The organism is Paenibacillus polymyxa M1 (assembly GCF_000237325.1).
GTDB lineage: Bacteria > Bacillota > Bacilli > Paenibacillales > Paenibacillaceae > Paenibacillus > Paenibacillus polymyxa_C.
Window position 1 is genome coordinate 2,205,780 of record NC_017542.1, and the last position, 57,671, is coordinate 2,263,450.

General features: G+C 45.3%; 52 protein-coding genes and 1 other annotated feature (1 of these 53 only partly in view). Of the genes, 51 read left to right on the top strand and 1 reads right to left on the bottom strand.

The window, feature by feature from the left end; genetic code table 11:
* Positions 1–169: 169 nt before the first annotated feature.
* The 49 genes from PPM_RS10075 (at position 170) to PPM_RS10310 (ending at position 54,604) form a co-directional block, all read left to right on the top strand.
* On the top strand, positions 170–4,486 hold the full coding sequence (locus PPM_RS10075; RefSeq protein WP_014599673.1) for a PolC-type DNA polymerase III: 4,317 nt from the start codon (positions 170–172) through the stop codon (positions 4,484–4,486).
* A gap of 315 nt (positions 4,487–4,801) precedes the next feature.
* The gene (gene rimP, locus PPM_RS10080; protein WP_013370719.1) at positions 4,802–5,263 is read left to right on the top strand and encodes a ribosome maturation factor RimP; all 462 of its coding nucleotides are present in this window, start codon (positions 4,802–4,804) and stop codon (positions 5,261–5,263) included.
* Between the two features lie 101 nt (positions 5,264–5,364).
* On the top strand, positions 5,365–6,462 hold the full coding sequence (nusA, locus tag PPM_RS10085; protein ID WP_013370720.1) for a transcription termination factor NusA: 1,098 nt from the start codon (positions 5,365–5,367) through the stop codon (positions 6,460–6,462).
* Between the two features lie 23 nt (positions 6,463–6,485).
* Positions 6,486–6,794, top strand: a complete 309-nt coding sequence (gene rnpM / locus PPM_RS10090) for an RNase P modulator RnpM (protein ID WP_007430067.1) — start codon at positions 6,486–6,488, stop codon at positions 6,792–6,794.
* Positions 6,787–7,110 carry a L7Ae/L30e/S12e/Gadd45 family ribosomal protein gene (locus PPM_RS10095; RefSeq protein ID WP_007430068.1) on the top strand — a complete coding sequence of 108 codons (324 nt, stop codon included), beginning with the start codon at positions 6,787–6,789 and terminating at the stop codon, positions 7,108–7,110. Before rnpM ends, PPM_RS10095 begins: the two co-directional genes overlap by 8 nt.
* Positions 7,103–9,631, top strand: a complete 2,529-nt coding sequence (gene infB / locus PPM_RS10100; protein WP_013370722.1) for a translation initiation factor IF-2 — start codon at positions 7,103–7,105, stop codon at positions 9,629–9,631. Before PPM_RS10095 ends, infB begins: the two co-directional genes overlap by 8 nt.
* A gap of 20 nt (positions 9,632–9,651) precedes the next feature.
* Positions 9,652–10,002: a 30S ribosome-binding factor RbfA gene (rbfA, locus tag PPM_RS10105; RefSeq protein ID WP_013370723.1), complete on the top strand. Its 351-nt coding sequence runs from the start codon at positions 9,652–9,654 to the stop codon at positions 10,000–10,002.
* A 50-nt stretch (positions 10,003–10,052) separates the two neighbouring features.
* Positions 10,053–11,030 carry a DHH family phosphoesterase gene (locus PPM_RS10110; RefSeq protein ID WP_013370724.1) on the top strand — a complete coding sequence of 326 codons (978 nt, stop codon included), beginning with the start codon at positions 10,053–10,055 and terminating at the stop codon, positions 11,028–11,030.
* Positions 11,027–11,965 carry a tRNA pseudouridine(55) synthase TruB gene (truB, locus tag PPM_RS10115; protein WP_013370725.1) on the top strand — a complete coding sequence of 313 codons (939 nt, stop codon included), beginning with the start codon at positions 11,027–11,029 and terminating at the stop codon, positions 11,963–11,965. The genes PPM_RS10110 and truB overlap by 4 nt, the downstream gene beginning before the upstream one ends.
* A 168-nt stretch (positions 11,966–12,133) precedes the next feature.
* A complete protein-coding gene (locus PPM_RS10120) occupies positions 12,134–13,072 on the top strand; it encodes a bifunctional riboflavin kinase/FAD synthetase (protein WP_013370726.1) in 939 nt (312 codons plus the stop codon).
* Positions 13,073–13,204: 132 nt separating this feature from the next.
* The gene (gene rpsO / locus PPM_RS10125; RefSeq protein WP_007430074.1) at positions 13,205–13,474 is read left to right on the top strand and encodes a 30S ribosomal protein S15; all 270 of its coding nucleotides are present in this window, start codon (positions 13,205–13,207) and stop codon (positions 13,472–13,474) included.
* Positions 13,475–13,688: 214 nt separating this feature from the next.
* On the top strand, positions 13,689–15,791 hold the full coding sequence (gene pnp, locus PPM_RS10130) for a polyribonucleotide nucleotidyltransferase (RefSeq protein WP_013370728.1): 2,103 nt from the start codon (positions 13,689–13,691) through the stop codon (positions 15,789–15,791).
* A gap of 215 nt (positions 15,792–16,006) precedes the next feature.
* Positions 16,007–17,014 carry a polysaccharide deacetylase family protein gene (locus PPM_RS10135; RefSeq protein WP_013370729.1) on the top strand — a complete coding sequence of 336 codons (1,008 nt, stop codon included), beginning with the start codon at positions 16,007–16,009 and terminating at the stop codon, positions 17,012–17,014.
* A 66-nt stretch (positions 17,015–17,080) separates the two neighbouring features.
* Entirely contained in the window at positions 17,081–18,340 is a 1,260-nt protein-coding gene (locus PPM_RS10140; protein ID WP_013370730.1) for a M16 family metallopeptidase, read from the top strand.
* A complete protein-coding gene (dut, locus tag PPM_RS10145; protein ID WP_013370731.1) occupies positions 18,324–18,770 on the top strand; it encodes a dUTP diphosphatase in 447 nt (148 codons plus the stop codon). Before PPM_RS10140 ends, dut begins: the two co-directional genes overlap by 17 nt.
* 190 nt (positions 18,771–18,960) lie before the next feature.
* The gene (gene dpsA / locus PPM_RS10150; RefSeq protein WP_013370732.1) at positions 18,961–19,860 is read left to right on the top strand and encodes a dipicolinate synthase subunit DpsA; all 900 of its coding nucleotides are present in this window, start codon (positions 18,961–18,963) and stop codon (positions 19,858–19,860) included.
* Positions 19,857–20,450: a dipicolinate synthase subunit B gene (locus tag PPM_RS10155; protein ID WP_013370733.1), complete on the top strand. Its 594-nt coding sequence runs from the start codon at positions 19,857–19,859 to the stop codon at positions 20,448–20,450. The genes dpsA and PPM_RS10155 overlap by 4 nt, the downstream gene beginning before the upstream one ends.
* 134 nt (positions 20,451–20,584) lie before the next feature.
* Positions 20,585–21,622 carry an aspartate-semialdehyde dehydrogenase gene (locus PPM_RS10160; protein WP_014599674.1) on the top strand — a complete coding sequence of 346 codons (1,038 nt, stop codon included), beginning with the start codon at positions 20,585–20,587 and terminating at the stop codon, positions 21,620–21,622.
* Positions 21,623–21,657: 35 nt separating this feature from the next.
* Positions 21,658–22,875: an aspartate kinase gene (dapG, locus tag PPM_RS10165; RefSeq protein WP_013370735.1), complete on the top strand. Its 1,218-nt coding sequence runs from the start codon at positions 21,658–21,660 to the stop codon at positions 22,873–22,875.
* Between the two features lie 41 nt (positions 22,876–22,916).
* The gene (dapA, locus tag PPM_RS10170; RefSeq protein ID WP_014599676.1) at positions 22,917–23,798 is read left to right on the top strand and encodes a 4-hydroxy-tetrahydrodipicolinate synthase; all 882 of its coding nucleotides are present in this window, start codon (positions 22,917–22,919) and stop codon (positions 23,796–23,798) included.
* A gap of 346 nt (positions 23,799–24,144) precedes the next feature.
* Positions 24,145–25,824: a ribonuclease J gene (locus tag PPM_RS10175; protein ID WP_013370737.1), complete on the top strand. Its 1,680-nt coding sequence runs from the start codon at positions 24,145–24,147 to the stop codon at positions 25,822–25,824.
* 229 nt (positions 25,825–26,053) lie between these two features.
* A complete protein-coding gene (locus PPM_RS10180) occupies positions 26,054–26,902 on the top strand; it encodes a ClpP family protease (protein ID WP_013370738.1) in 849 nt (282 codons plus the stop codon).
* Positions 26,899–27,111, top strand: a complete 213-nt coding sequence (locus tag PPM_RS10185; RefSeq protein ID WP_013370739.1) for a YlzJ-like family protein — start codon at positions 26,899–26,901, stop codon at positions 27,109–27,111. The genes PPM_RS10180 and PPM_RS10185 overlap by 4 nt, the downstream gene beginning before the upstream one ends.
* Positions 27,112–27,214: 103 nt before the next feature.
* Complete coding sequence (locus PPM_RS10190; protein WP_013370740.1) at positions 27,215–29,893, top strand: FtsK/SpoIIIE family DNA translocase; 2,679 nt, start codon at positions 27,215–27,217, stop codon at positions 29,891–29,893.
* Between the two features lie 224 nt (positions 29,894–30,117).
* On the top strand, positions 30,118–30,969 hold the full coding sequence (sleB, locus tag PPM_RS10195; protein ID WP_013370741.1) for a spore cortex-lytic enzyme: 852 nt from the start codon (positions 30,118–30,120) through the stop codon (positions 30,967–30,969).
* Positions 30,970–31,129: 160 nt separating this feature from the next.
* On the top strand, positions 31,130–32,410 hold the full coding sequence (yfmF, locus tag PPM_RS10200) for an EF-P 5-aminopentanol modification-associated protein YfmF (protein ID WP_013370742.1): 1,281 nt from the start codon (positions 31,130–31,132) through the stop codon (positions 32,408–32,410).
* Between the two features lie 2 nt (positions 32,411–32,412).
* Entirely contained in the window at positions 32,413–33,693 is a 1,281-nt protein-coding gene (yfmH, locus tag PPM_RS10205) for an EF-P 5-aminopentanol modification-associated protein YfmH (RefSeq protein ID WP_013370743.1), read from the top strand.
* A gap of 20 nt (positions 33,694–33,713) precedes the next feature.
* Entirely contained in the window at positions 33,714–34,481 is a 768-nt protein-coding gene (gene ymfI, locus PPM_RS10210; RefSeq protein WP_013370744.1) for an elongation factor P 5-aminopentanone reductase, read from the top strand.
* A 102-nt stretch (positions 34,482–34,583) separates the two neighbouring features.
* Entirely contained in the window at positions 34,584–34,838 is a 255-nt protein-coding gene (locus PPM_RS10215; protein WP_013370745.1) for a DUF3243 domain-containing protein, read from the top strand.
* 228 nt (positions 34,839–35,066) lie between these two features.
* Positions 35,067–35,840 (top strand): DUF3388 domain-containing protein, encoded by a 774-nt coding sequence (locus PPM_RS10220; RefSeq protein ID WP_013370747.1) that lies wholly within the window; start codon positions 35,067–35,069, stop codon positions 35,838–35,840.
* Between the two features lie 30 nt (positions 35,841–35,870).
* Positions 35,871–36,965 carry a helix-turn-helix domain-containing protein gene (locus tag PPM_RS10225; protein ID WP_013370748.1) on the top strand — a complete coding sequence of 365 codons (1,095 nt, stop codon included), beginning with the start codon at positions 35,871–35,873 and terminating at the stop codon, positions 36,963–36,965.
* Positions 36,966–37,049: 84 nt separating this feature from the next.
* Entirely contained in the window at positions 37,050–37,214 is a 165-nt protein-coding gene (locus tag PPM_RS29605) for a hypothetical protein (RefSeq protein ID WP_013370749.1), read from the top strand.
* Positions 37,215–37,358: 144 nt separating this feature from the next.
* Positions 37,359–37,850 carry a YajQ family cyclic di-GMP-binding protein gene (locus PPM_RS10230; protein ID WP_013370750.1) on the top strand — a complete coding sequence of 164 codons (492 nt, stop codon included), beginning with the start codon at positions 37,359–37,361 and terminating at the stop codon, positions 37,848–37,850.
* A 208-nt stretch (positions 37,851–38,058) separates the two neighbouring features.
* Entirely contained in the window at positions 38,059–38,646 is a 588-nt protein-coding gene (pgsA, locus tag PPM_RS10235) for a CDP-diacylglycerol--glycerol-3-phosphate 3-phosphatidyltransferase (RefSeq protein ID WP_013370751.1), read from the top strand.
* A gap of 93 nt (positions 38,647–38,739) precedes the next feature.
* On the top strand, positions 38,740–40,008 hold the full coding sequence (locus PPM_RS10240) for a competence/damage-inducible protein A (RefSeq protein ID WP_013370752.1): 1,269 nt from the start codon (positions 38,740–38,742) through the stop codon (positions 40,006–40,008).
* A 227-nt stretch (positions 40,009–40,235) separates the two neighbouring features.
* On the top strand, positions 40,236–41,297 hold the full coding sequence (gene recA, locus PPM_RS10245; protein ID WP_025679773.1) for a recombinase RecA: 1,062 nt from the start codon (positions 40,236–40,238) through the stop codon (positions 41,295–41,297).
* Between the two features lie 212 nt (positions 41,298–41,509).
* Entirely contained in the window at positions 41,510–42,259 is a 750-nt protein-coding gene (locus tag PPM_RS10250) for a regulatory protein RecX (protein ID WP_013370754.1), read from the top strand.
* Between the two features lie 361 nt (positions 42,260–42,620).
* Complete coding sequence (rny, locus tag PPM_RS10255; RefSeq protein ID WP_013309958.1) at positions 42,621–44,165, top strand: ribonuclease Y; 1,545 nt, start codon at positions 42,621–42,623, stop codon at positions 44,163–44,165.
* 76 nt (positions 44,166–44,241) lie between these two features.
* Positions 44,242–45,036, top strand: coding sequence for a TIGR00282 family metallophosphoesterase (locus tag PPM_RS10260; RefSeq protein WP_043885929.1), 795 nt, complete (start codon positions 44,242–44,244; stop codon positions 45,034–45,036).
* Positions 45,037–45,165: 129 nt separating this feature from the next.
* Positions 45,166–45,426 (top strand): stage V sporulation protein S, encoded by a 261-nt coding sequence (locus PPM_RS10265; protein ID WP_007430104.1) that lies wholly within the window; start codon positions 45,166–45,168, stop codon positions 45,424–45,426.
* A gap of 118 nt (positions 45,427–45,544) precedes the next feature.
* A complete protein-coding gene (locus tag PPM_RS10270) occupies positions 45,545–46,612 on the top strand; it encodes a dipeptidase (protein ID WP_013370756.1) in 1,068 nt (355 codons plus the stop codon).
* Positions 46,613–46,800: 188 nt separating this feature from the next.
* Complete coding sequence (locus tag PPM_RS10275; RefSeq protein ID WP_013370757.1) at positions 46,801–47,886, top strand: low temperature requirement protein A; 1,086 nt, start codon at positions 46,801–46,803, stop codon at positions 47,884–47,886.
* Between the two features lie 144 nt (positions 47,887–48,030).
* Positions 48,031–48,603 (top strand): phosphate propanoyltransferase, encoded by a 573-nt coding sequence (pduL, locus tag PPM_RS10280; RefSeq protein WP_013370759.1) that lies wholly within the window; start codon positions 48,031–48,033, stop codon positions 48,601–48,603.
* Between the two features lie 296 nt (positions 48,604–48,899).
* A complete protein-coding gene (miaB, locus tag PPM_RS10285) occupies positions 48,900–50,453 on the top strand; it encodes a tRNA (N6-isopentenyl adenosine(37)-C2)-methylthiotransferase MiaB (RefSeq protein WP_013370760.1) in 1,554 nt (517 codons plus the stop codon).
* Between the two features lie 84 nt (positions 50,454–50,537).
* A complete protein-coding gene (locus PPM_RS10290) occupies positions 50,538–50,990 on the top strand; it encodes a RicAFT regulatory complex protein RicA family protein (RefSeq protein ID WP_013370761.1) in 453 nt (150 codons plus the stop codon).
* 120 nt (positions 50,991–51,110) lie between these two features.
* Positions 51,111–51,533 carry a PaaI family thioesterase gene (locus tag PPM_RS10295; protein ID WP_013370762.1) on the top strand — a complete coding sequence of 141 codons (423 nt, stop codon included), beginning with the start codon at positions 51,111–51,113 and terminating at the stop codon, positions 51,531–51,533.
* Between the two features lie 65 nt (positions 51,534–51,598).
* The gene (locus tag PPM_RS10300; RefSeq protein ID WP_013370763.1) at positions 51,599–52,387 is read left to right on the top strand and encodes an NUDIX domain-containing protein; all 789 of its coding nucleotides are present in this window, start codon (positions 51,599–51,601) and stop codon (positions 52,385–52,387) included.
* 67 nt (positions 52,388–52,454) lie between these two features.
* Positions 52,455–53,021, top strand: a complete 567-nt coding sequence (locus PPM_RS10305; RefSeq protein WP_013370764.1) for a cysteine hydrolase family protein — start codon at positions 52,455–52,457, stop codon at positions 53,019–53,021.
* Positions 53,022–53,140: 119 nt separating this feature from the next.
* Positions 53,141–54,604, top strand: a complete 1,464-nt coding sequence (locus PPM_RS10310; protein ID WP_013370765.1) for a nicotinate phosphoribosyltransferase — start codon at positions 53,141–53,143, stop codon at positions 54,602–54,604.
* Positions 54,605–54,668: 64 nt separating this feature from the next.
* On the opposite strand, the gene PPM_RS10315 is transcribed toward PPM_RS10310, so the two are convergent.
* Positions 54,669–55,184, bottom strand: coding sequence for a MogA/MoaB family molybdenum cofactor biosynthesis protein (locus PPM_RS10315; protein ID WP_013370766.1), 516 nt, complete (start codon positions 55,182–55,184; stop codon positions 54,669–54,671).
* A 263-nt stretch (positions 55,185–55,447) separates the two neighbouring features.
* Here PPM_RS10315 and PPM_RS10320 point away from each other — a divergent pair, with 263 nt between their 5' ends.
* A complete protein-coding gene (locus tag PPM_RS10320; protein ID WP_013370767.1) occupies positions 55,448–55,777 on the top strand; it encodes a four-helix bundle copper-binding protein in 330 nt (109 codons plus the stop codon).
* A 77-nt stretch (positions 55,778–55,854) separates the two neighbouring features.
* Positions 55,855–56,113, top strand: a binding site (T-box leader).
* 59 nt (positions 56,114–56,172) lie between these two features.
* Positions 56,173–57,671: the 5' portion of an arginine--tRNA ligase gene (gene argS, locus PPM_RS10325; protein ID WP_013370768.1), read on the top strand. 226 nt of this gene lie beyond the right edge of the window; 1,499 of the gene's 1,725 nt are visible here — the first part of the coding sequence; the start codon lies at positions 56,173–56,175; the stop codon falls past the right edge of the window.

The following is a 57,671-nucleotide window of genomic DNA, read 5'->3' on the forward strand; positions in this document are numbered from 1 at the left end:
ATTCTCTTCGCCAACAGGAATAGCTGTTACTGGATAATATTCCGGACTATCTATATCGTTGTGATGAGGGTTGAAGAAGGCTACGAAAAGCTTTTGCGGTCGGAGATGTTTTAGACGCAGAAGCTTTTCATGTTTTCAGAATGGTAGATTGGAAATTGGGGGGAGAGCCATGGGCGGAGCTGAAGAAAAGAGAAAGCGGCTGGAGCTGCTGATGAAGCAGGTTGTAATGCCGGCGGGAGTGGTTGATCCTTATTTTTTGGACGGTTGGATTGATCAGGTTGAGATTAGCCGTACCAACAAGGATTGGAATATCACTATTGCCAAAGAGACACTGGTCCCCGCTCAGGTGTATCGTACGTTCTGTATTCAAGTACAGGAAAAAATGAGCCATATCGCTAAAATCACATTCCGCTTTCAGTACAGTGAGCAGGTTCAACCTGGTGATATTATCGGTGAATACTGGAAGCTTTTTTTAGAGTGGGTGCACCGTGAAATTCCATCTGTTAACGGTTGGATGAACCGGGCTGTGCATGAGTGGGAAGACGGTCTATTATTACTAACAATGAGCGATAGTATGTCATTGGAACTGGCGCGCAAAAAGCAGATAGATCAAGCTATTATTAAGTTTTACGATAAATATTTTGGGATCTCTATGCGCATTAAAGTCCAGGTGGGTGAAAGTAACCAGGAGGCATTACAGGAATTCCAGGAAAAGAAGATGCAAGAAGAACGCGAAGTTATTCAGCAGATGATGGAAAGTATGGAATCCGAGATGCCGCCTTTGGAAGAAGAAGAAGGAGACGTACGGCTTCAATTTGGTTATGACATCAAAGAACCGGCTATTCCGATGCAAGAGATTCAGGACGAAGAAAAGAAAGTCACCCTACAAGGAACAATCTTCGGTTTGGACAGTAAAGAATTGCGCAATGGCAGTACATTGTTTACGTATTATTTGACCGACTTTAGTGATTCCCTGCAAATGAAAATGTTTGCTAAAACTAAAGAAGATCTAAAAATTCTCAGTCTGTTGGCTAATGGTAAATGGGTCAAAGTGCGGGGAAGAGTTGAATATGACCGTTTTATGCAAATTCCCGAGCTGGTTATGATTCCTTCCGATCTAGTTGAAGTACAGGCTCCACCCGGACGTAAGGATAATGCAGCGGAAAAACGGGTTGAGTTTCATCTGCACACAAAGATGAGTGCAATGGATGCTGTCGCCTCGATTGATCAATATGTCAAAACAGCCGCCAAATGGGGGCACAAGGCGATTGCGGTCACCGATCATGGCGGTGTGCAATGCTACCCTGATGCCGCTAAGGCTGCAAAGAAAAATGGCATTAAGATGATCTACGGTGTTGAGGCCAATGTGGTTAATGATGCTGTTGAGGTTGTAATGCAGGCACAGCCATTAAATTTGAAAACAGCGACTTATGTCGTTTTTGATATTGAAACCACCGGTCTATCAGTTACACAAAATAAAATCATAGAGATTGCTGCTGTTAAAATGCATGAGGGCAAGGAAATTGATCGTTATGCAACCTTTGTCAATCCGCATGAACGTATACCATACAACATTCAGCAACTGACCAACATTAACGATGAAATGGTCAAGGATGCGCCGGATGTGGAACCTGTTATGAAGGAGTTCGTAGCTTTTGCTGGCGATGCTGTATTGGTTGCCCATAATGCGCGGTTTGATATCGGCTTTATCCAGGCCACCCTTCGAAAGATGGGTTTGCCCGAAATGACCAATCCGGTACTGGATACGCTCGAACTGGCTCGTTTACTGTTTCCAACAATGAAAAACCATCGTCTGAATACGTTGACGAGCAAATATAAAGTGGCACTAGAAAGTCATCACCGTGCTATTGACGATACAGTCGCACTGACTGAAGTGCTGAATGGCTTGCTGAATGATGCGGAACAAATTAAGGGATTAAAAATGCTCGATCGTCTGAATGATTATGTAGGTAAGGATCTATCGACTGTTCGTCCTTTCCACTGCTGCATTTATGCTCTCAATCCGGTTGGTAAAAAAAATCTGTACAAGCTGGTTTCCATGTCTCATACCGAATATTTCAAGCGTGTGCCTTGTATTCCTAAATCGAAATTGTCTGAGATGAGAGACGGATTGCTTATTATTTCTGGCTGTGAAAAAGGAGAATTCTTCGAGGCTGTGTTGAACAAGTCCGAGGAAGAAGCCGAGGAGATTGCACAGTTTTATGATGTGCTGGAGATTCAACCTTTGACGATGTATATGCATCTGGTGGAAAAGCAGCTTGTAAGCGGGCCTGATGCACTAAAAACGGCCATTCGCAAAGTATGCGACATAGGAAAACGCCTTGATAAGCCCGTAATTGCTACAGGCAATGTTCACTATTTGGAAACTCGCGATAAGCTGTACCGTGATATTACTATTCATGGCATTACCGGTTTTAGCCCGCTAAAGGACATCCGAAAGCCAGATGCTCATTTGCGGACAACGGATGAAATGCTGGCAGAGTTCGAGTTTTTGGGTGAGGAAAAAGCGTATGAAGTCGTTGTGAAAAACACTAGTGAGCTGGCAGAGCGTTTTGAAGAACTGGAACTGTTCCCCGACAAGCTTTTTACGCCATTGCTGGACGGAGCAGACGAGGAAATTCGTAATACATGCTATAAGACGGCTCGATCCATTTATGGTGAATCCTTACCTGAGGTTGTTGTAGCTCGCCTTGAAAAAGAATTGGAACCTATTATTAAATATGGTTTCTCCGCTAACTATCTCATTTCTGAACGTCTGGTTAAAAAGTCTAATCAGGATGGATACTTGGTAGGTTCACGGGGTTCTGTTGGTTCTTCTGTAGTTGCTACTTTTCTCGGTATTTCTGAGGTAAATCCACTGCCCGCCCATTATATTTGCGGTAATTCTGAATGTAGACACAGCGAATGGTTTTTGGATGGAAGTGTGCCGAGCGGTTTTGACTTGCCAGATAAAAACTGTCCGAATTGCGGTGGCAAGCTCAAGGGTGAGGGACAGGATATACCTTTTGAAACGTTCCTCGGTTTTAAAGGAGATAAAGTTCCCGATATTGACTTGAACTTCTCTGGTGAATATCAACCTGTTGCCCATAACTATACAAAAGTACTGTTTGGTGAAAAAAGTGTTTTCCGTGCAGGGACCATTGGTACAGTTGCTGAGAAAACGGCGTTTGGCTTTGCCAAAAAATATGAAGAGGCACATCATAAAAAATGGCGTGGAGCCGAGCTGAACAGGTTGGCTTCTGGTTGTACGGGTGTAAAACGTAGTACCGGACAGCATCCGGGCGGGATCGTTGTTGTTCCCGATTATATTGAGGTCGAGGACATTACACCGGTGCAGTATCCGGCTGATGATACGAGCTCGGAATGGAAAACGACGCATTTTGATTATCACGCTTTTGATGCGAACTTACTCAAGCTCGATATTCTGGGCCATGATGATCCGACCATGATGAGAATGCTTCAGGATTTGACCGGGGTTGACCCTACGACCATTCCAATGAATGATCCCAAGGTGATGAGCATGTTCAATTCCACGGAGGCACTCGGTGTAACACCGCAGCAGATTCGCACGCCTGTCGCCACCTATGGTGTACCAGAGATGGGGACAAAATTTGTACGCCAGATGCTGGTAGAGTCGCAGCCGAGTTCTTTTGCCGATTTACTGCAAATATCCGGTTTGTCTCACGGGACGGGTGTATGGCTAGGGAATGCACAAGAGTTGATTAAAAATAATACATGTAACATCAAGACCGTAATTGGTTGTCGGGATGATATCATGCTGTTTTTGATTTACAAGGCGGGGATGGATGCAGGTCTGGCCTTTAAAATTACGGAGAGCGTACGTAAAGGTAAAGGACTTAGTGCCGAATGGATTGAAGAAATGAAAAAATGCAAGGTGCCGCAGTGGTACATTGATTCCTGTCTAAAAATCCAGTACATGTTCCCGAAGGCGCATGCTGCAGCCTATGTTATTTCAGCCGTGCGTACAGCATATTTCAAGCTGTATCATCCGATCGAGTATTATGCAACTTACTTCTCAGTACGTGCAGCCGATTTTGATATTGACCTGTGCTGTCAGGGGTATGATGCGATCGCACGGAAGATTGTCGAAATTGAGCAGCTTGGTTTTCAGGCGCCACCTAAAGAAAAAGGGATGCTTCCAATCCTGGAGATGGCTTTGGAAATGACGGCTCGCGGGTTTAGTTTTAAATCCATTGATTTGTACCGTTCCGAAGCTACTCGTTTCAAAGTGGATGGGGACTCGCTCATTCCTCCGTTCGGAGCTCTTCAGGGTATTGGAGATAATGCAGCACGTAACATCGCAGCTGCCCGTGAACAAGGTGAATTTTTGTCCGTTGAGGATTTTCAACAGAAATCGAAGGCTAGTAAAACGATTGTCGAAATGCTGTCCCAGATGGGATGCTTTCGAGGTCTGCCAGAGAGTAATCAGCTGTCTCTGTTTTAATCTGAACCACAGTAGTCAAGCTCTGGCACTTGTCACATAACTATGGTTATGTTATAATTTTTTTGGTAATCATGGAGATAAAACCGTTGCTAAAAGAGTGGGGAAACCCACTCTTTACTGTTTGATATACAGGTACAACGTGAAAAAAAGGTTATTTTTGGGCAGGCAACCGGTACGCCGGTTTATTTGCAGTGAGCCCAAAATGAACATTACATCAAATGAAAATGAAAATGCCGGTGATGGAGAAGCATTGCCCACGGCAAGAGGGTATCTCTTTTTCACCACAGGAAAGTTCACTTTTGGAGGTTATAATCTTTGAGCACACCAAAGATCAAATCAGTAGTAGAAGAAATGGCCCAACCTTACCTCGATGAGCATGGTTTTGAACTGGTCGATGTCGAGTATGTCAAAGAGGGTAGCAATTGGTTTCTTCGCGTTTTTGTAGATAAAGACGGAGGAATTGATCTGGACGACTGTAGTATGATCAGTGAATATTTGGGTCAAAAGCTGGATGAAAATGACCCTGTTTCTACAGCATATTTTCTGGAGGTGTCTTCACCAGGCGCCGAGAGACCGCTGAAAAAAGCGGAGGATGTCACTAAAGCGGTAGGCAAAAACGTATTCGTTACTACATACGAGCCGATTAACGGTCTGAAGGAATTCGAAGGCCGTTTGCTTTCTTTTGAAGATGGGGAACTCACCGTCCAAAGTGGACAAAAGAAGCATACCATACCTTATGACAAGGTAGCCGGTGCAAGGCTCGCGATCATATTTTAATTCAGATTTGATTGTTGCTGTTTGACATGTACTACATGTTTTTTGCCTCGTGTGCCGACCAGTACGCAGGTGCCATCATTTGAAAGGGGGAGCAGTAATCCATGAGTATGGATTTTATTGAAGCAATGAACGAGTTGGAAAGAGAAAAGGGGATCAGTAAGGACGTGCTGTTTGAGGCCATTGAAGCAGCCCTGATTTCCAGCTACAAACGGAATTTCAATACCGCACAAAACGTGCGTGTTGATATGAACCGCAACTCGGGAGTCATTAAGGTATATGCCCGTAAGCTGATTGTTGAGGAGGTATTGGATCCTCGCACCGAGATTTCGTTGCCGGCAGCCCGTGAGATTAACCCACATTTTCAGTTGGAGGATGTTGCTGAAATTGAAGTCACACCACGTGATTTTGGACGGATTGCTGCACAAACAGCGAAGCAAGTCGTGACCCAGCGCATTCGCGAAGCGGAACGGGGACTGATCTACAATAAGTTTGTGGACAAGGAAGAGGATATTGTAACAGGAACTGTACAGCGCCAAGATCCACGCAATATTTATATTGATCTTGGCAAGGTGGAAGCAGTTCTTCCGTTGAGTGAGCTAATGCCTAATGAGAAATTCAACCATTTGGATCGGATTAAGGCTTATATTACCAAGGTGGAGAACACAACCAAAGGACCGCAAATTATGCTGTCCCGATCACATCCGGGTCTGCTTAAGCGTTTGTTCGAACTCGAAGTGCCTGAAATTTTTGACGGTGTTGTAGAGATTCGTTCCGTAGCGCGTGAAGCAGGCTTCCGTTCTAAAATTGCTGTTCATTCTCGTAACGCCGAGGTTGATCCGGTAGGTTCTTGTGTGGGACCAAGAGGAACGCGGGTGCAGACCATTGTAAACGAGCTGCGTGGCGAAAAAATCGACATTGTACGCTATTCTGATAATGTTGATGAATACGTGGCTAATGCTTTGAGTCCGTCCAAGGTGCTTGAAGTACAGGTGTTTGAAGAAGAGAAAATGGCTCGCGTTATAGTACCTGATTATCAGCTTTCTCTAGCTATTGGTATCAAAGGGCAAAATGCTCGCCTTGCTGCTAAGCTTACTGGCTGGAAAATTGATATTAAGAGTGAAACACAGGCGGAGGAAGAACTCGGCAGACCGAGAACATCCACCGATGAAATGCATCAGGATTCCGTTTCTGTAGATTAAGCGGAGTGTAGGGGGGTTAATGCATGAAACAGAGAAAGATACCTTTGCGCAAATGTGTCGCCTGTCATGAAATGATGCCAAAGAAGCAGTTAATCCGTGTCGTCAAAACCCCTGAAGACGAAGTGTTGATTGACTTGACTGGCAAAAAGTCGGGACGCGGCGCTTACTTGTGCGGCAAAGCCGCCTGCTTCAAGTTGGCTCAAAAGAGCAAGGCACTGGATCGAGCATTGAAGCACTCGGTCCATCCTGATATTTATGAGCAGCTAAGTCGTGATTTTGCTGCCGTCGAGGAAGAATTCCTGGCGGCACAAGGCAGCGTGCAGGATGAATAAGGCGCTGTCTGGATTGGGGCTTGCCATGAGAGCTGGCAAGTTGCTAACAGGTGATGAGATCGTTTATAAAGCGATCAGGTCTTCAGAAGCCAAGCTGGTCATTCTTGCGAAAGATGCTTCAATGAATACTCAAAAGAAATTCCGCGACAAATGCGGGACGTACAAAATCCCCTTATTGATAGGATTTGACCGGGAAAGCTTGGGAAGCAGCATCGGCAAACCTGAACGGGTCGTGCTGGCTGTGACGGATCAAGGATTCGCGAAATTGATCATGAAACATGCGGGGATAATGTCGGAGGTGGAGTATATTGAGTAAACAAGAAAGCAAAGACAAAGTGCGGGTATACGAATACGCCAAATCGTTGAACATGAGCAGCAAAGAAATTATCACCATTCTTAAACGGCTGGATATTCCCGTGAACAACCATATGAGCGTCATGGAACATGATGCCGTAGGTAAAGTGGAAAATTTTTTTAAGAATATTAAATCCAATGCTGCGGTCAAGCAAGGCGAAGCAGGTACGGCGCAAGTAAGCTCGAATCAGACCGGTTCAAGCCAGAATAGTAATCATTCAACGGAGCAAACCAAAAATCAACAGGAAAAGCAGGTAAGTATGAATAGGACAAACAACAACCAAAACAGTAACCGAAGCAGCGCTCCAAAAGCGCAAAGCAGTCAGCAGGGCGGTCAAAACCGCAGTCAACAAGGTTCTAGTAGACCAGGCGGCCAGCAAGGCACTCAGAACCGCAGTAATGGTCAACAGCAGGGAGGACAACAGCGTACCGGTAGCAATAACACAGGTTCACGTCCTCAGGGAAGCAGCCAGGGTGGTGCGGCAGTAAGAACTTCTTCTTCGGCAGGAAGCAATAATTCCAACCGCAGTGGTGGCAGCCGTACAGGTGGCAACTCCAACAACAGCGGTAACCGTTCCGGTCAAGGACGTTTTGACGATAACCGTCAAGGCGGAGGACGCGGTGGTAACGGTGGTCGTGGAGGCAACAACCGTGGTGGAAACAATCGTGGTGGTAAATTCAACAACCGTGGTAAAGGTCAACAACAGGAGCGTCGCGAGAAAATCGACAACACGCCTAAGAAAATTATTGTGCGTGGTGAGATGACTGTAGGCGAAACAGCCAAGCTTCTTCACAAGGATGCTTCAGAAGTCATCAAAAAATTGATCATGCTCGGAACAATGGCGACCATCAACCAAGAACTGGATATGGATACCATTCTCTTGCTTGCTGGTGACTTTGGCGTCGAGGTAGAAGTGAAAATCCCAGTGGAAGAAGATCGTTTTGAAACTGTGGAAGAAAATGATGATCCAGCGGATTTGAGAACACGTCCACCGGTTGTAACAATTATGGGTCACGTCGATCATGGTAAAACAACTTTGCTGGATGCCATTCGCTCCACGAATGTAACAGGTGGTGAAGCTGGCGGTATTACACAGCACATTGGTGCATACCAAGTTGAAATTAACAGCAAAAAAATCACTTTCTTGGATACACCAGGTCACGAAGCCTTTACCGCTATGCGTGCACGTGGTGCTCAAGTAACAGATATGACGATTATTGTGGTTGCAGCTGATGACGGTGTTATGCCACAAACGGTTGAAGCCATTAGCCATGCAAAAGCAGCAGGTCTACCAATAATCGTAGCTGTAAACAAAATCGACAAACCGGATGCCAACCCGGACAAAGTAAAGCAAGAACTTACAGAATATGAATTGGTGCCCGAAGAGTGGGGCGGCGATACAATTTTTGTCAATGTTTCCGCTAAACAAAGAATGGGCCTGGAAGATTTGCTCGAAATGATTCTGCTCGTAGCTGAAGTGAATGAGTACAAAGCGAACCCAGATAAACGGGCACGTGGTACTATTATTGAGGCTGAGCTGGATAAAGGTCGCGGTTCTGTAGCCCGTATTCTCGTTCAAAACGGGACACTGAAAGTCGGCGATGCATTCGTAGCAGGTAACTGCTTCGGACGTGTACGTGCCATGGTTAACGATAAAGGTCGTCGTCTTAAGGAAGCAGGTCCTTCCACTCCAGTTGAAATTACTGGTCTGACAGAAGTTCCACTTGCAGGCGATCCGTTCATGGTGTTCGAGGATGAGCGTAAAGCTCGTGCTATCGCTGATAAACGTGCGATTACGCAACGTCAATCTGATCTGGGCAGTAATACCCGCGTAACGCTGGATGACCTGTTCCAACACATCAAGGATGGCGAGATGAAGGATCTGAACGTCATTATTAAAGGTGACGTACAAGGTTCTGTCGAAGCGCTGAAAGGCTCCTTGAACAAGATTGAAGTTGAAGGTGTACGCGTCAAAATTCTTCACAGTGGTGCAGGTGCAATCACCGAATCCGATATTATTTTGGCTGCGGCATCCAATGCCATTGTTATTGGCTTTAACGTTCGTCCTGATAATCAGGCGAAATCTACAGCGGAAGCTGAAAAAGTGGACATTCGTCTGCATCGCGTTATTTACAATGTCATTGAAGAAATCGAGCAGGCTATGAAAGGTATGCTGGACCCTGAATATAAAGAAAATGTGATCGGTCACGCTGAAGTTCGTAACGTGTTTAAAGTTACTAAAGTCGGTACGATTGCTGGTTGCATGGTGACGTCCGGCAAAATTACTCGTTCAGCAGAAGCACGTCTGATTCGTGATGGTATCGTTATTTTTGAAGGTAAAATCGACTCACTGAAACGCTTTAAGGACGACGCAAAAGAAGTTGCCCAAGGTTACGAATGTGGTATCACCCTTGATGGTTATAATGATGTTAAGGAATCCGACATTATTGAAGCGTTCGTCATGGAAACAGTGGAGCGCTAACGGCAGAGAGGTGAGCACCCATGGCTAAAATACGTACAGGTCGAGTTGGCGAGCAGATTAAGAAGGAACTAAGCCTACTCATACAGACCGAATTAAAAGACCCACGTATCGGTTTTATTACGGTGACTGGTGTCGATGTCACAAACGATTTGTCCCAAGCGAAAGTATACTTGAGCGTACTTGGAGATGAAGAACAAAAAACTTCTTCTCTGAAGGCGCTGGACAAAGCGAACGGTTATCTTCGTTCTGAACTTGGCAAACGGATACGGCTTCGCCATATTCCTGAGCTGATTTTCAAAATTGACGAATCTATTGCTTATGGCAGCCGAATTGAAAAGCTGTTGAGTGATATCGACAAGGATGAGAAATAGGAATTTTTGTTAGTCTGAAGAACCATGAACTGAATGTAAAGGAGACGGCAATGCATACCTATGAACAGGCGCTTCAACAAGCGAAGGAATTTATTCTGGAGCATGATGATTACCTGATCGTATCGCATGTACAGCCGGACGGAGACGCAGTCAGCTCCACCGTAACGGTGGGCTGGCTTCTCTCATGTCTGGGGAAGAAATTTACCATGCTGAATGAGGGACCTATTCCTAAACGCATGGATTTTTTATGGCATGCCGATGAGATTATGGATATGAGTCAACAACCGCCAGAACGGAAATACAACCGGATCATTTGTGTAGATTGTGCGGATTACCGTCGTGTTGGTTTGACAGAGCAGTTTTTTACGGAAGATGCCATTATTCTGAATATCGATCATCATCCAACGAACGATGCTTTTGGTACGGTTAATGTGATTAAGTCAGATGCTGCGGCAACAGCGGAAATCCTTTTTGATTTATTGGAAAAGTTTGCAGTAACTTGGGATGTCGAAGTAGCAACAGCTGTATATACAGGGTTGTTAACAGATACGGGAGGCTTCCGCTACTCCAATACTTCACCGAAAGTGATGTCTACGGTATCACAGCTACTTGCTTATGGTGTAGATGGCCCATTTTTGTCCGAGAAATTGCTCGAGGAAATGACATTTCCCCAAATGAAAGTACTAACCAAAGCATTGCAAACGCTCACGATGTCGGAGGACGGTAAAGTTGCTTGGGTCGTTGTAACACCTGATGATATGACGGAATGTGGTGCTGTAAATGAGGACTTGGAAGGCATCGTGAATTATCCAAGAAATATTCGTGGGGTTGAAGTCGGCATTTTCTTTAAAGTTATTAATGATCAAGCGACCAAGGCTAGTTTGAGATCGGCAGGGAATGTTGATGTAGCTGCGCTGGCTCAATCATTTGGGGGCGGCGGACATGTACGTGCGGCTGGCTGTCGACTAGAGGGTAAGCTGGAAGATATCATTGAGACAATTGTAGGGCGGGTGAAGTCTGAGCTATGAACCCAATAAAGAAGGAACAGGCAACTTGGGAAGGTGTTCTACCTGTTTATAAACCTGCTGGATTTACCTCTCATGATGTGGTGGCCAAGGCTCGCCGTTTATTGGGGATGAAGCGAATAGGACATACTGGGACACTAGATCCGCAGGTAACCGGTGTTCTGCCCTTGTGTCTGGGACGCGCTACCCGAGTGGTGGAGTACATGCAAGAGCGACCCAAGGAATACCGGGCTACACTGCGCTTAGGCATTGCCACTGATACCGAAGACCTGACTGGGACAATAACAGAAGAGAGCGAACGTCCGGTTGAGGTGACCGAAATGGAAGCCAAAGCGGTTTTGGAGCGTTTCGTTGGTACGATCTCCCAAGTCCCACCCATGTACTCTGCCCTCAAAGTAGATGGAAAACGTCTATACGAGCTGGCTCGAGAGGGCAAAACCGTGGAGCGTAAAAGTCGTGAAGTGAGCATTTACGAGCTGGAAATGACGGGATTTGCGAAGATGGGGGCGCATGTGGATATTTCTTTTCGTGCTTTATGCTCCAAAGGTACTTACATCCGTACACTATGTGTTGATATTGGCCGTGAATTGGGATATCCTTCAACAATGGTTAAGCTGGAGCGAACCATGTCTGCGGGAATTTCTGCAGAACATTGTTTAACATTTGAAGAAATTGAGCGCTATGTAGCCGATGGTAGCCTAGGTGAGCGGCTTATCGCCACCGATAAAGCAATTGACTATATGCCTGAGCATACAGTGGCTGAATCCAAGGCAGCTGCGGCTCTGCAAGGCCAACGCCTGTCGCTGAGTATGATTTCACCACCAGTGACAGACAACCAGCCTTTCCGATTATATAAAGAGGATAAAACGTTTTTAGGCATATATGGACGGGATGAATCAGGTGCGATCGCTCCAATTAAAGTTTTTTTAAGTTTGTAGAATTTATAAATTTTCAGCGGAGCTGAATCATTCTATAATCGCCAGAGATTTTCTCCTAGACTGCGGCCTGGCTTCTGTGAAATTATGCTGATAGACGTTTTTCACCTTGAATTGTGCTATAATTTTTGACGAAGTTAGTCAAATGATGTGAAATGCAGGTGAATGAATATGATTACCGTATCGTTATCTTATCCTTTGAGTGATGAGCTATTGCAGCAATGGGGACGTCCACAAGTCACGGCGATCGGCCAGTTCGACGGCCTTCATCTGGGACATGCAAGCGTGATACGCAAGGCCGTCGCGCTCGCTCGCGAACAGAAAGTGCCAGTATCTGTCATGACATTTCACCCTCATCCGAAGGAAGTCATGAAAAAAGGCGATTATGAAGGTTATTTAACACCGCTTGCGGATAAGCAGACTATTCTGTCCGATATGGGTGTGGATGTACTTTATATTTTAAGTTTTAACGAAGAATTTTCCAAGGTTAGCCCGGAGGCTTTTATAACAGACGTGTTACTTCCATTACAAATTCTAACGGCGGTAGTAGGTTTTGATTTTAGGTTTGGCCACCGGGGAGCCGGGCATGAGGATACGCTTCGGAAGCTGGGAGGAGAGCTGATGTCTGTCTACACTGTACCACCGTTCGAACTGGATGGGGATAAGGTAAGCAGCTCAGGCATTCGCCGTGCTTTACAGACGGGGGATTTAGCACATGCCTCGCGCTGGTTGGGACGCCCTTATCGTATCCAGGGTACTGTGATGGATGGTGAGAAGCGCGGACGCACAATCGGTTTTCCGACAGCTAATCTCAAGCTGGATGATTCTTATGTCATTCCGGTTAAGGGTGTATATGCTGTACGAGCGCTCATAGGTGATCATTGGATAAATGGTGTAATGAATGTAGGGGTTAAGCCTACTTTTCATGAAGGTGTGCTGAATCCGTCGTTTGAGGTACATCTTTTTGATTTTAATCAACAAATTTATGGGGAGTCTGTGCTCGTTGAGCTTCACCATTACATCCGCCCTGAACGCAAATTCTCTTCAGTGGAAGAACTGATCAGCCAAATTGGCAATGACGCACAAACGGCTAAAAAGCTGTTGGGCTAATTTATTTACATAAGACAGGCGCTGTGTTATACTGACTTATGTTGTGTAAACAACGATGAACCTTAGCTTGGTTGTCCGCTTTCACCGGCGGTTACGAGGCTAATGGCGATTATAATGAAGGAGGTGAACAGGATGGCATTGACTCAAGAGCGTAAACAGCAATTGATCGAGGAGTACAAAACTCATGAATCCGATACAGGATCACCTGAGGTACAAATCGCTATCCTTACTGAAAACATCGTCAACTTGCAAAGTCACTTTCGTTCGCACAAGAAAGACCATCACTCCCGCCGCGGGTTGTTGAAAATGGTCGGTCAGCGTCGTAAACTTTTGGCTTACCTGAAGAAGACTGATGTTAAACGTTACAGTGCGTTGATCGAGCGTCTCGGACTGCGTCGTTAATTTTCAGACATGTAATGAGAAAAGAAGCCTGGTTGTTCACCGCTTGTCCCTGCTAAGGCGACGGCGGACAGCAGCCGGGTTCTTTTTTGAAATGAGGAATCTTTTTTTGAATTACATATCCTATTTTGTCTGTGAATTTCTTATGAATAAGACCTGCGCAGGAAATACTGGATGTGTATAGAACTTTTACAATGAAATGAAATGGAGGGATACCATGGAGCAACGCGTAGAAATGCAACTCGGCGGAAGAAAGCTGGTGCTTGAAACAGGACGTCTTGCAAAACAAGCCAATGCGGCAGTTAAGGTGAGTTACGGAGAAACAGTTGTGCTGTGTACTGTGACCGCTTCCCGTGAACCGAAAGATTTGGACTTTTTTCCGCTGACCGTGAACTATGAGGAAAGATTGTATGCTGTGGGGAAAATTCCTGGCGGATTTATTAAGCGTGAAGGACGCCCGAGTCAAAAGGCGATTTTATCCAGTCGTTTGACAGACCGTCCAATTCGCCCATTGTTCCCTGAAGGTTTCCGCAATGATGTGCAGGTGTTAAACCTAGTCATGAGTGTTGATCAGGATTGCGAACCAGAAATTGCAGCCATGATTGGAACCTCAGCAGCACTCAGTATTTCGGATGTTCCTTTTAACGGTCCAATTGGCGGAGTTGCTGTAGGTCGTGTAAACGGACAATTTGTGATTAATCCAGATATTGCACAGCAAAACACAAGCGATCTGTATCTCGTTGTAGCTGGAACAAAAGATGCCATTATGATGGTAGAAGCAGAAGGCGATGAGATTCCAGAGGAAGTTATGCTCGAAGCTATTATGTTCGGACATGATGAGATTAAGAACATTGTGGCAGTTATTGAACAATTGGTGCAAGTAGCAGGTAAAGAGAAAATGCAGGTTAAGCTGCATGCTGTTGATGAAAAAGTGAACAGTGAAGTACGTGCTTATGCAGCTGATCGTTTGGTGGAAGCCGTTAAAATTGCAGAAAAACATGCCCGTCAAGAGGCGATTGATGCAGTTAACGAAGAGACCGTTGCCCATTTTGAAGCACAATACATAGAGACACCTGAGCTTTTGAGTGATGTGAGCGAAGTTCTCTATGATATCGTTAAGGAAGAAGTCCGTCGTCTGATTACGCATGATAAAGTGCGCCCTGATGGTCGTAAGCTTGACGAAATTCGTCCAATTGAAAGCGACACTAGCATTTTGCCGCGTACGCACGGTTCAGGCTTGTTTACACGTGGGCAAACGCAGGCGCTTAGCGTTTGTACTCTTGGTGCACTAGGGGATGTACAAATTCTGGACGGTATTGATCTGGAAGAAACCAAACGCTTCATGCATCATTACAATTTCCCTCCATTCAGCGTAGGTGAGGCTCGTCCATTGCGCGCGCCGGGTCGTCGTGAAATCGGACATGGTGCTCTTGGTGAGCGTGCGCTTTCCAAAGTAATTCCTTCCGAAACTGAATTTCCGTACACGATCCGTCTGGTTTCCGAAGTGCTGGAATCGAATGGATCGACCTCACAAGCTAGTATTTGTGCAAGCACACTGGCGATGATGGATGCAGGTGTACCGATTAAAGCTCCAGTTGCAGGCGTAGCTATGGGATTGATCAAGGATGGAGATCATGTTTCCGTACTGACGGATATTCAGGGTATGGAAGATCATCTGGGCGATATGGACTTTAAAGTTGCTGGTACTGCGGAAGGCGTAACTGCCATTCAAATGGATATTAAAATTGACGGTATTGACCGCAATATTTTACAGGATGCGCTCAAGCAAGCCAGAGAAGGACGTTTATTCATTCTTGGAAAAATGATGGAAGCGATCCAGAAACCACGTGAGCAATTGTCTCCGTATGCTCCAAAAATTATGACAATGCACATTAACCCGGATAAAATCCGTGATGTTATTGGAGCTGGTGGTAAAATCATCAACAAGATCATCGAAGAAACCGGCGTGAAAATCGATATTGAACAAGATGGTCGTGTGTTCATCGCTTCTACAAATCAAGAGATGAATGAGAAGGCGCGTTCCATTATTGAAGGTATCGTAAAAGAAGTCGTGGTCGGCGAGATTTACATCGGTACAGTCAAACGAATTGAAAAATTCGGCGCATTTGTTGAAATTTTACCGGGTAAAGATGGTCTGGTTCATATTTCTCAACTGTCTACTGAGCGTGTAGCCAAAGTTGAAGATGTCATTGCTATTGGTGATACGATTACAGTGAAAGTAACTGAAATCGATCAGCAAGGTCGTGTCAATTTGTCCCGTAAGGCAGTACTGACGGCTGAAGCTCCTGCTAAGTCCTAGGTTGTGGTTCGTATACCACAGGGAGTCTATACGTTTGTACAAAATAAGGGGTTTGAATAGTATTAATTAAGTTTGGAAAGAGGCAGAGCTACGTTTCTGGCTCTTTTTTCATACATATGCACAAGCTGCACCTAAGTGGGCTTCTATTGCTTACTACGTCATAGATCTTGTCCTTCTCGCATACAATGTGGACAAACGAGCGGGAGGATGAAGGAATGATGAGTAGGGTGAAACGAGCAGTGTGGGTGGTAGCCACTTTAGCCATCACACTGGTAATTGGGCAGTTTAGCGGGGTTCGTGACTACGCTAGTCAATTACGCAATGGAGACGCTACAGGAGCCGAAGAGCTTGAAGCTACACCCACGATGGCGGTAGTAGCTTTGCCTGATAATGCGCTTATGCAGCGACTAAAGACAGAAGCAACGCGTCAGCGAAGAGAACCAGTTGATGCTAAGATAGACAGGGTGTGGAAGGCTATTCCAGGTTATAACGGACTGGAGGTCGATCTGGATGCTACCTATCGCAAAGCCATTGCAGCTCCAGATCGGCCTATTCAATATGTATATCGCCAATTGGCACCCAAAATACATTTAAATCAACTGGGTAATGTCCCAATTTACAGGGGCAATCCCGAAAAACCAATGGTTTCCTTCATGATCAACGTAGCATGGGGGAATGAGTTTATCGTGCCTATATTGGATACATTGGATCAGGAGAAGGTTAAGGCTACATTTTTTCTTGATGGAAGTTGGCTGAAGAAAAATCCTGAACTCGCCAAGGAAATTCAAAGAAGAGGGCATGAGCTTTCGAATCATGCTTACTCTCATCCTAATATGAGTCGTTTGAGCCGAGCTAGAGCCGTACAAGAAATCGAAAAGACGGAAGAGCTTCTTCAACAAACTTTAGGTGTCAAAAATAATTGGTTTGCCCCTCCATCGGGTGACTTTAATCAACAAACAGTGGATATAGCAGCAGAACATGGGCTCAAAACAGTGTTGTGGACATTGGACACCGTAGATTGGAAACATCCGTCACCGCAATCGGTGGTTCATAAAATTAACAGCAAGGTTGAGTCAGGCTCCCTGATATTGATGCACCCAACAGATTCGTCTGCTGCTGCTCTCAAAGGCATGATTCATGCCATCCGTAGTAAAGGACTTGTACTTGGAACTGTTAGTCAGACGCTTTCTCCTGATCGGCAGCTACCAGCTCCGGTTGAGTGAATGTCTTTTTTCTGTTAGGATTGAACATTATGGCTAAGTATGCAATTCAGTTTAGGAGGGCCAAGCGTGGAAAGAATTCAACTTAAAAACGGCCTAAGAGTGGTCATCGAAAAAATTCCAACCGTGCGTTCTGTTTCTTTCGGCATCTGGGTTAAAACCGGTTCCCGGAACGAAACATCGGACAATAGCGGTATTTCTCATTTTATTGAACACATGCTTTTCAAAGGAACAGAGCGTTTTAGTGCTAAGGAAATCGCTGAGCAATTTGACGCCATCGGAGGAAATGTTAATGCTTTCACTTCGAAGGAATATACGTGCTATTATGCAAAAGTGCTAGATGAGCATCTACCGATCGCAGTCGATGTACTGTCTGATATGTTCTTTAATTCCAAATTGGATCAGGAAGAGCTAGCAAGAGAGAAAAATGTGATTTTGGAGGAAATCTCCATGTACGAGGACACACCTGATGATATGGTGCACGATCTTGTTTCTCGCGCGGCCTATGGTGAGCACCCACTGGCTTATCCGATTCTCGGAACCGAAGATCACCTGCTAGCTATGGATAGCTCACATCTCAGCCATTATATGAAGGAGCACTATACAATTGATAATACAGTTATCAGTGTGGCTGGTAATGTTGACGATCGTCTTTTAGAATTGCTGGAGCAACATTTTGGGCATTTCGATAATCATGGAACCGTTTCGCCACTGACAGTACCTGCGTTTAACGGTCAGCTGTTGTACCATGAGAAAGCAACGGAGCAGAATCACATTTGTCTATCCCTGCCTGGATTTGCAATAGGCGACGATCTCCAGTATGCTATGGTTTTGCTGAATAACGCGATCGGCGGGGGTATGAGCTCACGTTTATTTCAAGAAATTCGTGAAAAACGCGGACTGGCTTATTCGGTCTATTCCTATCATAGCTCCCATGCAGATAGTGGAATGTTCACGATCTACGCAGGCACCGCTCCTAAGCAAACAAAGGATGTGCTCGATTTGACACTGGAGTTGTTGCGAGATGTAGCTGTCAACGGTTTGGACGCTAATGAGCTTCGCAAAGGCAAGGAGCAGCTAAAAGGAAGTCTGATTTTAAGCCTTGAGAGCACTGGTAGCCGGATGAACCGTCTTGGAAAGAATGAGTTAATGTTGGGTCAGCATTATACGCTGGATCAAATGATTGAACACATTGAGCAAGTAACGGCTGATGATGTGAACAAAGTGCTGGATCGGATGTTTTCGGAGCCGTTTGCTCTGTCAATGGTCGGAGCGAGTGATTCAGCGGTTAAGGATATGAGGAGGGACTATTTTGTTAACTTACGTTGAAATTAACAGACTCGGGGGCAATGAAGATATTGAGCTACCCCGCAAAATGTCAGAGCTTGCATCTGGGTTTGACTTGTATGCAGCAGTGCAGGAGGATTTGGTTCTGGAACCTGGCAAACGATGCCTCGTTCCAACTGGATTTGCAATAGCTATGCCAGCAGGATTAGAGGCACAAATCCGTCCGCGTAGTGGACTGGCTCTCAAGCATGGTATTACTTGTCTTAACACACCTGGGACGATTGATGCAGATTATCGTGGGGAGATTAAGGTGCTCCTTATCAATTTAGGCGAGGAACCGTTCACCATTACGCGCAATGAGCGAATTGCACAAATGGTATTTCAGGTTGTGCCTGAGGTCGAGCTGAAACAAGTAGACCATTTGTCTGAAACAGTGCGGGGTGCTGGTGGGTTTGGTCATACAGGACGCTGAGTCTACGATTTACTTGCAAAACCTGTAATCCAATTGATTTTGCAAAAACTTCAATATTACTCGTTTAAAAAGTAAAGCATATACATAAAAGTCGTCCCGTAGAGGGGCGGCTTTTTTTGTGTTTTTTCACCCCTCTCCGGGCATCTGCATAGACTAAAAGCATATCGTGTCTCGGAAAGGAGTGATCCGGATGCTAACAGGAATGCGCATCGTTGTTTTGGGTGGAGATGCGAGGCAGCTTGAGGTAATCCGCAAATGTGTGGACATGGATGCTACCGTCACCGTGGTCGGCTTTGACATGCTTGAAGTACCACTCAAAGGAGTCACACTAGAACCCATGTCTGTCAAGCTGCTGGAATCGTCAGACGCACTGATTCTACCGGTGGTGGGATGCGATGAGGAAGGCAACGTAAATGCACTTTTCGGAGCACAGAAGCTCCAGTTTCTGAATGAGCATGCTGCTGCTCTTCCACCGCATTGCGTTGTATATACAGGGATGGCGCGAGCGTACTTAAAAGAAATATGTACCAGACATGAATTGAAGCTGGTTGAGCTGCTGGAAAGAGATGATGTGGCCATATACAATTCTATACCTACGGCTGAAGGCGCACTGATGATGGCAATTCAGCATACTGATTTTACGATTCATGGTGCAGATTGTATGGTTCTAGGCATGGGACGGACTGGATTTACCATGGCAAGGGCACTACAGGGATTGGGAGCCAAAGTGAAGGTTGGAGTACGGCGGGCAGAGGATGCAGCGAGAGCTGTAGAAATGGGTTGGAAGCCTTTTATGACGAGGGATTTAGCGAATGAGACAAAGGGAGTTGACTTGATTTTTAATACGATACCCTCTATGATTATCACAGCGCAAATCCTGTCTAAGTTGCCACTGAGTACCGTGATTATAGATCTTGCTTCTGCCCCGGGCGGTTGTGATTTCCGGTATGCGGAAAAACGTGGAATTAAGGCTATGCTTGCCCCCGGTCTTCCTGGTATAGTTGCTCCCAAAACTGCAGGTGCCATTATAGCGAATACGCTGGTGCAGTTGTTAATGGAAGACAATCCTGATCGGGGGGATGCGCAATGAGTTGGCAAGGGAAAACAGTAGGTTATGCCATTACAGGCTCACATTGCACGTTTGAAGAGGTAATGCCTGTTATACAGCGCTTCGTAGATGAGGGTGCGAAGGTCGTTCCCATTATATCCAATACCGTACTAACAACGGATACTCGTTTCGGTACTTCGCAAAGTTGGCAAAAACAGTTGAAAGATATAACAGGGAATGATATCATTTCTACAATTGTGGAGGCTGAGCCACTGGGACCCTCCCAAATGCTCGATGTGCTGGTGATTGCACCGTTGACGGGGAATTCGATGAGTAAGTTAGCGAATGCGATGACAGACAGTCCGGTTTTAATGGCTGCCAAGGCGCAATTACGCAATGGTCGTCCACTTCTTTTAGCCATATCTACTAATGATGGACTTGGTCTAAATGCTGCTAATATCGCCAAGTTACTAGTAGCCAAAAACATCTTTTTTGTGCCGTTCGGACAGGATAATCCAGTTAAAAAGCCGAACTCGCTTGTAGCCAATATGGAGTTGATTCCAGAGGCTGCCTATGAAGCATTGCAGGGCAAACAGATTCAGCCGATGATTGTGGAACGCAAGACCCCATGAAGTACTATAGTTAACTGCTGAGCATCCCTCGCCTAGAAGATGATTCGATAATGCATCGAGTCTAATTTCTTGTTGGCGGTGGATGCTTTCAGAATAAAAAATGGTTTTTTAGTCGAGAAGGGGAGATACACCAGATGAGCAATAGAAAGTTTAATGTAGCTGTCGTTGGAGCGACAGGCGCTGTAGGCGAACAGATCGTAAATCTGCTGGAAAAACGAGATTTTCCTGTGGAAAAAATCAAATTTCTTTCTTCGCCTCGTTCTGCCGGCACGTTAATTAGCTTTAAAGGTCAGCAGATTCCAGTAGAGATTGCTACCCCCGACAGCTTTGAAGGAATCGACATTGCTTTGTTTAGTGCAGGCGGAGACGTGAGTAAGGAACTGGCGCCGCATGCTGTTCGTCATGGGGCAGTTTGCATTGACAACACCAACGCATTCCGAATGGAACCGACAGCTCCTCTTGTAGTACCTGAGGTGAACAGCGATAAAATTGCCGAGCATCAGGGAATTATCGCCAACCCTAACTGCTCCACTATCCAGATGGCAGCTGCTTTGAAACCATTATATGATCAATATGGCATTTCTCGTATCATAGTATCCACATACCAGGCCGTATCGGGCGCTGGAAGCCGTGCTATTGATGAATTGAATCGTCAAAGCGCAGCCATTCTTAACGGTGATGAGGTTCAGCCAGATCTGCTGCCGGTAGGTTCGTTGCCAGTAAAACATCAGATTGCTTTCAATGCTATTCCGCAAATCGATAAGTTTCAGGATAATGGCTATACACTGGAAGAAATGAAAATGGTACGCGAAACGAAAAAAATATTGGGTGACGATTCTGTAGACGTAACCGCAACGTGTGTGCGTATTCCTGTTGTATACGGTCACTCGGAATCCGTCTATGTAGAGCTTAAAAAAGATTATGATCTAGAAGAAGTTCGTAATCTGTTGGCTTCCGCACCTGGAGTAACGCTGGTAGACGATCCTGCTGCCCAGCTTTATCCGCTCGCATCCGAAGCGGCAGGAAAACCCGACGTATTCGTAGGGCGTGTACGTCGTGATTTGGGCAATAGCCGTGGTTTGAACTTGTGGGTCGTATCCGACAATCTGCTCAAGGGAGCGGCATGGAACGCGGTGCAAATCGCGGAAATTATTGCTGCAAAAGCGGAGTAACGTTCCTAAAGCCGGGAGTATATGGGGGAAGAATAATGGGTATTTTGGTGCAAAAATTTGGGGGAACCTCGCTATCCACACCTGAAGCGCGTCAACTTGTGCTGGCACATGTGAAGCGGGAACTGAAGCAAAATTTTCAATTGGTTGTTGTTGTGTCGGCCATGGGGAGGAAAGGAGAGCCTTATGCCACGGACACGTTGCTGGATTGGGCGGCATCTAACGGCGACAGTCTTCCGAAGCGCGAACGGGATTTACTGCTGTGCTGTGGTGAAATCATTTCTGCTGCTACATTGTGCAGCCTGATGGAGAAGGAAGGTATCCCTGCTACAGTGCTGACTGGAGCACAGGCAGGCTTTATTACGGATGATCAATACGGCAATGCTCGGATTTTGGATATCAAGCCAGACCGTATTGTGGAAGAACTGAACCAAGGCAGAGTGGTCATTGTGACTGGTTTTCAGGGACAAACAGCTGATGGTGATATGACTACCCTTGGTCGGGGAGGCAGCGATACGTCAGCTACTGCACTAGGTGCTGCTCTACATGCGGATATGGTTGATATTTATACAGATGTGAATGGTATTTTGACCGCTGATCCGCGTATTGTGGAAAATGCGAAGCCGCTTGCACATGTTAGCTATACGGAAATTTGTAATATGGCTCATCAGGGAGCAAAGGTGATCCATCCTCGTGCTGTTGAAATAGCCATGCAGGCTAATATTCCGGTACGGGTTCGCTCTACCTTCTCCGAGGGAGAGGGGACGTTGGTTACCCATCCGGAAGGCTTTAAAGATGTGCAGGCAGATATCGTAGACCGCTTCGTGACCGGTATTGCGTATGTCGGCAATGTTACTCAAATTACTGTTGAATTAAAGTCGGGTTTGGAGCACTTGCAATTACAAGTATTCAAATCTATGGCTGAACACGGAATCAGCGTCGATTTCATTAATGTAACTCCATCAGGAGCGGTTTATACCGTATTTGATAATGATGGAAGCAAAGCGGTTGAAGTACTTAACGGTTTGGGTCTAGAGCCTAAAATACTGGCCGGGTGTGCTAAAGTTTCGGTCATAGGCGGTGGTATCAACGGGGTACCAGGTATTATGGCGACAATTGTGGAGGCATTGACAGAATCAGACGTACAGATCCTTCAATCGGCAGATTCCAACACCACGATCTGGGTACTTGTTAAAAAGGAAGATATGGTGCAGGCTGTACGCGCATTGCATAATAAATTTGAACTCCATCAATAGGCGCATTGTCCGTGCTCGGACTTGCAAAAAAAGGAGGCAGCATGGTGAACTTCGGCAGATTGATTACCGCAATGGTGACACCTTTTGATCAGCAAGGAGAGATTGACTGGACTGCATTGTCCTCGTTGATTGATTATTTAATAGAAGAACAGCATTCAGAGTCACTTGTTGTATCTGGAACAACAGGGGAGTCTCCTACCCTGAGTGATGATGAAAAAATTAAGTTGTTTGCATTTGTTGTAGAAAAAGCAGCTGGGCGATGTAAAATTATTGCAGGGACAGGAAGCAATAACACACGTCATTCCATCCACCTCACACGTGCTGCGGAGCAGGCGGGAGCAGACGGTGTGCTGCTGGTAGTGCCATATTATAATAAACCGAATCAGGAAGGGATATATCAGCATTTCAAAAGTATTGCAAACTCCACATCCCTTCCAGCGATACTGTATAATGTTCCAAGCCGTACCGGTGCCAGCCTAACAGCTGAAACGACACTGCGGCTTGCACAAATTCCGAACATTGTAGGAACCAAAGAATGTGCATCACTTGCACAAGTTACACAGATTGCAGCGGCAGCACCAGAAGGTTTTCTGGTTTATTCCGGGGATGATGCATCTGGATTGCCTGCCATGGCTGTAGGTGCTTATGGCATTATCAGCGTAGCAAGTCACGTGGTAGGTGCAGAAATGAAGCGGATGCTGGATTCCTTTGTAGGAGGACACGCTCAAGAGGCAGCAAAACTGCATCAACAGTTGTTCCCGATTTTTAAGGGCATGTTCGGCTGTCCTCATCCTTTGCCTAATCCGGTAGCTGTAAAGTATGCATTGGAGTTACGGGGGATTAAGGTAGGTTCAGTTCGGTTGCCACTAATCCCGCCTACCGAGGATGAAGCAGAGTTTATTAAGAATTTATTTACCCGCTAAAAAGAAATAGACGAAAGATGTTGATGAATACAAGGAGTATCCTTGTTAAGGGCAGTCGGTAGGTATAATATCGACTGGGTTATTGCCCTGACAAGGTCTTCCGATATGAAGGGCGTTCTTATAGAACGTCCTTTTTGCTATGCTGTTAACCAGGCATGTAGATAAAATGACACATACTTATGGTTTGAGAAGGCAATGAGAAACCTAGCGTAACGAACAGGATGACTTGTTTTTTCGTATTTTAATCATGTATAATGGGGTCAAGTGACTGGGTGCGGTATTTTTTTGAAAATTAAATAACAAATCAAGGTACGACGTCCAACTACCATAGGAGGTTTAGATTCATTTGTCTAAAAAAACAAACAACGATAAATTGATGATTTTCGCTTTGGGCGGCGTCGGTGAAATCGGGAAAAATATGTATGTCGTTCAATACGGCAACGACATTGTCGTGGTGGATTCCGGTCTGAAATTTCCGGAAGAGGACATGCTTGGCATCGATATCGTTATTCCTGATATTTCCTACCTTACAGAGAACCGCGACAAAGTAAGAGGCATTGTGTTGACTCATGGTCACGAGGACCATATCGGCGGTTTGCCTTACGTGCTGAAACATTTGAATGTACCTGTATATGGTACCAAGTTGACGCTGGGACTGGTGGAAAACAAGCTGAAGGAAGCGAATCTGCTTGGTGAAACCAAACGCATTTTGATCAATGCTGATTCCGAAATCAAGCTGGGCTCCACATTGAAAGTAACATTCTTCAAAACCAACCATAGTATTCCTGATTCTGTAGGTGTTTGCATTGATACTCCTGAAGGCGCTGTTGTTCATACAGGAGACTTCAAATTTGATCATACTCCGGTGAACGGACAATATGCAGATTTGCAGCGTATGGCTGAGATTGGCACACGTGGCGTACTGGCTCTATTGTCAGACAGTACTAATGCCGAAAAACCGGGCTTTACACCTTCGGAAAAGAGCGTTGGCATTGTGCTGGAAGATATTTTCCGCAAGTCGAGACAGCGTGTGGTCGTAGCCACTTTTGCTTCGAACGTACATCGCATTCAGCAGGTCATTAATGCTGCTGAGGCAACTGGACGTAAAGTAACGGTTATTGGTCGCAGCATGGTTAATGTCGTAGGTATTGCTTCTGATTTGGGCTACTTGGAAATCCCAGATGGAATGCTGATTGAGCCTGAAGAAGTTGGCAAAATGTCAGCGGATCGCGTAGTTATTCTCTGCACAGGTAGTCAGGGTGAACCAATGTCTGCTTTGACAAGAATGGCTCGTTCTACGCATCGTAAGGTAGATATCCTTCCAGGGGACTCAGTGATCATCGCAGCTACTCCGGTACCAGGTAATGAAAAATATGTTGGACGCACTATTGATGAGCTGTTCCGTCTGGGTGCCAATGTATACTACAGTGCAGCTAATCCTGGTATCCACGTTTCTGGACACGGCAGCCAGGAAGAACTCAAGCTGATGCTGAATCTGATGAAACCAAAATTCTTCTTGCCAATTCACGGTGAGTTCAGAATGCAGCGTCGTCACGCTCTGCTTGCTGAAGGAGTAGGTATCGAGCCTGAAAATATCTTTATCACGGATATCGGTGAAGTCATTGAAATTCAGAATGGTGGAGCACGTAGAGCTGGTAAAGTTACAGCAGGTAACGTACTGATTGATGGACTAGGCGTAGGAGATGTAGGAAATATCGTGTTGCGCGACCGCAAATTATTGTCACAGGACGGTATTTTGGTAGTGGTTGTCACACTGAGCAAGCAAGATGGCACGATTAAGTCGGGCCCGGATATCATTTCCCGTGGTTTCGTGTATGTTCGTGAATCAGAAGGTTTGCTGGATGAAGCAAATCGTATTGTTTCAAGTACACTGCATAAGCTCATGAGTGAAAATGTAAATGAATGGGCTTCCCTCAAGACAAATGTCAAGGATGCACTGGGTCGCTTCTTGTATGAGCAAACTCGTCGCAGACCGATGATTCTGCCAATTATAATGGAAGTGTGATTCAATTGAAATATGTTCAAAAACTTGAATTAAAAACTTAAGTCACAGGCACACAGTCGCCTCTCTCCCCGCAGGAAATATTGGACGGTTTCCGCGGGGAGAGAGGCTTTTTTTGATTTTGGGGTTGAGGAAAGGCATGGAGGTGGGTATAAAATATTCCATTTCTATCCCATACTATAGGGTGAATACGGGGCACATAGATGCGTAAAGCGAAAGGAAGATCACCCATATGGAACATTACAGCAATTTCTCTTCTGGCAACGAGGAAACGGAAGCGCCAGAACAACCAGAAGTTGGACAAAGACCCGTTTTACCTGCTATGGAGGCTTTACAGCAGCTGGGTCAAACCTCCATGCCCGGAAGCGAGTCCAATATTTTTTGTATGACGATTATCGGTCAGATTGAAGGACATCTCATCTTACCGCCTCAAAACAAAACAACAAAATATGAGCACATTATTCCGCAGTTGGTAGCGGCAGAGCAAAACCCACGTATCGAAGGATTAATGATTTTGCTAAATACAGTTGGCGGTGATGTAGAGGCAGGTCTAGCTATTGCTGAGATGATCGCTTCCATGAGTAAACCAACAGTGACCATAGTCATAGGTGGAGGGCATAGTATCGGTGTGCCGATTGCCGTATCTTCTACTTATTCTTACATTGCCGAGAGTGCGACGATGACCATTCATCCTATTCGTATGAGCGGCCTGGTCATTGGAGTCCCACAGACTTTTGAATATATGGAAAAAATGCAGGAGCGTGTCGTCCGCTTCGTCGTTTCTCATTCCCGCATCACAGAAGAGCGGTTCAAGGAACTGATGTTCAAAACTGGAGAATTAAACCGTGACATTGGTACAGCGGTTGGAGGAATCGATGCAGTAAAATACGGGTTGATGGATGCGGTTGGTGGTATAGGAGAGGCGCTAAAACAGTTGAATACTATCATTGAGGCACGCCGTCAGCAAAACGGGATGACAGGGACTCCACAGCAGTCTCCATATGCCCCTTTTTCACCCAATGCTACAGGCGTCCCTACAGGAACCCCTTCAAGTGAGCACAGCAAGGAGCTACCCCAATGACATTATATACTGTAATGCCAATGGAATTGGTGTGGGAAGGGATGTGGAAGGAAGGAGAGGAGCTTGTAGAGGTCCGGGTAGACGGTCTGCTTATGCAGGTACAGCCGCTTGAAAGTCGTCGGGGGATCATAGTAAGGCTGTTGGACTGTCCGTTGGAAGCCTACCTCAATCCTCGTTATGGACCAGGTCAGGTCATCGAGTGGTCATAGAAGCTGTCGAATAGTACAGAAATAGGTCATTTGCTGCTGAAAAAGAACATATGTGCGGATAGCGAGTGACGTGGTATAATATTCTTCTGGGGGGTGACCTTGTATGTCCAGAAGAAGAAAAAGAAAAAAGAAAGCCATATTTGGCGGAGTTTTAAAATATGAAATTTACGGCATTGTGCTGATTACATTGGCGGTCATTGCGTTGTCGGGTGAAGCGGCGGTTGGTCGGTCGCTATCCAAGATGTTTGGGCTTGTACTGGGGAAATTCTATTTTGTGATCCCCCTGATTGGCATTTATTATGGTCTGATGGTGATGATTCACCGCAAGTGGCCGAACCAGTGGAACTCACGGAAGACGGGTTTGCTGTTGTTGGTATTTGCCTTTACACTTATGAGTTCTATTTCATCTATGGAGCAGCGTTTGGGACCGATCAACGCGCTTCAGCCGGGCGGAGTGATGAGCCAGATACATATAGATATGCGTGAGCAGTTGCTGTCGCCTGATCAGCAAGGCCATACCTCCATGCTGAATAAGGATATTAGCGGGGGCTACGTTGGCGCATTACAGCTTACCGTTCTGTTGTGGCTGTTTGGTCTCACAGGAGCTAAGCTGATCATGATTGTCATGTTCGTCATTTGTTTTATGCTGATGACTCAACTGTCTTATGTGGATTTAGTGCGGATTGTAAAGACCAAACTGCTGACAGCCGGGGGAAGCGTGCGGAAAAAATGGACTGGAAAAGCCACTCCGCTTTCTGCATCAAGCAAGGGCAGCGGAAATAGAAAACCCAAATCTGAGCCTATTCCTGCCTATGAGGAGGATATGGATGATGACTTTGATGAAATGCAGCCTCCAGCACGCAAGCAGTCCATTTTCTTTCAGTTGTTTGGCCTTAAAAATACAGATAAGGCGGACAAGGAAGAGCAACCTGCCCATGCGGATGAAGATGAACATGATCTTCTATATGAGGCTGGGGACGTGCAGCCTCAGTGGAGAAATGGCAATCAGGGAGAAGAACTGTCTGACGTGATCGAACACGCTGAACAGGAAGCCTCAATTCCGGTAAAAAGATCGCCAATCATTAGGGACTTCTTCGAACAAGTGAAAAATGAGGAAAAAAGATCAGAGGCTGAACTTGAAGACTCCCTGACAGGTGGAGTGCGGAACGATTCCATTATTGATGAACACCTGGATAGTAATTTTATGGATGCTGATGCGGATATGAATAGAAATGATTCGGCAACGATCCATGGGACATCAGAAGAAGCTCAGGAACTGGCTCAGATGATTGCTAACGAGTTGACAGGCGAAGAAGCTGAAGGGACCAATGTAGCTATTCCAGCTCCACCACCGCCTAAGCCGTACAAGCTCCCATCGTTTCATTTGCTTGCCAAACCGCAAAATGCAGGCAAAGGCATGGGACAAAAGGATTACATGCAAACAGCACGCAAGCTGGAGGCCACGCTGGAGAGCTTCGGTGTTCGGGCGAAAGTGCTGGAGGTTGTACGTGGTCCAGCCGTCACACGCTATGAAATCCAGCCAGACATTGGCGTGAAGGTTAGCCGGATTGTGAGTCTAACGGATGACATTGCACTTGCGCTTGCTGCAAAGGATATCCGTATGGAGGCACCTATTCCCGGCAAGTCCGCCATAGGGATAGAAGTTCCGAATAATGAAGTTTCTATCGTAACCATGCGTGAGGTAATGGAGACGACGGTTTTCCAGGAATCAGTTTCCAATTTGTCGATTGCATTTGGACGTGATATTGCAGGACAAACGATTGTCGGTAATTTAGCCAAGATGCCCCATCTGCTTGTAGCTGGAGCTACGGGTTCAGGTAAATCGGTGTGTATCAATGGGATCATCACGAGTATTTTGTACAAAGCGAAACCGGATGAAGTGAAATTTCTGATGGTCGATCCCAAGATGGTAGAGTTGAACGTGTATAACGGAATTCCCCATTTATTGGCTCCGGTCGTGACTGATCCAAAGCGTGCCTCACTGGCATTGAAGAAAATTGTAGTTGAAATGGAAAAAAGGTATGAGCTGTTTTCCAAATCAGGCACCCGTAATATTGAGGGTTACAACAATTTGATGAAGGATAACCCGGATGCATTTCTGCCTTACATTGTCGTTATTGTGGACGAGCTGGCAGATTTGATGATGGTTGCTGCAGGAGATGTGGAGGATGCGATTGCGCGACTTGCCCAAATGGCGCGTGCAGCAGGCATCCATCTGATTATTGCAACACAAAGACCTTCAGTTGACGTAATTACAGGGGTTATTAAAGCCAATATTCCTTCACGTATTGCCTTCGGCGTTTCTTCGCAGGTGGATTCCCGCACCATACTGGATATGGGTGGTGCTGAGAAACTGCTCGGACGTGGTGACATGCTGTTCATGCCGATGGGTGCTTCCAAACCAGTCCGTGTTCAGGGAGCGTTTATGAGTGATCAGGAAGTGGAAAACATTGTTAACTATGTACGTGAACAGGGTGAAGCGCAGTATGATGAAACGCTTGTGCCGGAGGTGGAAGAGGTATCCACTGATGCGGATGAAATGCTGGATGAGCTGTATGATCAAGCTGTCAACATCATTTTAGAGGCTAAACAAGCTTCCGTTTCGCTCCTTCAGCGCCGTATGCGGATCGGTTATACGCGTGCTGCCCGACTGATTGACTCCATGGAAGCTCGCGGTGTCATCGGTCCTTACGAGGGAAGTAAGCCCCGTGAGGTACTTATCTCAATGGAACAATATCAGCAAAATAAAGTTAGCTCCTGAGCATTATCTTTTACAGCATTTCATTAAAACGCTGTTTGTACGCATGGTGAGTTGTTAAGTATGACAACTCCATGCACGCAAATAGCGTTTTTTTGTGATGTTTTTTTGAGGTTTGGAACTGCCTGCTAAAAGAAGATTAAAAGGGTGAATAGCTTCTAGTGGAGCTTGTCATAATAAACGTAGCCATCCTGTTAATCCCACAAAAGAAAGGTAGAGCGCAGCATATGAAAAAGACAATGGTCTGGATTTGCACGGGTATCCTCGCAGCCTCGGCTATTACGTACACAGGACTTTTTAAAAACGACTCTGCACAGGAGCGAGCAGAGTCGCTGAGCACGCAGCAGAAAGTAACAGCGGCGCAGCCTGTTCAGCCGACATTCAGTTCAGAAGCGGTTGATTTTGGTTCTTATGGCCAGGATGTTTATGAGCTGCAATCACGATTGAAGTTGCTGGGTTTTTTTGGTGGGAAAGTGGACAGCCATTTTGGCAGTAGTACACTAAAGGCTGTCAAGGGTTTTCAAAAGGAGTTTGGTATCAGACCCGATGGAGTAGTTGGTGCGAAAACCAAATTAAAACTGGTGAATGCTACTCCACACTGGAAGCCAACGGAAACGCCAATGCATCGTAACAATCAAGGATCCGATCAGGGACAGGCAGCGAACAATAACAATAAATCAGATCAAAATGAAGAAACGATGGGATCGGCCAACACCATGGGGCTTTCTGAAAACGATCTTAAGATCATGGCCAATGCGGTCTACGGTGAATCCCGCGGCGAGCCGTTTGAAGGACAAGTTGCCGTGGCGGCTGTCATTTTGAACAGGGTCAAGTCGCCCAGTTTTCCAAACACACCGTCTGGGGTAATCTTTCAGCCGGGGGCCTTTACTGCTGTAGCAGACGGCCAAATCTGGCTCACGCCGAATGAGACTGCACAAAAGGCGGTACGTCAAGCCCTGAATGGCTGGGACCCAAGCGGAGGATGTCTCTATTATTTTAACCCTAAAACAGCCACCTCCAAATGGATTTGGTCCCGTCCGCAGGTGAAAACCATCGGGGAACATATTTTCTGCATGTAAAACGCCGAAGCAGCCGGGAGCTTGTCTCCGGTTGCTTCTTGGCTTTTGCATAGTTAGAATAAAGATTGGTACACTTTACCTCTTTATAAGAAAGAGATGTACAACAGCTAATGCTAATCAAAGGCTAGACGCAAATTGACGTCACAAAGGAGTTTTGGACTTGAACAAAACAGGTTTCGAGCGTGGTACACGCAGACAACTGAGGATTCATGTGCTGCCGACCAAGCGCTTTAAGACGTTTGCCATATCACTGTATTTAGGTACTCCGCTACGTGAGGAAACCGTAACTCGTGTGGGACTGGTACCTTTCGTTCTGCGACGGGGTACAGAATCATATCCGCAGACTACACAATTTAGAGAGCAGTTAGAGCAATTGTATGGTGCGGGTTTTGGATTCGATGTATACAAACGTGGAGATTATCAGATCGTTCAATTTCGTATGGATACGATTAATGACAGTTTTGTAAGCAGTCCAGATAGTTTACTGGATCGTTCGTTTGCTTTCCTAGGAGAGGTTCTGACGAAGCCTGCATTGGAAAACGGTGCATTTCAAACAGGATATGTACAGCAGGAACGAGAAAATGTTCGTAAGAAGCTGGAATCTATAGTTAACGATAAAATACGTTATGCTGGGGAGCGCTGTATGGAGGAGATGTGCAAAGATGAGCCTTATCGTCTGCATCCTCTTGGTCAGCGATCTGATCTGGACAGCATAAGTGCACAAAGTTTATACGAGGCTTATGGAGAATGGCTGAATAATGCCAGCATGGATTTATACGTTGTGGGTGATACCACGCTGGAAGAAGTTGAAAAGTTTGTTGATCGCTATTTTCAATTAAATCGCTCGACGGAAACGGAATATGTACTCGAACAGCCCAAATCGGTAGAACGTGATGTGCAAACTATAGTAGAGCGTCTCGATGTGAACCAAGGCAAGCTCAACATGGGACTGCGTACCCCTATTACGTATGGCGATGAACGTTATGCTTCCGCTCTGATGTACAATGGCATTCTGGGCGGGTATCCGCATTCAAAGCTGTTTGTCAATGTGAGGGAGAAGGAGAGTTTGGCGTATTACGCTTCGTCACGGTATGACGGGCATAAAGGCATTGGCACAATACAATCCGGTATCGAAATTCCTAATTATGAAAAGGCGGTTACTATTATCCGCAAGCAACTGGAAGATGCGCAAAATGGAGCGATTACCGAGCTGGAAATGACCCAGACGCAGGCGATGATACGCAACTTGTTAAAGGAAATGCAGGACTCCGCTTTTGAAATGATTGCCTATGATTTTAACAGACAGCTTTCCGGCAAAGAGCGGACGGTAGAGGAACTGCTAAGCCAGGTGGAGGCAGTCAAGGTGCAGGATGTTCAGGATGCCGCCCGGACGTTCCGACTGGACACTATTTATTTCTTGAGAGACCAGAAGGGGGAATAGCGTTGGAGCATATATCGTATGAGCATTTGCAGGAAACGCTGTACTATGAAGTAATGGATAATGGCTTGCACGTTTATGTGTTGCCCAAACCGGGCTTTCAGAAGACGTATGCCACATTTGCGACTAAATACGGCTCAGTTGATAATCATTTCCGGGTAGAAGGTCAACAGCCCGTCAAAGTGCCGGATGGCATAGCCCATTTTTTGGAACATAAAATGTTTGAAGAGCCTGAAGGCGATATTTTTGCTACCTTTTCCTCTAATGGAGCATCGGCGAACGCATTTACGAGCTTTGATCAAACAGTATATCTGTTTTCGGCAACCGAACGCATTCAAGAAAATTTGACCACGCTAGTCAATTTTGTTCAGCATCCTTACTTTACAGATGAAAATGTGGAGAAGGAAAAAGGCATTATCGGTCAGGAAATCAATATGTATGAAGATAACCCCGACTGGCGGAGTTACTTTGGTTTGATTGAGGCATTGTACAAGGTCCATCCGGTGCATATTGATATAGCAGGTACTATTCAATCCATCAGTACAATTACAAAGGAAACATTGTACAGTTGCTATGAAGCTTTTTACCATCCAAGTAATATGATTCTTTTTGTAGTAGGTGGAGTGGACCCAGCCGAAGTAATTGAATTGGTACGTAATAATCAGGCGAAAAAGGACTATAAGCCGCAGGGAGAGATCGAGCGGATTTTCGATGATGAACCCACTACAGTTGCAGAACCACGGCGTGAAGTAAAGCTGGCCGTTTCTTTGCCAAAGCTGCTTTTGGGATTCAAGGAGACTGAAGTAGGTCTAACGGGGGAAGCATTGCTTCGTCATGATCTCGAAACCAAGCTGATGCTTGATCTCTTGTTTGGTTCCAGTACACAGCTATATCAGAAGCTCTACGATGAGGATCTGATTTCGGACAGTTTTGGCCATGAGTACAATAGTACGCAACAGTATGCATTTTCTGCGATCGGTGGAGATACGAAAGACCCTGATCGGCTGTTGGCTAGGATACGAGAAGAGGTAGAGTCTATTCAGAAGCAGGGCTTTGCAGCAGAACATTTTGAACGAGCGCGCAAAAAGAAGATCGGCGGTTATCTACGCACACTCAATTCTCCTGAAAATATTGCACATGAGTTTACAAGACATCGCTTCCGCGGCAGTGATTTTTTTCAATTGCTTCCGGTTTATGAAAGTATCACGCTTGAGAATGTAAACAGACGTCTAAAAGATCATATACAGTGGGATCAAATGGCAATATCGCTGGTGGTGAGTCCGTAATGTCTAGGGAGAGGGAACCGATGACCACCGAGGGCGGAGAATTAAAGGCTATTGGCGATACGACTGTGCTGATTACAGGAGCAAGTGGTGGAATTGGTGCGGCTATTGCCGAGCGTTTTGCAGCAGTAGGGATGAATGTGGTCATTCACTACATGAAGTCCCATGAAAAAGCAAATGAAGTTGCTCGTCGTTGCATGACTTATTCAGGCAAGGTAATGACTGTGTCAGCCGATCTGCGGAGTAAGGAGCAGATTGAACGCATGCGGGAAAAGCTGGATAATCACGGAATGAAGCCAGATATTCTAGTGAATAATGCTGGAATATCTCATTATGGGCTACTTTCAGATGTTTCAGAAGAGGAATGGGACGAAGTGATGGCCGTGAATGTTAAGGGAACTTTTTTATGTACGCAGGTTTTTATGCCGCATATGATTTCCCAACGCTATGGCCGTATTGTGAATGTTTCGTCTGTGTGGGGCATATGTGGAGCTTCGTGCGAGGTATTGTACTCCACTACCAAGGGAGGCATTAACGCTTTCACTAAAGCGCTGGCTCAAGAGGTTGCGCCTTCTGGCGTAACAGTGAATGCTGTGGCTCCAGGGGCAGTAGACACGTCGATGTTGGATCATTTGGATGCAGGCGAAATTAACAGTTTGGAAGAAGATATCCCTGCCGGACGATTGGCGCGGCCTGATGAAATATCGTCCCTGGTTTATTTTCTTGCGCTTCCTGAGTCAGGTTATATTAATGGCCAGGTCATAAGTCCTAACGGAGGATGGGTGACTTAAGGAATACAGCGCATGGAGGAATTCACCAGTATAGTAAGCGTCTGTGAAGAGCATATTACAACTGTTGATTTTAAATCTGAATCATCTAAGGAGGATTTAAGTATGTCAACAGTTGTTCAGAATTTTGATGTTTGGAAAAAGTTCCTTGGTCAGCGTGTAGAGCAAGCGGAGAAGCTGGGAATCAGTCAAGATACCATTGCAGAGCTTGCTTACGAAATCGGTGATTTTCTGGATGAGAAGGTCGATCCAGCCAACCACTCCAACCGCGCACTGAAAGAACTGTGGGGAGTTGCCGATGAGAACGAGCGTCATACCATCGCCCGGCTAATGGTTAAATTAGCCAAGAGCAACGCATAAGCAGGAACCAACATGAAAAGCTCCCTTTTGGGGGGCTTTTCTGTAATGGTTACAGAGCTGTTCTTGTAATTCCATTGTAATTTATATATCATAAACGTGATTGAGGCTTACAACACAATATAGCCTATTAAATTTCAATAATTGGTTTTGTCGAATGATGCTATCTTATGATACAATTATGCTTTGATTTGGCATTGTTGACGGTTTGAATGTGAATGAGGTGCTAACGTGACGGAAGAGACGAAACAGTGGTACATGGAATACAAGATACATAAAAATCGACCCGGACTGCTGGGGGACATTGCTTCCATGCTTGGTATTCTGGGGGTTAATATACTGACGATTAACGGTGTTGAAGGCGAAAGACGGGGGATGCTTCTCGAAACAGACGATGACGAGAAAATACGCATTCTCGGAGATACGTTAAAAAAAGCCAGCAACATTACAGTCACGGCCTTACGTGCTCCGAGACTGGTCGATATATTGGCAGTTAGACATGGCCGTTACATTGATCGGGATTCAGATGATCGTAAAACTTTCCGCTTTACACGCGATGAGCTTGGGTTGTTGGTCGATTTTTTGGGTGAAGTATTAAAGAGGGATGGCAATCAGGTAATTGGTCTTCGCGGGATGCCGCGTGTGGGTAAAACGGAGTCCATTATTGCCAGTAGCGTATGTGCAATGAAGCGATGGACTTTTGTGTCGTCGACGTTATTACGACAGACGGTACGCAGTCAGCTTTCTGAGGAAGAAATGAATCCCAACAATGTGTTTATTATTGACGGCATTGTGAGTACAATTCGATCAAATGAAAGACATTATCACCTGCTTCAGGAAATTATGAGCATGCCAAGTACCAAAGTGATTGAGCATCCTGATGTATTTGTGCGTGAATCGGGATACAGCTTTGACGATTTCAATATCATTATTGAACTTCGCAATAATCCGGCTGAGGAAATTATTTATGATACCTTTACAGCCAGTTATACAGAAGATCTTTAAATAAGTGTAATTACACAAGGAGATGATGACATGTCAGAACTGGGTCAGCAATTAAAGGAGGCCCGGCTGCAAAAAGGATTGAGCCTTGACGATGTTCAGGAAATGACGAAGATACGCAAACGTTATCTGGAAGCCATTGAGACGGGCGATTACAAAGTGCTGCCGGGAAGCTTTTATGTCAGAGCTTTTATTAAAACATACGCCGAAACGGTCGGGTTGAATCCCGATGAGCTTCTGGAAGGGCACCAAAGTAATGTGCCTGAACCTGAACCGGAAGCGGTCATGGAGCCTGTTACACAGAAACGCTCCAGCCGTCCCGCGACGATTGGCAATCTTAAATGGTTGCCTACAGCGTTAATGTGGCTTTTTCTAGTTCTCATTGTTGGGGTTATTTATGCTTATTGGGTGAGTAACAACCATTCCACTCCAAAAACAGCAGAAAACACAACGCCGATTACAACACCAAGTACACCAAGTACAACACCTAACACAACGCCAAGTACGACACCAAACACGTCTACTCCAAATACAACTACGACACCGAATAATGGTCAGACAACGGCACCAAATGGTGCTGGCGGGCAGACCCCTGATACGGGAAAAACCGGGGAAACCCAGCCAGGTGGTACGGGAACTACAGATGCGACGACTCCAAATACTGGTCAGCAGCCGGATACGACTACGCCAGCGCAGGGAGTAACTGTGGCTCAGGATGGTAAGCAAGGCAAGACGACGATCTTCAAAGTCTCCAGTGCAACGGGGGCCACGGTCAAGGTTGATATTAAGGCAACGGGCGAAAGCTGGCTTGAGGTGTACAAGGGACAAAATTCCCGTGGAGAAAAGCTGAGCTATGGTATGACTAAAAGTGGAGATGCCATGTCTTTTGATATCGGTCCAGAAGGCTTATATATCAAATCAGGACGGTCTTCTGCCACGGATATTTCCGTCGCCGGCCAACCGATAACCGATAATAAATCGACGACTCGCGTGTTGATACAGCAAGGGGAAGCTTCTTCCACTGGAGCGAGTAGTGGGGTGACGGGTTCAACGGATACGACGACAAATGGTAGTACGGATACTACACAAAGTGGGACAGATTCTAGTACAACTACTGATGGTGAATAAACGCCTTGTTGCGGTGAAATACTAATGACTGTAATTCTTGGAAAGTCAGTCAGTTCATTTTCCGCAAAGTGAGGTGTATACGTTATGACCGTCAGCTGGATTGTGACTGGGCTCGGGATTATTGTCAGTTTACTGGGCTATTATCTAACACCGAATGCATGGGGCTATGGCATATTAGGCTTTGGTCTTGCTCACATTGTGCTTGGAATTTTGGATATGTTTAGAAATCCAACACGAAGTCACTATTAGAAATGTTAAACTGCAATTGTAATAAAGGCGTTTTTGTCGGGGGACTGGCAAGAACGCCTTTTTAGTGAACGGATTATTGGATTTTTGTAAATGACTAGCCTATAATTAGATATTGAACTTTGTTGTGGAAAGGAAAGTGAAACGATGGCTTCAGAAAATTCATTTGATATCGTCTCCAAAATGGATATGCAGGAGTTAACAAATGCGGTTCATCAGACGGAGCGTGAAATTGAAACGAGATTTGATTTCAAGGGGAGCAAAAGTAGCCTCAAGCTTGAGAAAGATGCTCTTACGATTGCATCGGAAGATGAATACAAGTTGAATGCGGTGATTGATATTTTGCAATCTAAAATGGTCAAACGAGGTCTATCCCTTAAAAACGTGGAATTTGGAAAATTGGAACCAGCTTCTTTAGGTTCAGTGCGTCAGCGTCTTTCTCTTAAGCAGGGAATTGATCAGGATAACGCCAAAAAAATTAATATCCTTATTCGGGATTCCAAGCTTAAAGTGAAAAGTCAGATTCAAGGTGATCAAATTCGAGTGACTGGAAAAAATAGGGATGATTTACAAGCCATTATTCAATTGCTGCGGAAAGCCGATCTGCCGTTGGAGCTTCAATTTACAAACATGAAATAAGCCGTTTTCTCTCATAGATTTTGTAGGACTAAACGTTGCTTGATGTGCAGCAGGTTATTTTGACATGCGTTTTGCGCCATATTATACTTGTAACGAAAATGCAGACATTGAGGTGTATAACGCTCGTCGAAAGCGATTTACATAGGATTGAATTCAATCCGAAAGCTGCCATTTGTAATCAAGTACGATAATCAGGGGAGAGTGTGTTGTGAATTTACCCAACAGAATTACAATAACGCGGATTTGCCTTATCCCGGTGATGATGCTGGCTTTGCTGGTGGATTTTGATTTTTATCCGCCACCGATTGAGATCGGTGCATTCACGCTGCCGTATAATCAGCTGATTGCGGCTATCATTTTCCTTGTAGCAGCCAGCACAGATGGCCTTGACGGATATTTGGCTCGTAAAAATAATATGGTCACCAATTTGGGCAAGCTGTTGGACCCCCTTGCTGATAAGCTGTTGGTAACTGCTATTTTGGTTTCTTTGGTGGAAATGGGAAAAATTGATTCTTGGGTTGTCGTTGTGATTGTCAGTCGTGAGTTTGCGGTTACGGGTCTGAGACAGATCGCCTTATTGGATGGCTCTGTGGTTGCTGCAAGCAATTGGGGGAAATTAAAGACGATCATCCAGATCATTGCTATTGTAGCACTGCTCATTAATAATTTCCCGTTTGTTTTTCTGGGTATTCCGTTTGATTTAATAGCGATATGGGCAGCTGTGTTAATCACCATTTATTCGGGTATTGATTACTTTGTAAAGAATATCCATTTGCTGAGCTCCTCTAAAGTTTAACAGGATAAATCTTATGGAAACAGCAATAGGGACTTAACTTATTGCTGTTTCTTTACATAATTCACATTATACGCATCATAGGAGGACGAATTGATGAAAGCTGAAATCATTGCAGTAGGAACAGAGTTATTACTTGGACAAATAGTAAATACAAATGCCCAATATTTGTCGCAAGAGCTAGCTACTATCGGAATTGATGTATATTTTCAGACTGTAGTTGGCGATAACATGGATCGACTTCAGGAAGCGGTACGTCTTGCTCAGAAGCGTGCGGATATTATTTTGTTTTCTGGTGGGCTGGGGCCAACTCAGGACGATTTGACAAAAGATGCGATAGCGGTTGTACTGGGGCGAAAATTGCAGATAGATCGTCTTGCCATGGACAAGCTGGATCAGTTTTTCCGTAACCGTGGGGTAGAAATGACCGAGAATAACCGCCGCCAGGCGCTTTCTATTGAAGGAGCCACTCCGCTTGAAAATGAGACGGGTTTAGCTATAGGGGATGCCATTGCACAGGACGGTAAATTTTATGTGGTTTTGCCCGGACCACCTAAGGAACTTAAACCTATGTTTGCAAATCATGCTAAACCATGGTTGCTTCAGCAGGCATTAAGCGGTGAGGAGATGCCGATTTATTCGAAAATGCTAAAATTCGCAGGGATCGGTGAGTCAGCTCTTGAAACGCGCTTGTTAGATCTGATCGAATCCCAGACGGACCCCACGATTGCTCCTTATGCCAAGGAAGGGGAAGTCACGATCCGTATATCCACCAAGGCGGCCAGTGAGAGTGAAGCTTTAATTAAGCTGACGGCTACGGAAGTACAAATTCAGCAGCGTCTTTCCGAATATATGTATGCAAGTGAGGATGTTACGCTGGAGAAGGTGATTGTAGATTTAATGGCCAAGCGCGGACTTACTGTGAGCGCAGCGGAAAGCTGTACAGGCGGTATGCTGATGGAACACATCACTTCTATACCTGGCAGTGCTGTTATGTTTCAAGGTGGCATCGTGTGTTATTCCAATGAAATGAAGATGAAATTGCTCAATGTGCCTTATGATTATTTGGAAGGGGATCATGCGCCAGGCGCAGTGAGTAAGGAAGTAGCCCTTGTGCTTGCAGAGCAGGCAAGGATGATTATGGACAGCGATTTCGGACTTTCTGTTACTGGTGTAGCTGGGCCCGGATATTCCGAGCGGAAGCCAGTCGGCCTGGTGTATATTGGTATTGCTGAGCGCGACAAGGAAACAGAAGTATATGAGCTGAATTTAAGCGGTAACCGTGAGACCATCCGTTTGCGATCCGTCAAAGCTATCCTGTACAGATTGTGGCGCCGATTGGTAGAGAACGAGAAACTCTCTTAATTATCGATGAGTTGTTTTAGATAGATATTCATGATATAATCTTTTTATTCGGAAGAACCGTTGCAAAGCTTTTTGCCAGCGGTTCTTTTTTCGTTTTAAGAGAAAGGTATAACTATAGAAGAGAGCTGCGGGAAATAAAAAAAACGAATGTATGTTCGAAAAAATGCTTGGCAAGCGTGTCAAAACAAGGTATTATTAAAGTACAAACAATGAAGGATGTGAGTTTATTGTCAGATCGTCGTGCTGCGCTGGATATGGCGCTCCGTCAAATAGAAAAGCAATTTGGTAAAGGTTCCATCATGAAGTTGGGTGAGTCTACCCACATGCAAGTGGAAACAATCCCCAGTGGTTCGATTGCTTTGGATATTGCGTTAGGAACGGGCGGCTTTCCAAGAGGCCGGATTATTGAAGTATATGGACCGGAATCATCCGGTAAAACGACAGTAGCTCTTCATGCTATCGCAGAGGTGCAAAAAACAGGCGGACAAGCCGCCTTTATCGATGCCGAGCATGCACTTGATCCGTCGTATGCGAGCAAGCTGGGTGTCAATATTGATGAGTTGTTACTATCGCAACCAGATACAGGTGAGCAGGCATTGGAGATTGCCGAAGCTCTTGTGCGTAGTGGGGCAGTGGACATTATCGTCGTTGACTCTGTAGCGGCACTTGTACCGAAGGCAGAGATTGAAGGCGAAATGGGAGATTCCCATGTCGGTCTTCAAGCGCGCTTGATGTCACAGGCATTGCGTAAGCTGTCTGGAGCCATTAATAAATCGAAAACCATTGCTATCTTTATCAACCAGCTCCGTGAAAAAGTAGGTGTTATGTTCGGTAACCCTGAAACTACACCGGGTGGACGTGCCTTGAAGTTTTACTCTACGGTACGTTTGGATGTTCGTCGTATCGAAAGCTTGAAAATGGGTAACGACATCGTGGGTAACCGTACACGTATTAAAGTCGTGAAGAATAAAGTCGCACCTCCTTTCCGTCAGGCTGAAGTGGATATTATGTACGGTGAGGGCATTTCCAAAGAAGGAAGCTTGATCGATATCGGTACGGAGCACGACATTGTCGACAAGAGCGGAGCATGGTATTCCTACGAAGGCGAGCGCCTTGGTCAGGGACGTGAGAATGCAAAGCAATTTTTGAAGGAAAATCCGAACATTGCTAGTACGATCGAGCAAAAAATCCGGGTGGCCAGTAATTTGATTACAACAATTGCTCCACCGACAGAAGAAGAGTTGGCGCAGGAGGCCAAGGAAGAACAGGAATTGCTGGAGCTTGAATAAAGCTTGCCCGAAACTTCGCTTCTGATCTGTCATGTGAACTGTAGCCTAGGGATTATGGTACAGTCCGTTTAAATAGCATGATTCTGATGCCCTGCACAGTTGTGCAGGGTATTTTTGCATCAAATAAAGTCTGCTTTGTCAGCAGAATCTAACTTTTACGTAGCAGGTGATCGTAGGCTGCTTTCGTGAATTTCAAAGTGAGGGAAAACATATTGCAGTTGGACGATAAAGATGAATTCACTTCGGAAGAAAATAAACAGCAAGGGATTTCTCTTTTTCCAGATCATGAGGAATTGATGATTACTAGAGTGGAGCAGGGACAGGGACGCAAGCGTGGAAGATACATCATTCATTTTGGTCCATACTCACTGTCTGTATTGGAAGATGTAATGATCAAGTACAACATGTTCAAAGGAACGTCATTCGTCAAAAAAGAACTAGAAGATATCGTTCTGGCAGATGAAAAACAACAGGCTTATGTACATGCGCTGCGCTATTTGGGGCAAAAGCCTCGTACACGTCAGGAAATTGCCCAGCGTTTAGCGCAAAAGGAAGTGGATCAGGCTGTTATTGATGAGATACTGGTACGATTGCAAAGGGAGAAGCTTGTAGATGATGATTTATACGCGCGTCAGTGGGCAAGACAGCGTATAACAAGCCAACGTAAGGGTAAGATGTGGATCAGGCAAGAACTTCGTCAGAAGGGCATCTCTAAAGCTTCTATCGGGGAAGCATTAGGTGAGATCACCGACAATGAGGAGTGGGAGAGTGCCTTGTCGGTTGGACGTAAGAAATGGAATCAGGTACGTGGTGATATAATGGATAAAAAAAGGAAAACATTCCCGTTTCTTATGAGACGCGGCTATTCAGGGGATATGACACGCCGTGTGGTCAATCATCTCAGTGCGGCCGAGCAAGACGGAGCATTCGAAGACGAAGAATTACTGCATTGGGAGGAATAAGTTGCAAAACGGTAGCTGAACCTTTGGCTAGATAAGCCGGTTATTATATGGACAGCTGCATGGTAGTCTACTAATGTTTGCATTCCCTTGACAATGCCATTTGTCAAATAATAAAATATATATGAAACGATATTTGTGGAGTGCCCTTTTTCCTTCCAAAAAAGCGGAATCCACAGTAAAGTTCTCATCGCCAAATAACAAGTGATGCCGCTATGCCAGGCGGAATTGTACGTGTGAAAGCATGTGCATATGAAATGAAGCGACCTTGTGTCGTTATCTTAGTTTGACGATCAAAGTAAATGTGACAATTTCAAAAAGTCCCAAGGAATGCCTTGGAGGAACCAACGGGGAGGTGAACAGTATGATGACTGCGATCTGGTTCGTTCTCGTTGCTGTAGCCGCGTTATTCTTTGGGTTCGGGATTGGTTATTTTATTCGCAAATCTATTGCAGAAGCTAAGATCTCCAGTGCGGAAGAGGCTGCCGCGCAAATCGTGGAGAACGCGAAAAAAGAGGCAGAAGCGCTGAAGAAGGAAACGGTATTGGAAGCGAAAGATGAAATTCACCGCATCCGTGCCGAAGCTGAAAAAGAAACTCGTGAACGTCGTAATGAAATTCAACGACAGGAACGAAGATTGCTGCAAAAAGAAGAATCGCTGGATAAAAAATTGGAATCGCTGGAACGCAAAGAAGAACAAGTGGCCAACAAAGAGAAACGAATCGATGAAACCCAGCAGCAAATTGATTTGATTTACAAGAGCCAGGTAACTGAGTTGGAGCGTATTTCTAATCTTACGATGGAGGATGCAAGAAGTATTATTCTGACCAACGTAGAGCAGGAAGTTCGTCATGAAACAGCTCAGATGATTAAGGAAATTGAACAGCAGGCCAAAGAAGAAGCGGATAAAAAGTCTCGTGAAATCATCACACTGGCCATCCAACGCTGTGCGGCAGATCATGTAGCAGAAACGACGGTTTCTGTTGTGACATTGCCGAATGAAGAAATGAAAGGCCGGATTATCGGACGCGAAGGCCGCAATATCCGTGCACTTGAAACCCTTACAGGAATCGACCTCATTATTGATGATACGCCGGAAGCTGTTATATTGTCCGGATTTGATCCGATTCGTAGAGAGATTGCGCGTACTGCACTCGAGAAGCTCGTAGCGGACGGACGGATACATCCGGCTCGTATTGAAGAGATGGTGGAAAAATCCCGTAAAGAGGTGGACGAACGAATCCGTGAGTATGGTGAACAGGCCACCTTTGAAGTGGGTGTGCATAGCTTGCATCCGGATTTAATCAAGATCTTGGGACGTCTCAAGTTCCGTACGAGTTATGGACAGAACGTATTGAAGCACTCGATGGAAGTTGCATACTTGACAGGTCTGATGGCCGGGGAACTGGGCGAGGACGTTGTACTGGCAAGACGAGCAGGCTTGCTGCATGACATCGGGAAGGCGCTGGATCACGAAGTGGAAGGATCACACGTTGAAATTGGCGTGGAGCTGGCGAAGAAGTACAAGGAACACCCGGTCGTTATCAACAGCATTGCTTCACATCACGGCGACTGCGAAGCGACTTCAGTGATCGCCATGCTGGTTGGAGCGGCAGATGCCCTGTCAGCAGCAAGACCAGGAGCACGGCGTGAAACGCTAGAGACGTACATCCGTCGTCTTGAGAAGCTCGAACGCATCTCCGAATCTTTTGAAGGCGTTGAAAAATCATACGCAATTCAAGCTGGACGTGAGGTTCGTGTCATGGTACAGCCAGAGAAAATTGATGATGCGGAAGCATTCCGACTGGCTCGCGATATTACGAAAACGATTGAGAATGAACTGGATTATCCAGGACATATTAAGGTTACCGTTATTCGCGAGACTCGTGCGGTAGAATACGCAAAATAAAAGCATTTCAATGAAAAGTGGCCGCTGCTTGTAGGGCCACTTTTCATTATGTAAGGCAGACTAGGGAGGGTTTTCTATCAACGTATTATTTATTGGAGACATCGTCGGCAGTGTAGGTAGAAAGGCACTGAGGGAGAATCTCCCTTTGCTAAAATCAAAATACAACCCGCATGTTATTATCGTGAACGGAGAAAATGCAGCTTCGGGAAGAGGGATTACTCAAGCCATCGCCAGAGAATTTTTTGATTGGGGCGTTCATGGGATTACGATGGGGAATCATACATGGGACAATAAGGAAATATTTGATTTTATAGATGATGAGCCGCGGATCATCCGTCCCGCTAACTTTCCACCAGGTACACCAGGCCGGGGTTATACTGTGGTAAAAGGTGGGGGGAAGGAACTAGCCATTGTTAATCTGCAAGGTAGAACCTTCTTGCCGGCTATTGACTGTCCATTTCGTGCAGCGGATGACATTGTAGACGAGCTCCGCAAAAAGCATAAACATATTCTAGTAGACTTTCACGCTGAAGCCACCTCCGAAAAAATTGCTATGGGTTGGCATCTGGATGGACGTGCATCCATCGTGGTAGGGACACATACACACGTACAAAGTAATGACGATACGATTTTGCCACAAGGAACTGCGTATCAGACAGATGCGGGAATGGTAGGTCCTTATGAGGGCGTGCTTGGTATGCAGAAAGAGGCTGTATTACAGAAATTTCAGACCCAGCTTCCGGTACGCTTTCAAGTGGACATGGGTAAATGGCACTTTCATGCCATCAGTGTAGAGCTCAATGATCACGATGGAAAAGCCCGCAAAATTGAGAAAATCAGGCTTAAAGAAGACGAATGGCGGATGGATTAACTTTGTTGTGAGCTACTTAAGGAAAGAATAAGGAAAACTGTCACCAAAAAGCAGGAATTTTTTGCTGACCCTCGAATAACATCTAATAGTGGAATCAAACCATCATCATTCCCAGGGGAGGTACTTACTATGGATGTATTAAAAGTATCAGCAAAATCCAATCCCAATTCAGTTGCAGGCGCACTCGCAGGAGTACTGCGTGAACGCGGAAATGCAGAATTACAGGCGATTGGAGCGGGTGCACTAAACCAAGCCATTAAAGCGGTAGCCATTGCCCGGGGATTTGTCGCACCAAGCGGAGTGGATTTGATTTGTATTCCTGCTTTTACAGACATTGTTATTGACGGAGAAGATCGGACTGCAATCAAATTGATTGTAGAACCAAGATAATAAATGGAAGTTGTCTGAGCCTGTTTACGTTTTGTAAACGGGCTTTTTTGCTTTGTGGTTTAGTTATTATGGTTTTCAAAATAAATTTGTGGGCTTTAATCCAATGGAGGTATGGTGCATGAATGATAAGTTTGAAGCGAATTGGCCAGTTGTTGACCTGCACTGTGATGTGTTATGTAAAATGCAGCTCGATTCGCAGGTGGATTTCAGTCATTCATCGCTTGATGTCACAAAAGAGCGTTTGCTAGAAGGCAACGTAAGATTGCAAACGTTCGCTATTTATATATCACAGGTATTGGGCACGCCAAGATTTGAGCATGTGGTTCGTCAAATTGAACTGTTCAGGCAGCATGTTACCTCTAGCTCAGGCGGGTTAAAACCTCTACTGTGGAGAGAGGACTTGGCAGCACTCAAAAATATGTCCGCTGTACGTCAAGTGGAGCAAGTACAGCATACAGGCGTAGAGAAGCAAGCAGGGAAGATGACGAATGGGTATGAGAGTGGGACGAATCGTACAGAGCCACCTTGGGCGTTACTCTCACTCGAAGGGGTAGATGCGCTGGAAGGAAATCCGTTTTATGCGGATGTATGCTATGCCATGGGAATACGATTGATCGGGCTGACGTGGAATTATGCAAATTGGGCTGCTGACGGTATTATGGAGCTTAGAGGAGGTGGCTTGACCCGCAAGGGACGTGATTTGGTTGATCGCTGTAATAGTATGGGACTGCTGCTAGATGTATCACACTTGTCCGTACAAGGCTTTTGGGAGGTGATGGAGGAGGCGGCCTTACCGCCCATCGCCTCGCATTCGAACGCCTTTGCGAAATGTGCTCATCCCCGCAACTTGCGAGATGAACAGATTCGGGCACTGATCGCCCGTAACGGACGAATTGGATTGACCTTTGTCACGATGTTTCTGAAAGAGCAGGGTACAGTGCACGCTGAGGACCTGCTACCGCACATTGATCACATTTGTTCATTAGGTGGCGAAAGACATTTGATGTTTGGCTCTGATTTTGATGGTATCGAGGCCCATGTGCGAGGACTGGAGCACGCGGGGAAATATCCGGCTTTTGCAGAACTACTGCTGAAGCATTACTCTGAGGAGCTGGTCAAGGGATGGCTGGGAGAACATGCACTGGACTATTTGCGAACGAATCTGCCATCTAAAATGTCTTCTTAAAATAGCTTAATATAGCAGTTGTTTTCGGTTGAGCATTTTCTTGACAAAGCGAGAACGATTACGAAATAATTGGAGCATCCGAGGATTGCATGGGGCTAAAATAACGCTTTCCGAAATTGGACATACGTAGGAGCGAGCCTGACAGCACCATGCTATACCGCCATACTAGAGGGGAGCTCCGTCACATCATGTTGATAAAAAAGGTTACCTGGCTTGAACTCTTTTATGATTTATTGTTTGTAGCAGCTGTGTCCAAGGCGACTCATGTTTTACTACATGTTGAGCATGGCAGTGCTGGTTGGCATAATTTAGAGAAGTTTATTTTGATTTTTATTCCGATCTGGTGGGCATGGGTGGGGCAAACTGTCTATAACAATCGTTTTGGTCAAGACAGTATAACGCATCGAATTTTTATGATTTTGCAATTATTTTTTGTATTAATCATGACTGCCAGCTTGAATGTAGATTTTGATGCGTACTATGCATCTTTTTTTGTTGGCTATATTGGTTTAAGAGGTTTGACTGTCGTTCAATATCTACTTACGGCCCCCAAAGAAACAGCTCATAAACAGGAAACAGCTCGTTTTTTTGGAACCTATCTTTGGGTTGGGATAGTCATCTCTAGCTGCTCCCTTTTCTTCGACTCGTGGGTTCGATATTTGATTTTATATACTGGCATTGCGGTGGATATCCTCGTTCCTTTGATCGGTCGTAAAAAGCTGGTGATCACACCTATCCATACAGAGCATCTTTTGGAGCGATTTGCACAGTTTACTTTAATCCTGCTTGGAGAATCAGTGATAAGTATACTTTCTGTTTTACAATCCGATCATTTCACAGTCTCCTCCATTGTATTTGCTGCTTTGACATTTGTGCTGGTCATTGCAATCTGGTGGCAATATTTTGAGAATATAGAGAAGCGCGTAGACAAATCAAAACAAACAGCAGGACAGACTATTATTTATGGTCATTTGTTTATTTATCTTTCTCTTAGCATGCTTGCGGCTTCCATACAGCTCTTATTTTTGGGGCAAGCAGCCTATACTTTTGTACTTTGCTTTACTTTTGCTTCTGTTTTTATTTATTTTTTGTCAGTCTTGCTGGTATTCCATCAGTACAGATTAAGTCACCTTAAACCTCGTCTCAGAGTCATTCTTTTCTTAACTGGAATTCTCTGTGTCCTGTTTATTCTGAATATATTTATTGTAGTTCCTCATCTCATCGTAGCTGCGATCATGCTTTTCTTTCTTCTGTTTGCTAAAATGACGGTTTGATCCAAGTTTTATAGGGACGATATGTATGGCTGGTTAGGGCGAAAAAGGGAACTTTATGTGCTATCCTTTTCTTTCTTGTCGAAATAGGAGTATAATAGCATAGATGTGTAAAGTATTGTATAGAGAAAAAGGAGTGACCACACGATGACTAAAATCGTACCTGTCGGCGTTTCCGCCCGTCATATTCACCTGACTCAAGAGCATATTGAAATTTTGTTCGGAGCAGGCTATCAATTGACTGAATTTAAACCTTTGTCCCAACCAGGACAATTTGCTGCAAATGAAACGGTAGCTGTAATTGGTCCTAAGGGCCAATTTGATAAGGTTCGCATTTTGGGACCTGCTCGTCCCGCTTCTCAACTGGAAATCTCTCGCACAGATTCCTTTGCTATTGGTGTAAAGGCACCTGTACGCGAATCCGGTAGCATTGATGGTACACCAGGAATTACAGTAAAAGGACCAGCTGGTGAAGTGGAACTGCAAGAGGGCGTTATTGTAGCAGCCCGTCATATTCATTTCCATACATCTGATGCAGCTAAGTGGGACATTAAAGACAAGCAGCTGCTGAAAGTACGTGTTGGTGGCGAACGTGGCCTTGTATTTGAAAATGTTATTGCACGTGTGTCCGATTCTTTTGCGTTGGATATGCATATTGACACGGATGAAGCGAACGGAGCCGGTGTGAAAAACGGTGACAACGCTGAAATCGTTGACTAATATACGTATTTGATCTGGAAGGTGTAAAAGTCCGACTCTTGCAAAAGAGTTGGGCTATTTTTATATGCACTAGAATAAACAAATATTTACCTATATACATAAAAACCTCAGCACATCACATGGCATCCGATTGGTATCCCGGGATGATCTATGGCTATGACCTATAAATCATGCTATAATTTAGTGTAATGCCTTTTTTAAAGGTTTTTGGAGCTTAAATAAAATAACAATGCCTAAAGATACAGCAAAATCACAAGTTAGCTCGTGAAATAGATGGTGTAAGGAGTGACCAGCGAATGGCTAAGGAAACAAAAGATTACTCCCAATATTTTGATTTCTCGGATGCGAAGATTATTTCTGAAGATGAGCATAGCAAAAAGATTCGCATTCGCGGACGTGAAATCAACATTATGGCGGAGCCAAACCATAGGAAAGAAAAGCAGCGTGGTAAAGAGGACGTACAGGTATTGTATGATAACGCAGTCCCGGACGAGCTAAAACATATCGGTGAGGGCAAGCATTATATCGTATATACATTCGGTTGCCAGATGAATGAGCATGATTCTGAAACCATCAAAGGCTTGCTGGAGCAAATGGGCTACCAGGCAACCGAGGATCGGAAGGAAGCAGATATCATTTTACTGAACACTTGCGCTATCCGTGAAAATGCAGAAGATAAAGTGTTTGGTGAGCTGGGTCACCTCAAGCATCTCAAAACAGAAAAGCCGGGACTGCTGCTCGGTGTGTGTGGCTGCATGTCGCAGGAAGAGAATGTTGTGAACCGGATTATGCAAAAACACGGTTTTGTTGATATGATCTTTGGTACCCATAATATTCATCGTTTGCCTCAGCTTGTCAAGGAAGCCCTCTTTAGCAAAGAAATGGTGGTTGAAGTGTGGTCCAAGGAGGGCGACATTATCGAAAACCTGCCGAAGAAGCGTGAGGGTATGCGGGCTTGGGTAAACATCATGTATGGCTGTGATAAGTTTTGCACTTATTGCATCGTTCCTTTCACACGTGGTAAGGAAAGAAGTCGTCGGCCAGAGGATGTTATTGCTGAGGTACGGGATTTGGCCCGTCAAGGATTTAAAGAGATTACCCTGCTGGGTCAGAATGTCAATGCCTATGGCAAGGATTTAAAAGATATGAATTACAGATTCGGGGATCTGATGGATGATATGCGCAAAATCAATATTCCGCGTGTACGTTTTACGACCTCACATCCGCGTGATTTTGACGACCATTTGGTTGAAGTGCTTGGTAAGGGCGGCAATCTGGTGGAGCATATTCATCTGCCTGTACAATCCGGTAATACGGATATATTGAAGAAAATGAACCGAAAATATACTCGTGAGCGTGTTTTGGAGCTGGCAGCGAAGATAAAAGCGGCTGTTCCGCATGTTTCTCTGACAACAGATATTATCGTAGGTTTCCCGGGTGAAACAGACGAACAGTTCGAAGATACACTATCTCTGGTGCGTGAAGTGGGCTATGACTTTGCCTACACATTTATTTATTCACCACGTGAAGGCACGCCAGCGGCTTCGATGGAAGATAATGTGCCTATGTCGGTCAAAAAAGAGCGTCTCCGGCGTCTGAACATTGCTGTGAATCAAAACAGCCTACGCTTTAATAGTCGATTGCGTGGTGAGGTGGTTGAAGTGCTGGTGGAAGGCGAGAGTAAAAATGACAGCAAAGTGCTTGCTGGTCGGACTCGTTCCAATAAGCTGGTTCATTTTGAAGGTTCTAAGGACCTGATTGGTTCCTTTGTCCAAGTAAAAATTACAGAGCCTATGACCTTCTACATTAAAGGTGACTTGGTTCAAACGCCAGTAGCGGTTAACGGATAAAAAGAATAGTCTAGCGGCCTGCATGCGGTCTGATTAAAGGGCTGCATGTAAGACCATCTAAGTGAAAAAAAGGAGCGATGGACAATGACAGAGGAGCGGTTGCAACAAACAGAACTTCAATCGGCGGCGCGCCAACATGATCATTTGGTCAATCGCGACATGATATTGGCAAAGACCAAAGAGTTGGCGGGAATTCTGGGCAGCAGTGAGGAAGTGCAGGTATTCCGAAAAGCAGAAGAAAAGATTCAGGATCATGAGCGTATCCAGCAGCTGATTGCAACGATGAAGAAGAAGCAAAAGGAAATTGTAGCATTTGAATCTTTAAAGAACCAAAAAATGATTGCCAAAATCGAGGCTGAACTTCAGGAGCTACAGGAAGAGCTTGACGGTATTCCAATTGTAACGGAGTTTCAGCAGAGCCAGGTGGAAATTAATGAGCTGCTGCAAATGGTGATTACGGCCATCCGTGATACGGTTGCTGAAAAGGTGAACGTTGAAGAGGGAAAGATTACTTCCTCCTCGAATTGCAGTGACTAGAATAAGATTTATGGTGTGGAGGCTTAGCTTCCACGCCTTTTTTTCGGAAGCAATTACTCATTGTAAATGTTCATGAGGCACTAAGAGAATTGCGACATCATAAAGGGATGGAAGCGAGGAATGGATAAGTTGCGTAAGATGTTAGAAGGTGAAGAAAATACTTTTTGGGAGTACTTAGGATGTGAGCTGATTACAGCTGATGCTAACGAGGCACATATCGCTTTGGAGGCCAAACAACACCATACCAATGTGATGGGGATTGTACATGGTGGGGTGCTCACAACTTTGATGGATCAGGCGATGGGGATGGTCAGTATGGCTTCACGAAATATGGATTCATGTGTAACAACGAATCTGAACGTTCATTTCTTGTCAGCCATGAGACAAGGACGGCTGGAGGTTAAGGCACGGATTGTTCATCAGGCAGGCCGCACCATAACCACTCAGGCAGAAGTGAGGGATAGTGAAGGTACGCTCGGTTGTACAGCTACAGCAACCTTCCGAGTATTGCGTCAACAAGCAAGTGATTCAGGCAAGGCCTGACGCTTGACAAAATTTTTTATTATGTCATAATGAATTTATCAAAACGATATAATATGGTGATGCCAATGGATAGCAATCGTATAAACGAAGAGGCGCAGAAGGCGTCTTATAACATTAAGAAATACCGTACCCCGGATGGTGCTCCGGCGGATATCGTAATGTTTACTTTAACGAAGCGTGAGCGCAAGACGGTAACAAAAACATTGCCGATTCGTGAGCTGAAAGTAATGCTCATCAAGCGCCGTAGTTGGCCGTTTGCGGGACGCTGGGCGTTGCCTGGAGGGTTTTGTCAAGAAGATGAATCCATATATGGAGCGGCCAAGCGGGAACTGTTAGAGGAAACGGGTGTAGATGGCGGGCATCTGGAGTATTTGGGCGTATATAGTGGACCAGGTCGTGATCCGCGTGGGTGGATTATATCGCATGCGTTTTTTGCACTGGTAGAGGAATGGATGCTAGAGCAGCGTCAGGCGGCTGATGATGCTTCTGAGGTTGGGTTATTTACGATCAGAGAAGCGTTGGAGGAATTGGAGCTGGCGTTCGATCACCGGGATATCATAGTTGATGCTTATCGCAAAATTCAGTTGCAGATGCTTCAGACAACGATAGCCAAGCAGTTTTTACCGCCACATTTTACACTGGGTGAATTGTATCAGGTGATTCAGAGCGTCGTACCGGATTTCGAAGAGCCGAATTTTATTCGCAAAATAACATCGACTCGTAGCAGACAGGGAATACTGGAAGAGGTGCGAGATGAGAATGGCAAACCGCTCAGTTCCAATCAGTATTCACAAAGACCGGCCCAGTTGTATCGCTTTAGTGATAGAGTACCGCGTTTATCTATCTATACGTAACTTTTATTGGAATAGGTCACGCATAGAGCGTACAACCTCACTTTGATGATAAGGAGCTGACTGTACGATGAAGGCACTGATTGTTATTGATTACACGAAAGATTTTGTGGACGGTAGTCTGCCTGTGGGGCAACCCGCAATTGAGCTAGATGAACGGATCACAGCTATTACGCAGGCCTACGTGGATCAAGGGGACTTTGTTGTCATGGCTGTGGATTTACATGAGGAGAACGACCTCTATCACCCGGAGAGTAAGCTGTTTTCTCCACATAATATACGTGGAACCAACGGACGACAATTGTATGGTAAACTCCATAGCCTTTATAAGCAACAAAGTGATCGTATCTATTGGTTGGATAAAACACGGTACAGTGCTTTTGCTGGTACGGATCTGGAACTCAGGTTGCGCGAACGCGGGATTCTGGAAGTTCATTTGATTGGTGTGTGTACAGATATATGTGTGCTGCATACAGCTGTAGATGCTTACAACAAAGGTTTTGCTATTACCGTATACAAGGACGCTGTGGCGAGCTTTAATCAGGCGGGACATGATTGGGCTTTGGGCCATTTTGAGGGAAGTCTTGGAGCCACGGTGCGGTCGGCTGAAGATACGCTTTTGCTCCAGAAGAAGTAAAATAACTGAACGATTGTGCACCAATGTCCGATAACAAATTAGAGCCGGATATTGCTGAATCTGGGCAGATAAGACGGTATGCCGTCACCAATCCAGGGACAGTCAGAGAGGATGATACGATGAAGTCAACGAGCCTCGCATTACATACAGATAAATATCAGATTAATATGATGTACGCCCACTGGGTGAACGGAAGTCACCAACGTAAAGCTGTGTTCGAGGCGTATTTTCGTAAGCTTCCTTTTGGCAATGGATATGCCGTGTTTGCTGGTCTGGAACGCATTGTGAATTACATTTCAAACTTGCGGTTTGCAGAAGAGGACATTCGCTATCTGTCAGAGCAGGAGGAAAAGTACGATCCCATGTTCATGGAGGCATTGCGCCAGTTTAAGTTTAGCGGAACGGTCCACTCGATGAAGGAAGGAGCGCTTGTTTTTCCGAATGAGCCTCTGGTACGTGTTGAAGGAACCATTATGGAAACGCAGCTTGTCGAGACGGCATTGTTGAATTTTATGAATTACCAGACACTCATTGCGACAAAAGCATCACGTATCAAACAGGTGGCAAGTGACGATACACTGCTCGAATTTGGCACACGACGTGCGCAGGAGGCAGATGCAGCTATTTGGGGAGCACGTGCTGCTTATGTTGCAGGTTTCGATGCGACTTCTAATATGCTGGCAGGCGAACACTTTGGGATTCCGACAAAAGGGACACATGCCCATTCATGGGTACAAACCTTTATGACGGAGCAAGAGGCGTTCGACGTGTATGCGAAGGTTTTGCCAGATCAGGTTACGCTACTGGTAGATACCTTTGACACGCTGGAGAGCGGTGTTCCCCATGCGATTCGGACAGCAAAGATGCTGGAGAGTCAAGGCAAGCGTATGAATGCCATCCGTTTGGATAGCGGTGATTTGGCTTATCTATCTATTCAGGCACGGGAAATGCTGGATGCTGAAGGTTTGGATTACGTACAAATTGTAGCTTCCAACGATTTGGATGAAAATACGATTTTCAATCTAAAAGCCCAAGGTGCACGTATTGATGTGTGGGGTGTAGGAACACAGCTGATTACAGCTTCAGATCAACCTTCACTGGGCGGAGTGTACAAGCTGGTTGAGCGGGAAGTGGACGGTGAAATGTTGCCGACGATTAAGATCTCGGGTAACCCGGAAAAAGTATCTACACCAGGTAAAAAGGATGTATACCGCATTGTGGATAAGAAGAAAGGGAGAGCTGTAGCTGATTACATTTCTTTCCCGGATGAAGAACGTCCGCGTAATGGTAAGCGCCTGAAGCTGTTTAACCCTTTGCATCCATATATGAAGAAGTATGTAGAAAATTACGAAGCTGTACCGATGCTTGAACCTATTTTTGTAAATGGGCAGAAGGTATACGAGCTTCCTGAACTGGATGAAATTCGTGCCTATCATGCATCACAGTTGAAACTGTTTTGGCCAGAATATTTGCGGAAGCTGAACCCTGAAATTTATCGCGTAAATCTTAGTGAGAAGGTATGGGAGCTGAAGCAAAAGCTGATTGACAGCTACATGCAGCCCGAAGTTGAAGAAAAGGAATAATGTGAAGAGGCACCTCATCTATGTATGGGGTGCCTTTTTTGTATCTGCATGTGTAAATAGGAGCTTATTTATAAATTTCTCTCATTACATGACGCAGCTCAGGGACAATAATGCGTTCCATTGCCAAACGAACGGCTCCGCGGGAGCCAGGCATAGAAAACACAGCTGTCTGGCCCACAGTGCCCGCTACAGCCCGGCTTAATATAGCTGCTGATCCAATGTCCTCAGCAAAGCTTAAGTAACGGAAGATTTCTCCAAACCCAGGTAGTTCCTTATCCAGTAGAGAGGAGACGGCTTCATACGTAGTATCACGCGGAGAGATGCCAGTACCACCTGTTAAAAGTACAGCCTCGATGTCCTCATGTGCCGCAGCTTCGGCTACCAACTGCCGGATTCCTTCATAGTCGTCCTTGACGATAACATATCGAACAACCTTGTACCCATTCGTTTCTAGTAGTTCCTTGAGCAGTCGTCCCCCAGTATCGGTTTCCATGGTACGTGTATCCGAGACGGTCACGACCATGCAGTTAACCTGTTGCGGAGATTCCTGTCGGTGCTCCTCTACAGATGTTATATTCATTACAATGTTCACTCCTTGATCAGTGGTTAAGCATACTCTTTTTTTACAATAGAGGAATGACAGACTGGATGCAAGTCAGAAACGAAGGCTAAAAAGTTATGTGATTAATATCCTTGCGCTTACACCTTGGAATATAGTACACTTCCTTACATAAGTCGGGATTTTCTGGGTTTATTTTGTTGAAAGCGCGAACATAAAATGATTAATTTCAAGGTTCAGCGGGTAATAGTACAGCAGGATCAACAACTGGGAGGTAATGTATTATGAATCATTCATACCAAAAATGCGTGGATGCTTGCCTGGAATGTATGAACGCTTGCAATGTATGCTATGTAGCAAGTTTGAAGGAATATGATCTAGCTATGCTGCGTGAATGTATTCGAGTGAGTAGGGAATGCGCAGAGATATGTGGGTTTGCTTCTCAAATGTTGCAGCGCGGAACGGATTTTGCCGAGGAAATCTGTGAGCTATGTGCCAAAGCCTGTGAGGTATGTGCTGCTGAATGCAGCAAGCATTCCCATAATCATTGCAAACATTGTGCAGAAGCCTGCCGTCATTGTGTTGAGGCCTGTCGCCAATTGGTGGCAGTGTAATTACATATACAGAACTAGTCCCTGAAGAGGGAATAAAAGGTTGCTTTCTACTAAATAGGTTTGTATAATGGTGGGAATTAACGTCAAGGAACGGGAGAGTAGCAACGGAACCGTATCATTACAGCGAGCCGGAAAAGGTGGAAGCCGGTATGAAATCCGATGTGAAGCGCACCCGGGAGACGGTTGATCCAACGATAAGAGCTTCTAGTAGATCAGCCCGGCAGACACCGTTATTTGTCAATGGAGTGAAATCGCGATTTTGTGTAAGCTAGCTTTAGCTATACAACCGATTTACGAAGAGTGGTACCGCGGGATATCGAAGTTCTCGTCTCTTGATTATATCAAGAGGCGAGGGCTTTTTTTGTTAGATCTTATAAAAAGAAGGAGAGAGGAACATGTTGTTGATGATTGCTACCCAAGCTATTGTAGCTCATACGGGCTTGGAGGAGAAAGAAGTTTTATCTTTATTCGAGGTGCCTCCGCAGCCTGAATGGGGAGATGTGGCGTTTCCCTGTTTTGCGCTGGCTAAAAAATTTCGAAAGTCTCCACAGCATATTGCAATGGAATTGGCAGAGCTAGTAAGCCATGAAGCGGGTCTAACTGCTTCAGCATCGGGTGCCTATGTAAATATTACATTGGATCGATCTGTTCATATTCCACCGATGCTTGCTGAATTGAGCAAGGCTGAGTTTCTCAAGCCCAATACCGGATATGGACAGCGAGTAGTGATTGATATGTCTTCGCCCAATATTGCCAAACCATTTGGTATCGGTCATCTTCGCTCTACTGTTATTGGTGCCGCCTTGTATCGCATACTTGGTGAAACCGGATATGTGCCGATTAGTGTGAATCATCTAGGGGATTGGGGGACACAATTTGGCAAGCAAATTGCGGCCTATAAAAGATGGGGCAATGAGGAGCAGCTACAACATGATCCGATCGGGGAATCGTTGAAGCTATATGTCCGTTTTCATCAGGAGGCCGAGCATGATCCGTCTTTGGAGGAGGAAGGCCGCGAGTGGTTCCGACGTTTGGAGCAGGGGGATACTGAGGCTCAACAGCTGTGGGAGTTTTTTGTTGAAGTCAGTCTGAGTGAATTTGACCGTATGTACCAACGTCTTAACATTTCGTTTGACCATGTGTTGGGGGAAAGTTTTTACAATGATAAGATGCAGGCAGTTGTTGCCCAATTAAGAGCAAAAGGACTGCTGGAAGAAAGTGATGGAGCACTTGTGGTTCGTCTGGAAGACGAGCAACTGCCGCCGTGTCTAATTTTGAAAAAAGATGGTACTACCATTTATCCCACCCGTGATCTGGCAACAGCGATTTATCGTCATGAAGTGATGAAGGCTGATCGCCTGCTGTACGTCGTTGGCGGGGAACAGAAGTTACATTTCCAACAGGTATTTGCGGTGCTGAAGCATGCAGGGGAGATATGGGCCGAGCAATGTGAGCATGTACCGTTTGGTTTAATGCGGTTTGCAGGCAAAAAAATGTCCACAAGACGCGGCAAGGTGGTGAAACTGGAGGAAGTGCTGGATGAAGCTGTAGCGCGTGCTCAAGCCATCATTACGGAGAAAAATCCCAATTTGCTGGAGCAACAGGCAATAGCTGAAGACGTTGGCATCGGAGCGATTATTTTTGGCGATTTAAAAAATAACCGTCTGAATGAAGTGGATTTTTCGTTAGAGGAGGCACTGACCTTTGAAGGTGAGACTGGCCCTTATGTGCAGTATACTCATGCGCGCATACGCAGTCTTTTGGAGAAAGCTCGCGCCCGCTCTGATGTTGATTCTAATTCCAGTGACAACGTCCTTGCCCAAGACGGGCATTCTCCTGATTTGAATATCGTTTCGGATGAAATGCTGGGTGACGCAGGATGGGCGCTGCTTAA

Coding starts and splice junctions, on each gene's coding strand:
- PPM_RS10270 (WP_013370756.1), top strand. CDS start 45,545: ATGAATGATAAGTTTGAAGCGAATTGGCCAGTTGTTGACCTGCACTGT.
- PPM_RS10215 (WP_013370745.1), top strand. CDS start 34,584: ATGTCAACAGTTGTTCAGAATTTTGATGTTTGGAAAAAGTTCCTTGGT.
- PPM_RS10135 (WP_013370729.1), top strand. CDS start 16,007: ATGATGAGTAGGGTGAAACGAGCAGTGTGGGTGGTAGCCACTTTAGCC.
- PPM_RS10110 (WP_013370724.1), top strand. CDS start 10,053: ATGCATACCTATGAACAGGCGCTTCAACAAGCGAAGGAATTTATTCTG.
- PPM_RS10290 (WP_013370761.1), top strand. CDS start 50,538: ATGACAGAGGAGCGGTTGCAACAAACAGAACTTCAATCGGCGGCGCGC.
- PPM_RS10075 (WP_014599673.1), top strand. CDS start 170: ATGGGCGGAGCTGAAGAAAAGAGAAAGCGGCTGGAGCTGCTGATGAAG.
- miaB (WP_013370760.1), top strand. CDS start 48,900: ATGGCTAAGGAAACAAAAGATTACTCCCAATATTTTGATTTCTCGGAT.
- PPM_RS10320 (WP_013370767.1), top strand. CDS start 55,448: ATGAATCATTCATACCAAAAATGCGTGGATGCTTGCCTGGAATGTATG.
- dapG (WP_013370735.1), top strand. CDS start 21,658: ATGGGTATTTTGGTGCAAAAATTTGGGGGAACCTCGCTATCCACACCT.
- PPM_RS10160 (WP_014599674.1), top strand. CDS start 20,585: ATGAGCAATAGAAAGTTTAATGTAGCTGTCGTTGGAGCGACAGGCGCT.
- sleB (WP_013370741.1), top strand. CDS start 30,118: ATGAAAAAGACAATGGTCTGGATTTGCACGGGTATCCTCGCAGCCTCG.
- PPM_RS10265 (WP_007430104.1), top strand. CDS start 45,166: ATGGATGTATTAAAAGTATCAGCAAAATCCAATCCCAATTCAGTTGCA.
- rnpM (WP_007430067.1), top strand. CDS start 6,486: ATGAAACAGAGAAAGATACCTTTGCGCAAATGTGTCGCCTGTCATGAA.
- PPM_RS10185 (WP_013370739.1), top strand. CDS start 26,899: ATGACATTATATACTGTAATGCCAATGGAATTGGTGTGGGAAGGGATG.
- dapA (WP_014599676.1), top strand. CDS start 22,917: ATGGTGAACTTCGGCAGATTGATTACCGCAATGGTGACACCTTTTGAT.
- rbfA (WP_013370723.1), top strand. CDS start 9,652: ATGGCTAAAATACGTACAGGTCGAGTTGGCGAGCAGATTAAGAAGGAA.
- PPM_RS29605 (WP_013370749.1), top strand. CDS start 37,050: ATGACCGTCAGCTGGATTGTGACTGGGCTCGGGATTATTGTCAGTTTA.
- PPM_RS10230 (WP_013370750.1), top strand. CDS start 37,359: ATGGCTTCAGAAAATTCATTTGATATCGTCTCCAAAATGGATATGCAG.
- pduL (WP_013370759.1), top strand. CDS start 48,031: ATGACTAAAATCGTACCTGTCGGCGTTTCCGCCCGTCATATTCACCTG.
- PPM_RS10180 (WP_013370738.1), top strand. CDS start 26,054: ATGGAACATTACAGCAATTTCTCTTCTGGCAACGAGGAAACGGAAGCG.
- nusA (WP_013370720.1), top strand. CDS start 5,365: ATGAGTATGGATTTTATTGAAGCAATGAACGAGTTGGAAAGAGAAAAG.
- pnp (WP_013370728.1), top strand. CDS start 13,689: ATGGAGCAACGCGTAGAAATGCAACTCGGCGGAAGAAAGCTGGTGCTT.
- truB (WP_013370725.1), top strand. CDS start 11,027: ATGAACCCAATAAAGAAGGAACAGGCAACTTGGGAAGGTGTTCTACCT.
- PPM_RS10305 (WP_013370764.1), top strand. CDS start 52,455: ATGAAGGCACTGATTGTTATTGATTACACGAAAGATTTTGTGGACGGT.
- PPM_RS10300 (WP_013370763.1), top strand. CDS start 51,599: ATGGATAGCAATCGTATAAACGAAGAGGCGCAGAAGGCGTCTTATAAC.
- PPM_RS10310 (WP_013370765.1), top strand. CDS start 53,141: ATGAAGTCAACGAGCCTCGCATTACATACAGATAAATATCAGATTAAT.
- PPM_RS10315 (WP_013370766.1), bottom strand. CDS start 55,184: ATGAATATAACATCTGTAGAGGAGCACCGACAGGAATCTCCGCAACAG.
- ymfI (WP_013370744.1), top strand. CDS start 33,714: ATGACCACCGAGGGCGGAGAATTAAAGGCTATTGGCGATACGACTGTG.
- rny (WP_013309958.1), top strand. CDS start 42,621: ATGATGACTGCGATCTGGTTCGTTCTCGTTGCTGTAGCCGCGTTATTC.
- PPM_RS10190 (WP_013370740.1), top strand. CDS start 27,215: ATGTCCAGAAGAAGAAAAAGAAAAAAGAAAGCCATATTTGGCGGAGTT.
- PPM_RS10225 (WP_013370748.1), top strand. CDS start 35,871: ATGTCAGAACTGGGTCAGCAATTAAAGGAGGCCCGGCTGCAAAAAGGA.
- PPM_RS10095 (WP_007430068.1), top strand. CDS start 6,787: ATGAATAAGGCGCTGTCTGGATTGGGGCTTGCCATGAGAGCTGGCAAG.
- PPM_RS10295 (WP_013370762.1), top strand. CDS start 51,111: ATGGATAAGTTGCGTAAGATGTTAGAAGGTGAAGAAAATACTTTTTGG.
- PPM_RS10155 (WP_013370733.1), top strand. CDS start 19,857: ATGAGTTGGCAAGGGAAAACAGTAGGTTATGCCATTACAGGCTCACAT.
- PPM_RS10120 (WP_013370726.1), top strand. CDS start 12,134: ATGATTACCGTATCGTTATCTTATCCTTTGAGTGATGAGCTATTGCAG.
- PPM_RS10275 (WP_013370757.1), top strand. CDS start 46,801: ATGTTGATAAAAAAGGTTACCTGGCTTGAACTCTTTTATGATTTATTG.
- PPM_RS10240 (WP_013370752.1), top strand. CDS start 38,740: ATGAAAGCTGAAATCATTGCAGTAGGAACAGAGTTATTACTTGGACAA.
- dpsA (WP_013370732.1), top strand. CDS start 18,961: ATGCTAACAGGAATGCGCATCGTTGTTTTGGGTGGAGATGCGAGGCAG.
- rpsO (WP_007430074.1), top strand. CDS start 13,205: ATGGCATTGACTCAAGAGCGTAAACAGCAATTGATCGAGGAGTACAAA.